Annotated in this window: 59 protein-coding genes, 1 tRNA gene and 1 pseudogene (1 of these 61 running past the window's edge); 32 read left to right on the forward strand and 29 right to left on the reverse strand. The window is 53.0% G+C overall.

Features of this window, described 5'->3' with window-relative positions; translation table 11 throughout:
- The first annotated feature begins 365 nt into the window (after window positions 1-365).
- Genes L5470_RS02525 through L5470_RS02535 form a run of 3 tightly spaced genes read left to right on the forward strand, consistent with a single transcriptional unit; the run spans window position 366 to window position 1700 of the window.
- Complete coding sequence (locus tag L5470_RS02525) at window positions 366-878, forward strand: adenine phosphoribosyltransferase (protein WP_099799965.1); 513 nt, start codon at window positions 366-368, stop codon at window positions 876-878.
- A 10-nt stretch (window positions 879-888) separates the two neighbouring features.
- On the forward strand, window positions 889-1161 hold the full coding sequence (locus tag L5470_RS02530) for a hypothetical protein (protein ID WP_099799743.1): 273 nt from the start codon (window positions 889-891) through the stop codon (window positions 1159-1161).
- The gene (locus tag L5470_RS02535; protein WP_099799742.1) at window positions 1158-1700 is read left to right on the forward strand and encodes an RNA-guided endonuclease TnpB family protein; all 543 of its coding nucleotides are present in this window, start codon (window positions 1158-1160) and stop codon (window positions 1698-1700) included. Before L5470_RS02530 ends, L5470_RS02535 begins: the two co-directional genes overlap by 4 nt.
- Here the strand turns inward: L5470_RS02535 and L5470_RS02540 are convergent.
- Window positions 1633-2892, reverse strand: coding sequence for an RNA-guided endonuclease InsQ/TnpB family protein (locus tag L5470_RS02540; protein WP_499497970.1), 1260 nt, complete (start codon window positions 2890-2892; stop codon window positions 1633-1635). The genes L5470_RS02535 and L5470_RS02540 overlap by 68 nt on opposite strands.
- A 154-nt stretch (window positions 2893-3046) precedes the next feature.
- Here L5470_RS02540 and L5470_RS02545 point away from each other — a divergent pair, with 154 nt between their 5' ends.
- The 7 genes from L5470_RS02545 to L5470_RS02575 all read left to right on the forward strand — a co-directional run bounded on the left by L5470_RS02545 (window position 3047) and on the right by L5470_RS02575 (window position 11484).
- A complete protein-coding gene (locus tag L5470_RS02545; RefSeq protein WP_099797983.1) occupies window positions 3047-3250 on the forward strand; it encodes a translation initiation factor IF-2 in 204 nt (67 codons plus the stop codon).
- A 22-nt stretch (window positions 3251-3272) separates the two neighbouring features.
- On the forward strand, window positions 3273-3764 hold the full coding sequence (gene psbV / locus L5470_RS02550) for a photosystem II cytochrome c-550 (RefSeq protein WP_099797985.1): 492 nt from the start codon (window positions 3273-3275) through the stop codon (window positions 3762-3764).
- 27 nt (window positions 3765-3791) lie between these two features.
- Entirely contained in the window at window positions 3792-4310 is a 519-nt protein-coding gene (psbV2, locus tag L5470_RS02555) for a photosystem II cytochrome PsbV2 (protein WP_099797986.1), read from the forward strand.
- 96 nt (window positions 4311-4406) lie between these two features.
- Window positions 4407-4733 (forward strand): cytochrome c6 PetJ, encoded by a 327-nt coding sequence (gene petJ, locus L5470_RS02560; protein ID WP_499498325.1) that lies wholly within the window; start codon window positions 4407-4409, stop codon window positions 4731-4733.
- Between the two features lie 372 nt (window positions 4734-5105).
- Entirely contained in the window at window positions 5106-9743 is a 4638-nt protein-coding gene (locus L5470_RS02565) for a glutamate synthase-related protein (protein ID WP_499497973.1), read from the forward strand.
- A 98-nt stretch (window positions 9744-9841) separates the two neighbouring features.
- Complete coding sequence (gene trpC / locus L5470_RS02570) at window positions 9842-10774, forward strand: indole-3-glycerol phosphate synthase TrpC (RefSeq protein ID WP_499497975.1); 933 nt, start codon at window positions 9842-9844, stop codon at window positions 10772-10774.
- The gene (locus L5470_RS02575) at window positions 10765-11484 is read left to right on the forward strand and encodes an HAD family hydrolase (protein WP_499497977.1); all 720 of its coding nucleotides are present in this window, start codon (window positions 10765-10767) and stop codon (window positions 11482-11484) included. Before trpC ends, L5470_RS02575 begins: the two co-directional genes overlap by 10 nt.
- Here the strand turns inward: L5470_RS02575 and L5470_RS02580 are convergent.
- The 8 genes from L5470_RS02580 to tnpA all read right to left on the reverse strand — a co-directional run bounded on the left by L5470_RS02580 (window position 11481) and on the right by tnpA (window position 18278).
- Window positions 11481-12884, reverse strand: coding sequence for an NAD(P)(+) transhydrogenase (Re/Si-specific) subunit beta (locus L5470_RS02580; protein WP_499497979.1), 1404 nt, complete (start codon window positions 12882-12884; stop codon window positions 11481-11483). The two genes, L5470_RS02575 and L5470_RS02580, sit on opposite strands and share 4 nt — an antisense overlap.
- 11 nt (window positions 12885-12895) lie before the next feature.
- Complete coding sequence (locus L5470_RS02585) at window positions 12896-13174, reverse strand: NAD(P) transhydrogenase subunit alpha part 2 (RefSeq protein ID WP_099797997.1); 279 nt, start codon at window positions 13172-13174, stop codon at window positions 12896-12898.
- Between the two features lie 45 nt (window positions 13175-13219).
- Window positions 13220-14374, reverse strand: coding sequence for a Re/Si-specific NAD(P)(+) transhydrogenase subunit alpha (locus L5470_RS02590; RefSeq protein WP_099797999.1), 1155 nt, complete (start codon window positions 14372-14374; stop codon window positions 13220-13222).
- Between the two features lie 286 nt (window positions 14375-14660).
- On the reverse strand, window positions 14661-15350 hold the full coding sequence (locus tag L5470_RS02595; protein ID WP_499497982.1) for a sulfotransferase family protein: 690 nt from the start codon (window positions 15348-15350) through the stop codon (window positions 14661-14663).
- An 11-nt stretch (window positions 15351-15361) separates the two neighbouring features.
- Window positions 15362-16507 carry a nucleotidyltransferase family protein gene (locus L5470_RS02600; protein ID WP_099798002.1) on the reverse strand — a complete coding sequence of 382 codons (1146 nt, stop codon included), beginning with the start codon at window positions 16505-16507 and terminating at the stop codon, window positions 15362-15364.
- Between the two features lie 78 nt (window positions 16508-16585).
- Window positions 16586-17284, reverse strand: a complete 699-nt coding sequence (locus L5470_RS02605; protein WP_099798004.1) for a helix-turn-helix domain-containing protein — start codon at window positions 17282-17284, stop codon at window positions 16586-16588.
- A gap of 76 nt (window positions 17285-17360) precedes the next feature.
- Window positions 17361-17501, reverse strand: coding sequence for a diguanylate cyclase (locus L5470_RS02610; RefSeq protein WP_099798006.1), 141 nt, complete (start codon window positions 17499-17501; stop codon window positions 17361-17363).
- A gap of 354 nt (window positions 17502-17855) precedes the next feature.
- Window positions 17856-18278 (reverse strand): IS200/IS605 family transposase, encoded by a 423-nt coding sequence (gene tnpA, locus L5470_RS02615; RefSeq protein ID WP_499497985.1) that lies wholly within the window; start codon window positions 18276-18278, stop codon window positions 17856-17858.
- 79 nt (window positions 18279-18357) lie between these two features.
- On the opposite strand from tnpA, the gene L5470_RS02620 reads away from it, so the two are divergent.
- The 8 genes from L5470_RS02620 (at window position 18358) to L5470_RS02655 (ending at window position 24115) form a co-directional block, all read left to right on the forward strand.
- Window positions 18358-18627, forward strand: a complete 270-nt coding sequence (locus L5470_RS02620; RefSeq protein ID WP_499497987.1) for a helix-turn-helix domain-containing protein — start codon at window positions 18358-18360, stop codon at window positions 18625-18627.
- A 31-nt stretch (window positions 18628-18658) separates the two neighbouring features.
- Complete coding sequence (locus tag L5470_RS02625; RefSeq protein ID WP_499498327.1) at window positions 18659-18850, forward strand: zinc ribbon domain-containing protein; 192 nt, start codon at window positions 18659-18661, stop codon at window positions 18848-18850.
- A gap of 188 nt (window positions 18851-19038) precedes the next feature.
- On the forward strand, window positions 19039-20019 hold the full coding sequence (locus tag L5470_RS02630) for a hypothetical protein (protein WP_448526601.1): 981 nt from the start codon (window positions 19039-19041) through the stop codon (window positions 20017-20019).
- Window positions 20016-20357: a hypothetical protein gene (locus L5470_RS02635; RefSeq protein WP_499497990.1), complete on the forward strand. Its 342-nt coding sequence runs from the start codon at window positions 20016-20018 to the stop codon at window positions 20355-20357. Before L5470_RS02630 ends, L5470_RS02635 begins: the two co-directional genes overlap by 4 nt.
- Before the next feature lie 110 nt (window positions 20358-20467).
- Window positions 20468-21622, forward strand: coding sequence for a histidine kinase (locus tag L5470_RS02640; RefSeq protein WP_448525133.1), 1155 nt, complete (start codon window positions 20468-20470; stop codon window positions 21620-21622).
- An 8-nt stretch (window positions 21623-21630) separates the two neighbouring features.
- Window positions 21631-22593 carry a CobW family GTP-binding protein gene (locus L5470_RS02645; RefSeq protein WP_448526603.1) on the forward strand — a complete coding sequence of 321 codons (963 nt, stop codon included), beginning with the start codon at window positions 21631-21633 and terminating at the stop codon, window positions 22591-22593.
- 140 nt (window positions 22594-22733) lie between these two features.
- Window positions 22734-23357 carry a hypothetical protein gene (locus L5470_RS02650; RefSeq protein WP_499497992.1) on the forward strand — a complete coding sequence of 208 codons (624 nt, stop codon included), beginning with the start codon at window positions 22734-22736 and terminating at the stop codon, window positions 23355-23357.
- 410 nt (window positions 23358-23767) lie between these two features.
- The gene (locus tag L5470_RS02655; protein WP_099799736.1) at window positions 23768-24115 is read left to right on the forward strand and encodes a DUF309 domain-containing protein; all 348 of its coding nucleotides are present in this window, start codon (window positions 23768-23770) and stop codon (window positions 24113-24115) included.
- 10 nt (window positions 24116-24125) lie between these two features.
- Here L5470_RS02655 and L5470_RS02660 read toward each other — a convergent pair whose 3' ends face one another.
- Complete coding sequence (locus L5470_RS02660) at window positions 24126-25805, reverse strand: CHAT domain-containing protein (RefSeq protein WP_499497994.1); 1680 nt, start codon at window positions 25803-25805, stop codon at window positions 24126-24128.
- A 261-nt stretch (window positions 25806-26066) separates the two neighbouring features.
- Between L5470_RS02660 and L5470_RS02665 the strand changes: the two genes are divergently transcribed.
- Together L5470_RS02665 and L5470_RS02670 are read left to right on the forward strand one after the other, a co-directional pair.
- Window positions 26067-26252 carry a hypothetical protein gene (locus L5470_RS02665; protein WP_099799738.1) on the forward strand — a complete coding sequence of 62 codons (186 nt, stop codon included), beginning with the start codon at window positions 26067-26069 and terminating at the stop codon, window positions 26250-26252.
- A 10-nt stretch (window positions 26253-26262) separates the two neighbouring features.
- Window positions 26263-27021 carry a dienelactone hydrolase family protein gene (locus L5470_RS02670; RefSeq protein ID WP_499497996.1) on the forward strand — a complete coding sequence of 253 codons (759 nt, stop codon included), beginning with the start codon at window positions 26263-26265 and terminating at the stop codon, window positions 27019-27021.
- Here the strand turns inward: L5470_RS02670 and L5470_RS02675 are convergent.
- Window positions 27018-28514, reverse strand: a complete 1497-nt coding sequence (locus L5470_RS02675) for a pyruvate kinase (protein ID WP_499497998.1) — start codon at window positions 28512-28514, stop codon at window positions 27018-27020. The two genes, L5470_RS02670 and L5470_RS02675, sit on opposite strands and share 4 nt — an antisense overlap.
- Before the next feature lie 98 nt (window positions 28515-28612).
- The gene (locus tag L5470_RS02680; protein WP_499498000.1) at window positions 28613-29011 is read right to left on the reverse strand and encodes an RNA-guided endonuclease InsQ/TnpB family protein; all 399 of its coding nucleotides are present in this window, start codon (window positions 29009-29011) and stop codon (window positions 28613-28615) included.
- Between L5470_RS02680 and L5470_RS02685 the strand changes: the two genes are divergently transcribed.
- The 4 genes from L5470_RS02685 to L5470_RS02700 are packed head-to-tail and all read left to right on the forward strand — an operon-like array spanning window position 29001 to window position 32240.
- Window positions 29001-30260 (forward strand): RNA-guided endonuclease InsQ/TnpB family protein, encoded by a 1260-nt coding sequence (locus L5470_RS02685; RefSeq protein WP_499498002.1) that lies wholly within the window; start codon window positions 29001-29003, stop codon window positions 30258-30260. The two genes, L5470_RS02680 and L5470_RS02685, sit on opposite strands and share 11 nt — an antisense overlap.
- Before the next feature lie 45 nt (window positions 30261-30305).
- Window positions 30306-30623, forward strand: a complete 318-nt coding sequence (locus tag L5470_RS02690; protein WP_099799483.1) for an urease subunit beta — start codon at window positions 30306-30308, stop codon at window positions 30621-30623.
- Window positions 30624-30665: 42 nt separating this feature from the next.
- Window positions 30666-31427 (forward strand): HEAT repeat domain-containing protein, encoded by a 762-nt coding sequence (locus L5470_RS02695; protein WP_099799482.1) that lies wholly within the window; start codon window positions 30666-30668, stop codon window positions 31425-31427.
- 15 nt (window positions 31428-31442) lie between these two features.
- A complete protein-coding gene (locus L5470_RS02700; RefSeq protein WP_099799481.1) occupies window positions 31443-32240 on the forward strand; it encodes an ABC transporter ATP-binding protein in 798 nt (265 codons plus the stop codon).
- A 4-nt stretch (window positions 32241-32244) separates the two neighbouring features.
- Here the strand turns inward: L5470_RS02700 and L5470_RS02705 are convergent, their stop codons facing one another.
- On the reverse strand, window positions 32245-32916 hold the full coding sequence (locus L5470_RS02705; protein WP_499498005.1) for a pentapeptide repeat-containing protein: 672 nt from the start codon (window positions 32914-32916) through the stop codon (window positions 32245-32247).
- 267 nt (window positions 32917-33183) lie between these two features.
- On the opposite strand from L5470_RS02705, the gene L5470_RS02710 reads away from it, so the two are divergent.
- The gene (locus L5470_RS02710) at window positions 33184-35019 is read left to right on the forward strand and encodes an iron uptake porin (protein ID WP_499498006.1); all 1836 of its coding nucleotides are present in this window, start codon (window positions 33184-33186) and stop codon (window positions 35017-35019) included.
- A 74-nt stretch (window positions 35020-35093) separates the two neighbouring features.
- Here the strand turns inward: L5470_RS02710 and L5470_RS02715 are convergent, their stop codons facing one another.
- The 3 genes from L5470_RS02715 to L5470_RS02725 form a co-directional block, all read right to left on the reverse strand.
- On the reverse strand, window positions 35094-35750 hold the full coding sequence (locus L5470_RS02715) for an NAD(P)H-dependent oxidoreductase (RefSeq protein ID WP_099799478.1): 657 nt from the start codon (window positions 35748-35750) through the stop codon (window positions 35094-35096).
- Between the two features lie 63 nt (window positions 35751-35813).
- A complete protein-coding gene (locus tag L5470_RS02720) occupies window positions 35814-36365 on the reverse strand; it encodes a GIY-YIG nuclease family protein (protein WP_499498009.1) in 552 nt (183 codons plus the stop codon).
- Window positions 36355-37764 (reverse strand): cache domain-containing protein, encoded by a 1410-nt coding sequence (locus tag L5470_RS02725; protein ID WP_499498010.1) that lies wholly within the window; start codon window positions 37762-37764, stop codon window positions 36355-36357. Before L5470_RS02725 ends, L5470_RS02720 begins: the two co-directional genes overlap by 11 nt.
- Before the next feature lie 81 nt (window positions 37765-37845).
- On the opposite strand from L5470_RS02725, the gene rodA reads away from it, so the two are divergent.
- Window positions 37846-39120 carry a rod shape-determining protein RodA gene (gene rodA / locus L5470_RS02730; protein WP_499498012.1) on the forward strand — a complete coding sequence of 425 codons (1275 nt, stop codon included), beginning with the start codon at window positions 37846-37848 and terminating at the stop codon, window positions 39118-39120.
- A gap of 45 nt (window positions 39121-39165) precedes the next feature.
- On the opposite strand, the gene metH is transcribed toward rodA, so the two are convergent.
- Window positions 39166-42717 carry a methionine synthase gene (gene metH, locus L5470_RS02735; protein WP_499498014.1) on the reverse strand — a complete coding sequence of 1184 codons (3552 nt, stop codon included), beginning with the start codon at window positions 42715-42717 and terminating at the stop codon, window positions 39166-39168.
- A gap of 334 nt (window positions 42718-43051) precedes the next feature.
- Between metH and L5470_RS02740 the strand changes: the two genes are divergently transcribed.
- The 3 genes from L5470_RS02740 to L5470_RS02750 all read left to right on the forward strand — a co-directional run bounded on the left by L5470_RS02740 (window position 43052) and on the right by L5470_RS02750 (window position 45435).
- Window positions 43052-43375, forward strand: coding sequence for a slr0373 family blue light stress response protein (locus L5470_RS02740; protein ID WP_099799473.1), 324 nt, complete (start codon window positions 43052-43054; stop codon window positions 43373-43375).
- A gap of 49 nt (window positions 43376-43424) precedes the next feature.
- Window positions 43425-44957, forward strand: coding sequence for a stress-responsive protein Ycf46 (ycf46, locus tag L5470_RS02745; RefSeq protein ID WP_499498016.1), 1533 nt, complete (start codon window positions 43425-43427; stop codon window positions 44955-44957).
- A gap of 124 nt (window positions 44958-45081) precedes the next feature.
- A complete protein-coding gene (locus tag L5470_RS02750; RefSeq protein ID WP_099799471.1) occupies window positions 45082-45435 on the forward strand; it encodes a DUF1257 domain-containing protein in 354 nt (117 codons plus the stop codon).
- 111 nt (window positions 45436-45546) lie between these two features.
- Here L5470_RS02750 and L5470_RS02755 read toward each other — a convergent pair.
- The 11 genes and pseudogenes from L5470_RS02755 to cpcB all read right to left on the reverse strand — a co-directional run bounded on the left by L5470_RS02755 (window position 45547) and on the right by cpcB (window position 52862).
- A tRNA-Leu gene (locus L5470_RS02755) sits at window positions 45547-45627 on the reverse strand.
- Window positions 45628-45684: 57 nt separating this feature from the next.
- Complete coding sequence (locus tag L5470_RS02760; protein WP_157768363.1) at window positions 45685-46281, reverse strand: hypothetical protein; 597 nt, start codon at window positions 46279-46281, stop codon at window positions 45685-45687.
- 376 nt (window positions 46282-46657) lie between these two features.
- Window positions 46658-47413 carry a phycobilisome rod-core linker protein CpcG4 gene (gene cpcG4 / locus L5470_RS02765; RefSeq protein WP_099799468.1) on the reverse strand — a complete coding sequence of 252 codons (756 nt, stop codon included), beginning with the start codon at window positions 47411-47413 and terminating at the stop codon, window positions 46658-46660.
- A gap of 37 nt (window positions 47414-47450) precedes the next feature.
- On the reverse strand, window positions 47451-48191 hold the full coding sequence (cpcG2, locus tag L5470_RS02770; protein WP_499498018.1) for a phycobilisome rod-core linker protein CpcG2: 741 nt from the start codon (window positions 48189-48191) through the stop codon (window positions 47451-47453).
- A 3-nt stretch (window positions 48192-48194) separates the two neighbouring features.
- Window positions 48195-49028, reverse strand: a complete 834-nt coding sequence (gene cpcG1 / locus L5470_RS02775; RefSeq protein ID WP_099799466.1) for a phycobilisome rod-core linker protein CpcG1 — start codon at window positions 49026-49028, stop codon at window positions 48195-48197.
- A 14-nt stretch (window positions 49029-49042) separates the two neighbouring features.
- Window positions 49043-49690 carry a HEAT repeat domain-containing protein gene (locus L5470_RS02780; protein ID WP_499498021.1) on the reverse strand — a complete coding sequence of 216 codons (648 nt, stop codon included), beginning with the start codon at window positions 49688-49690 and terminating at the stop codon, window positions 49043-49045.
- A 12-nt stretch (window positions 49691-49702) separates the two neighbouring features.
- On the reverse strand, window positions 49703-50512 hold the full coding sequence (gene cpcE, locus L5470_RS02785; protein WP_227517382.1) for a C-phycocyanin alpha-cysteine-84 phycocyanobilin lyase subunit CpcE: 810 nt from the start codon (window positions 50510-50512) through the stop codon (window positions 49703-49705).
- Window positions 50513-50543: 31 nt separating this feature from the next.
- Window positions 50544-50768, reverse strand: a pseudogene (cpcD, locus tag L5470_RS02790) (rod-capping linker protein CpcD); the annotation flags it as partial.
- A 45-nt stretch (window positions 50769-50813) separates the two neighbouring features.
- Entirely contained in the window at window positions 50814-51677 is an 864-nt protein-coding gene (locus tag L5470_RS02795; protein WP_099799936.1) for a phycobilisome linker polypeptide, read from the reverse strand.
- A 113-nt stretch (window positions 51678-51790) separates the two neighbouring features.
- Complete coding sequence (cpcA, locus tag L5470_RS02800) at window positions 51791-52279, reverse strand: C-phycocyanin subunit alpha (RefSeq protein WP_099799462.1); 489 nt, start codon at window positions 52277-52279, stop codon at window positions 51791-51793.
- A gap of 64 nt (window positions 52280-52343) precedes the next feature.
- Window positions 52344-52862, reverse strand: coding sequence for a C-phycocyanin subunit beta (gene cpcB, locus L5470_RS02805; RefSeq protein ID WP_099799461.1), 519 nt, complete (start codon window positions 52860-52862; stop codon window positions 52344-52346).
- Between the two features lie 345 nt (window positions 52863-53207).
- Here cpcB and L5470_RS02810 point away from each other — a divergent pair, with 345 nt between their 5' ends.
- Entirely contained in the window at window positions 53208-53912 is a 705-nt protein-coding gene (locus tag L5470_RS02810) for a uracil-DNA glycosylase (RefSeq protein ID WP_499498025.1), read from the forward strand.
- 14 nt (window positions 53913-53926) lie between these two features.
- Here the strand turns inward: L5470_RS02810 and L5470_RS02815 are convergent, their stop codons facing one another.
- Window positions 53927-54286: a PadR family transcriptional regulator gene (locus L5470_RS02815; protein ID WP_499498027.1), complete on the reverse strand. Its 360-nt coding sequence runs from the start codon at window positions 54284-54286 to the stop codon at window positions 53927-53929.
- 474 nt (window positions 54287-54760) lie between these two features.
- Between L5470_RS02815 and psbQ the strand changes: the two genes are divergently transcribed.
- Together psbQ and L5470_RS02825 are read left to right on the forward strand one after the other, a co-directional pair.
- On the forward strand, window positions 54761-55195 hold the full coding sequence (gene psbQ / locus L5470_RS02820; protein WP_499498029.1) for a photosystem II protein PsbQ: 435 nt from the start codon (window positions 54761-54763) through the stop codon (window positions 55193-55195).
- A 30-nt stretch (window positions 55196-55225) separates the two neighbouring features.
- On the forward strand, window positions 55226-56828 hold the 5' portion of the coding sequence (locus tag L5470_RS02825) for a DNA polymerase III subunit alpha (protein WP_099799457.1). It continues 1016 nt past the right edge of the window; the window shows 1603 of its 2619 coding nt (coding positions 1-1603); its start codon is at window positions 55226-55228; its stop codon lies beyond the right edge, outside the window.

The raw sequence follows: 56828 nt of genomic DNA on the forward strand, positions 1-56828 counted from the left end.
CTCAGCCACGCGCACAACGTAGGGCTATGGCAGGCGTTGCGTTGGATTTACACTCCCACCACCTAAAGGTGGGGGATTCTTACGCAGTCCATAAACGAACTCATAAAGGCGTTGTCAAGACGCCCCTACACAGTTCCTAGAGGCAAAGCCCCAAGGTTCTGCTTACTTGTAACAACTGTCGCCGATTGGGTTTTTCACCAAGGATGGCGACCAAGTATAGTTTAGCACAGAGCAACTAAAGTTGCTTTAGGGCTTTTCCACCCCGTACTAAAGTACGGAGCTACCAAGCTAACCCTCTGTGTCAACCACAGGCCGTCAAATTTAGGGTAGGATGCTTCTGGATCGCATTGATGGCCAAAGGTGCTATGGACTTAAAATCCCTCATTCGTGATGTCCCAGATTTTCCAAAGCCCGGCATTTTATTCCGGGATTTAACAACACTGCTGCAAAATCAAGCGGGACTGCGGTATGTGGTTGACCAACTGGTGGAAAAGCATCGCCATGATGGCCTTGACTATGTGGCTGGCATTGAATCGCGAGGGTTTATTTTTGGCGCACCCTTGGCCTATCACTTAGGAGCGGGGTTTATTCCCCTGCGCAAACCGGGTAAGCTGTGCCGTCCTGTGTATTCCGTGGAATATACCCTAGAGTACGGTAGCGATCGCCTAGAAATGCACCAAGATGCGATTCAGCCTGGGCAACGGGTGCTGATTGTGGATGATTTGATCGCTACGGGGGGCACAGCTGCCGCCGCAGCGGGGTTAATGGCACAGGCCTCAGCGGAGCTTCACGGCTTTGCGTTTATTGTCGAGCTAGCGGACTTGGGAGGGCGTGCTAAGCTCCCTGATGTTCCCATTACGACGTTGGTGACCTATTAAGTGCTGAGTCATGCACTCTAACTCGCCTGCCGCAGAGGGGCAGCAGGGGGAGCTGTTTTCGGCGCAGGAGCAATGGCGGTTGCGATCGCCGGCGGGAACCTACAGCAGCACCGGCAACCTTGAGCTGAGCCTAGCCACCCTTGAGCAGTGGAAACTGCCGATCCGCACCTACCAGCAGCAGCAGCGATACGCAGTACAGCAACCGAGTTTATTTCCGGTAGCCGAGGCGCATCCAGCCCTCATCGTAGAACAGTTATCGGTAATCATATTGATTTGCCGATGATTGGCAGAGTCAAGTTTAGACAGTCTCGCCCTATTCCTGATGGCTTTATTATCAAGCAAATCAGAATAGTTAAAAGAGCATCTGGCTACTTTGCGATGTTGGCTTTGCAGTGTGATGTGGAGATTCCGAAAGCAACACCTCACGGTCATGTTCTAGGAATTGACTTGGGTTTAGAGAAGTTTTTAGCTACTTCTGACCATGAACTTGTACCAAGACCACGGTTTTTTGTAGATGCTCAAAGCAAGCTGAAATTGCTGCAACAAAGGCTGAAACACAAAAAACTAGGGTCAAAAAACTGGCACAAGGCTCAACAAAAGGTAGCTAGACATCATCAGCGTATCAGCGATAGCAGAAAGGATTTCCACTTTAAGACAGCGCATCATCTTTGCGATCAAGCAGGAATGATATTTGCTGAAGACTTAGATCTCAAAACTATGTCTAAAGGCATGCTGTTTGACATACTCCCCATGCCTAAAGGCAGGGGATTCTTGTTACTAGTTCAGCGACAGCACTTACCATTTCAGGTTTCCCATCCATAGCAGAGGTGCTTGTCTCCCCAGTCGTTTGGGATTTCTCCCCAGTTCCCCAATGCCCTTGGGTACTGTTTTGCCATTCCATCCCCAAGATGTTTAGCCCCTTTTTCAAGATATTCAGAGCCGCGTTCTGGTCTCTGTCTAACTCAAACCCGCACTTAGGACAACTATGGGTTCTAGTGGATAGGGTTTTGGGCACCCTATGACCGCAATGAGTACAGTCCTGTGTGGTGTATTGTGGCGGTACTGACACTACTGCCTTATCCCACACCTTCCCGTAGTAGTCCAGCCATTGGGTGAACTGAGACCAACTAGCATCATGGATGGATTTGGCAAGATGATGATTCTTGACTAGGTTCTTCACCTGCAAGTCCTCATACACCACGACATCGTTAGATGCCACTACGCACCGAGCAAGCTTGATTGCCCAGTCTTTACGTTGGCGTTGAACTTTCAGATGTACTTTGCCTAGTCGTTTCCTTTGCTTGTGATAATTCTTGGATTGAGGTTTCGCCCCTTTCCTGAACTTCCGACTTAATCTGCGTTGGTGTTGCTTTAACCTCCGTTCACTACGTCTTAAAAACTTGGGACAATCGACCGTGTTTCCGTTCTGGTCGATGTAGAAGTGTTTTAACCCCAAGTCAATACCAATGACATTGCCTGTGTACTCTCCCTGCTCTTTGCGCTCCACATCCAAGCAGAATTGAGCATAGTACCCATCTGCTCTGCGTACCACTCGCACTCGGTTGATTTTAGAGTTGAGGATATACTGTCTTGCCTCACCATTGCAGTACAGAGCAAAAGTACCAGCACTGAAGCCATCAGTGAAGGTGATGGACATCCCATCCCCTGATAGCTTCCAACCCGATAGCTTGTACTCTACAGAGCGGCAATGCTTCTTGAACTTGGGATACCCTTTCTTGACCGCCTTGTTTTTGCAGTTGGTATAGAACCGAGAGATAGAAGCCCAAGCCCGCTCTGCACTTGCCTGCCTTGCTGATGAGTTTAACTTCTTGGCAAAGTCAAACCCTTTGGCTAGGTCTTTGCAGTGGGAATAGAGGTCATTCCTACCCACGCCCTTGTTGTCCATCCAGTACCGTACACACTTGTTGCGCACAAACTGTGCGGTACGGATGGCTTCGTTCAAAGACTGGTATTGCTCCTGTGTGCCCTTTAGCTTGGCTTCTATGACTCTCATGGTTCCATTTTATCACAGACTCAGCTTGATAAAACAATATGCGCCTTATATCCCCATAGCTAAAGCTAGGGGCTTTACGGCGTTTTTCGGTAAAGAGTCGCCACAATGGCATGATAATGATACTTGGTCGTTGATCCCACGCGGGGAGTTGGGCATGGGGTTTGTGGATATGGCGATCGCCCAGTTGGCTGCTGACTACGGGGTTTCTGTAGAGGTGGTCTGTGATTGGTGCGATCGCCTTGGTATTCGCTATACCAGCCCGCAGACGCGCTTGCCCCTAGAAGATGCGAAAGCGATCATTCTGGCGTTGACCACCCCCCCTGCCAGCGATCAACGGGACACACCACCGCAATCGTAAGACCTGCTTTATTGGGAGAACTATGTTAAAGAAATGTGTTTGGCTTGCGGTAGCTCTCTGCCTCTGCCTTTGGCCATTTACCACAGGCACCGCCATGGCTGCTGAACTAACCCCAGAGACGCTGACCGTCCCCCTCAACAGTGAAGGGAAAACGGTGACCCTCACCGAAAAGCAATATCAAGAAGGCAAGCGATTATTCCAGTATGCCTGTGCGTCCTGTCATGTGGGAGGTATCACTAAAACCAATCCTAACCTTGATCTGCGCACGGAAACCTTGGCGCTGGCTACCCCCCCTCGGGATACCATTGAGGGGTTGGTGGACTACATGAAAAACCCCACCACCTACGATGGCGAAGAGGAAATTGCCGAGGTGCACCCCAGCCTGCGCAGTGCGGATATTTTCCCCAAAATGCGTAACCTGACGGAGCAAGATCTAGTGGCGATCGCGGGTCATATTCTCGTTGAGCCGAAAATTCTCGGGGATAAATGGGGTGGCGGCAAAATTTATTACTAACCAATAGACAAGGATTTGTCGAAACTCATGCACCTAACTCGTTTTTGGGCACCGCGCCTAGGATTGCTCCTCCTGCTTGTTATGGTTTGGTGTTGGGGGGCGATAGCGACTCCAGCCGCTGCCAGTGGGGTTGACAATTACGTCATCCAGTACCTGAAAGCAACTGAGGCCATTGAACTGCCCCTCAATGACCGTGGCGATACTCGTGCCTTTACGCCCGAAGATCTCACCCGCGGTAAGCGCCTCTTTGAGGAAAACTGCAAAAACTGTCATGTGGGTGGCACGACCTTACCCAATCCCTTGGTGTCTTTGTCCTTAAAGGACCTCAAGGGAGCCGTGCCGCCTCGGGACAACATTGCGAGCTTAGTGGCGTTTCAGCGCCTGCCCATGTCCTACGATGGCAGCGAAGAAAGCTACTGGTGCCGCCAAGTGAGTGAGGATTGGCTCACCACCAATCAGCTAGAGGATTTGGCGGCCTTTATTTTGCGCGCGGCAGCCGTGGCTCCCGGCTGGGGCACTGAAACCTTCGCCGACAGTGCTCCCTGAGTTGGGAACTTTGCTAAACTTGCCTTTGGTGACGTTTACACTCCTCACAGCGATTCTGACGCATTCCATGAAAGGAGAACTCCGTTGAAAAAACTATTGATCAGTGTTTGCGCCTTGGCGATCGCCACGTTTATGGTGCTGACCCCCCCTGCCCTTGCGGCAGATTTGGCAAATGGCGCAAAAGTCTTTAGTGGGAACTGTGCGGCGTGCCACATGGGTGGTGGCAATGTGGTCATGGCCAACAAAACCCTGAAAAAAGAAGCCCTCGAACAATTTGGCATGAACTCTGAAGATGCCATTATTTACCAAGTGCAACACGGCAAAAACGCTATGCCTGCCTTTGCTGGCCGCTTAACGGACGAGCAAATTCAAGACGTGGCCGCCTACGTGCTGGATCAAGCCGCCAAAGGTTGGGCTGGCTAAGGCTATTTGGCCAATAGCGCTCCTGCACTCTAGGGAAACGCAAATTGGGGAGCACGGGAGAGGGGTCAACTCACGCCCAACTCCCGTTCCCTAGCTAAGAAGTTGAGTGACGAACAAAACGATTTTTCGCAGAATCTTAACAATTCTTGCCTTGACTATCCGTAACCCAGAGAAATCCTTATAATGGTTGAGGCGGGACGTTTGTGTTGTTAATCTTGTTCCACTAAGCAATTATTACGGAATGCACTGTCGCCTTGGCTCTCCTTTAGATTTAGAGTCGTGGCGTTTTTCAGTCGCTACAGCTTAGAACTTGAACAGTGACAACCCTCTGATTTACCGCCTGCTTAAATCAACGTTTCTGTTTTCAGACCCATGCAACAACCCTCCCCTTTTTCCCCAGCCAGCGCTACCACCCTGAATAATGGTTACCATGGACAACCTTGGCTTGTGGAAGAGCGAGATGCCTGTGGCGTTGGCTTTGTCGCCCACCGCAAAGGGATGGCGAGTCACCGCATTGTGGCGCAAGCCCTAGAGGGTCTGATCTGCTTAGAACACCGCGGCGGTTGCAGCGCCGATCGCGACTCTGGGGATGGCGCTGGGATTATGACCGCGATTCCGTGGGAGCTATTACCCGAGTTTGGCATTCCGCGGCAGCGGATTGGGGTAGCCATGATCTTTTTGCCCCAAGGGGCGGCAACGGCAGCGGCAAAAGAAATTGTGGAGCGGGTGCTCAGTCAAAATGAACTGCGGTTGCTCGGCTGGCGCACCGTACCGGTTCACCCTGAAGTTCTGGGTGTACAAGCCAAGCAAAATCAACCTCAAATTGAGCAACTGTTTGTGGCATCCAGCAGGGCAAGCGGTGACGAGCTAGAGCGGCAGCTATACCTCACCCGTAAGCGTATTGAACGTGCCGTTGCCCAAACCACCGCCGAGTGGCGGCAAGACTTTTACATCTGTTCGTTTTCCACCCGCACCATTGTCTATAAGGGAATGGTGCGCTCAGTGGTGTTAGCTCAGTTTTACGACGACCTGCGCAACCCCAACTACATCAGCCCGTTTGCCCTGTACCATCGCCGCTTTAGCACCAATACCATGCCGAAGTGGCCTCTGGCACAGCCGATGCGGATGCTGGGTCACAACGGGGAAATTAATACCCTCTTGGGGAATATCAACTGGATGCGGGCACGCCAATCGCAGTTGGCTCATCCCTACTGGCAAGGTGCCTTTGAAGACTTAACCCCAATTGTGAACGCTGACAATAGCGACTCTGCCAATCTGGATAATGTGCTAGAGTTACTGGTGCAATCGGGTCGCCACCCCCTGCACGCCATGATGATGCTGGTGCCGGAGGCTTACCAAAATCAACCGGATCTAGCAGAGCACCCTGAAGTGGTGGACTTTTACGAATACTACAGCGGTATTCAGGAAGCGTGGGATGGGCCTGCGTTGGTAGCGTTTTCCGATGGCAAAATTGTTGGTGCCACCCTTGATCGCAATGGCCTGCGCCCTGCCCGCTACACCTTGACCACCGACGATTTGGTGATTGTTTCTTCGGAAGCGGGCAGTATTCAAATTGCCGAAGACACGGTTCTAGAAAAAGGTCGGCTTGGCCCAGGGCAAATGATTGCCGTCGATCTGGAGCACCAAGAATTACTCACCAACTGGGAAATTAAACAGCGGGTGGCGCAGCAGCAGCCCTACGGCGAATGGCTGAAAACCTATCGCCAAGAACTGGTGCCCCAAGCCTACTGGGAAGCGCCGCAACTCGACAGCACCACCTGCTTGCAACAGCAGACCGCCTTTGGCTTTAGTGCCGAAGATGTGGAGATGGTAATCGAGGCCATGGCCAAGGATGGCAAGGAGCCGACGTTTTGTATGGGGGATGATATTCCCTTGGCGGTGCTTTCGTCGCAGCCCCATCTCCTTTACGACTACTTCAAGCAGCGCTTTGCCCAAGTCACGAATCCGCCCATTGACCCATTGCGCGAGAAGCTGGTGATGTCCCTTGTGACGCGCTTGGGAGCGCGGGGGAATCTTTTGGTAGAGTCTCCAGAGGATGCACGGCTGCTACAACTCAATTCGCCCATTATTAACGAGGCGGAACTCGCAGAGATTCTCAAGGCTCCCTTTGGCACTGTGCGGCTTTCGACGCAATTTGCCATTGATCAAGGCCCAAGTGGGCTGGAAGTGGCGGTGAAGCGCCTCTGTGAGCAGGCGGCTGCCGCGGTTCAGGCTGGCTCTGCCATTTTAGTTCTCAGCGATCGCCACAATGGAGCCGGTGAGTTACAGATGGTTGCTGCGGACACTTCCTATATTCCGCCGTTATTAGCAGTAGGGGCGGTACACCATCACCTCATTGCCCAAGGCATTCGTCGGCGGGTCTCCTTGGTAGTGGAAACAGCCCAATGCTGGAGTACGCATCACTTTGCCTGTCTCATTGGCTATGGTGCCGGTGCTGTGTGCCCTTACCTCACGTGGGAGACCATCCGCCAGTGGTGGCACAGCGATCGCACCCAAAACCTGATGGCTAAAGGCAAGCTGGCCAGTATTGATTTGCAAACCGCCCAAGCCAACTACCGCAAAGCAATTGAAGAGGGACTGCTGAAAATTCTTTCCAAAATGGGAATTTCCTTAATTGCCAGCTATCGCGGTGCCCAAATTTTTGAGGCCATTGGCATTGGGGATGATCTGCTCAACACGGCTTTTATTGGCACCACCTCTCGGGTGGGCGGCTTAACCCTGCGGGATTTAGCCCAGGAAACGATTACCTTCCACCACAAAGCCTTCCCGGAACTGACGAGCAAGAAGCTGGAAAACTTTGGGTTTGTGCAGTTCCGTCCGGGGGGGGAGTACCACATGAACAACCCGGAAATGGCCAAAGCCCTGCATAAGGCGGTGACGGCCAATCGCTATGACCACTACGAGACGTATCGGCAGCAGTTGACGGGTCGCCCCCCTACGGCTCTGCGGGATTTGTTGGAGTTCCGCAGCGATCGCCCCAGTATTCCCTTAGAGCACGTCGAGCCTGCCAGCGAAATTGTCAAACGCTTCTGCACTGGCGGGATGTCCTTGGGGGCACTCTCACGGGAAGCTCACGAGGTGCTAGCGATCGCCATGAATCGCCTTGGTGGCAAATCCAACTCCGGTGAAGGGGGCGAAGACCCAGTGCGGTTCCAAGTGCTCAACGATGTGGATGCTGAAGGGCGATCGCCCCAGTTGCCGCACCTGCGAGGGTTGCGGAACGGTGACACCGCTAGTTCTGCCATTAAACAGGTGGCTTCCGGGCGCTTTGGGGTAACCCCCGAATACCTGACCCATGCCCAACAAATTGAAATTAAAATTGCCCAAGGTGCAAAACCTGGTGAAGGCGGTCAACTGCCGGGCACGAAAGTCAGCCCCTACATTGCGATGCTGCGGCGATCGAAGCCTGGGGTCTCCCTGATTTCGCCACCGCCGCACCACGACATTTACTCCATCGAGGACTTGGCGCAACTGATCTTTGATCTGCACCAGATTAATCCCCAAGCTCAGGTCTCGGTGAAGCTCGTGGCGGAAATTGGCATTGGCACGATTGCGGCGGGCGTGGCCAAAGCCAATGCCGATGTGATTCAAATTTCTGGTCACGATGGCGGCACGGGTGCGTCTCCCTTGAGTTCCATTAAGCACGCCGGTAGTCCGTGGGAACTGGGGTTAACGGAAGTTCACCGTGTTCTTTTAGACAATCAACTGCGCGATCGCGTTGTCCTGCGGGTTGATGGCGGTCTCAAGTGCGGCTGGGACGTGGTGATGGGGGCGCTGATGGGAGCCGAAGAATTTGGGTTTGGCTCAGTGGCCATGATTGCCGAGGGCTGTATTATGGCGCGTATTTGCCACACCAATAACTGCCCGGTAGGCGTTGCCACCCAAAAAGACGAACTGCGCCAACGTTTCCCCGGTATGCCTGAGCATGTGGTTAACTTCTTCCTGTTTATTGCCGAAGAGGTGCGCTCAATCTTAGCAAAGCTTGGTTACCGGTCGTTGCAAGATGTGGTAGGGCGTGCGGATCTGCTGAGTCCTCGCCAAGATATTCAGTTGGCCAAAACCGCTGCCCTCAACCTCGACTGCTTAACTAAGCTGCCGGATACCCGCAGCGATCGCCGCTGGCTACAGCACGAAGCCGTTCATAGTAATGGCGCAGTGCTTGACGATGAGATTTTGGCGCGACCCGAAGTGCAAACCGCCATTGCCAAGCAGCAGACGGTCGAACTAGAGTTACCTATTGTCAACACCGATCGCACGGTAGGGGCGCGCATTGCCGGTGCCATTGCCAAGCAGTATGGCAACACTGGCTTTGAAGGGCAAATCACCCTCAACTTCTACGGGAGTGCTGGTCAGAGCTTTGGTGCCTTTAACCTACCGGGGATGATCCTGCGGCTAACTGGCGAAGCCAACGACTACGTGGGCAAGGGAATGCACGGTGGCGAACTCATCATTAAACCCAAGCCGAACGCCCCTTACACCGCTGCTGAGAACGTCATTATCGGCAATACCTGTCTCTACGGTGCCACGGGTGGGGTACTCTTTGCCAATGGCCGTGCTGGCGAGCGCTTTGCAGTACGTAACTCGAAGGCGCAAGCCGTGGTTGAAGGAACCGGCGATCATTGCTGCGAGTATATGACAGGCGGTGTCGTCGTGGTGCTCGGCACTACAGGGCGTAACGTTGGGGCAGGGATGACCGGTGGCTTGGCCTATATCCTTGATGAGGCAGGCACCTTCCCCGCTAAAGTTAATCCCGAAATTGTCAAGCTCCAGCGGGTCACCTCCGCCATTGGTGCAGCGCAACTGCGGCAACTCATTACGGCGCATCGCGATCGCACGGGCAGCGCGAAAGCCGCTATGATCTTGCAGGAGTGGGAGCGTTACTTGCCGCTCTTTTGGCAAGTCGTTCCGCCATCGGAAGCCAACAGCCCCGAAGTGGTGGGTGAGGTTGCCGTTGATACGGCCGATAAGGTGCTAAGTCCACTCTCGTGATTGTTGAGTGCAGACTGCCGCCAGATTGATCCCCAAGTACTGCATTCTGTTCTATCCTATGGTCAATGACTGAATGCGGAACTGCTACGAGAGACCCTATGCACATTCGCCGCCGTCCCCCGAATCCTGCCGTGACGGTTCATACCCTCCATTATCAAGTTCCTGTGGTGGACGGGGAACCCCGCCATATTCTGGAAAAAATTGTTTGGCACAAAGAGCAGGAGGTTGAGCAACTGCGCGACAGCCTCCCGCTAGCGGAATTACAACGCCAAGTGCTGAATGCCCCGCCAGTGCGGTCGTTTATTGATGCCCTGCGATCGCCAGTGACCCGGCCTGCCCTCATTGCCGAAGTGAAGAAGGCCTCCCCCAGTAAAGGGGTGATCCGTGCCAACTTTAATCCGGTGGCGATCGCCCACGCCTACGCGGCTGCCGGTGCCACCTGTATCTCTGTACTAACAGACAGCGAGTTTTTCCAAGGGAGTTTTGAGTATCTCGAGCAGATTCGATCCGCCGTTGAGCTACCGCTATTGTGCAAAGACTTTATCATCTACCCCTACCAGATGTTTCTGGCGCGGTTACGGGGTGCTGACGCGGTACTGCTGATTGCGGCCATCCTTTGCGATCGCGATTTGGACTATTTTCTGCGCATTGCTAACAGCTTGGGAATGACTGCCCTCGTTGAAGTGCACACGGCCAGTGAAATGGAGCGAGTCTTGGCTCTTGAAGGGGTACAGCTTGTGGGCATTAATAACCGTAATCTTGAGGACTTTAGTGTGAATTTGGCGACTACAGAGGCACTCTTGGCAACCTATGGCGGACAACTGTGCGATCGCGGGATTGTGGTGGTCAGCGAGTCAGGCATCCACGAGCAGGCTCACGTTGAGCGGGTGGCAGCCGCTGGTGCCCAAGCCGTGTTAGTCGGAGAATCCTTAATGCGGCAGACTGCAGACACTGCCCACCTCAGTGACGAAGCGCAGATCCAGCAGCGCATTCAGCAGTTATTCCCTGAACTTGTACAGGTATGCCCCTAAAGGCCATTCTCTTCGACTTTAACGGCGTCATCTTGGACGACGAGCCGATTCATGCCGCCCTTATTGATGAGATTCTCCTTCAGGAAAACCTGCGCCCCCAGCGGGGGGAGTACGACCAGTTTTGTCTTGGCCGCAGCGATCGCGCCTGCCTTGATAACCTGCTGAGTCGGCGCGGTCGTGTCATCACGGCTGACTATTTAGAGACCCTGATTCGCAAAAAAGCAGTCGCCTACCAGCAATGGTTCACTAACAGTGATCCGTTGCCGTTCTTCGCCGGTGCCCTGCCATTATTGCAACACCTGCGGGGATCAGGCCTAAAAATTGCCATTGTGACGGGAGCGCTGCGATCAGAGGTCACCTTGGCCTTAGCACGCGCAGAGATGACATCCGCCGTTGACTGTATCGTCAGTGCTGAAGAGGTGGATCGCGGCAAACCCTATCCTGACCCCTATCAGCGGGCACTAGAGCGCTTACAGCAGCAGTTTCCAGAACTGGCTCTGGCGGCTAGCGACTGCTTAGCCATTGAAGATACGTTTGCAGGCATTGAGTCGGCAAAAGCAGCAGGCATACGGGTGATGGGCGTTGCCCACACATACCCCTTTCATATGCTGCAACGCCGCTGCCACTGGGTTCTGGATCGCCTCGATCAGTTTGAGCTAGAACAGGTTGCGGCAGTCTTTAGCCGCACTGCCGCAGTCAGTTGTCGCTAGAGCTGTTTCACCTCAGTAATCAGCTTATTCAGCACATCTTTGGCACTGCCAAACATCATCAGGGTTTTATCTTTGTAGAACAACTCATTGTCAATACCGGCAAAACCAGGGCTGAGACTACGCTTAATCACGATGGTGTGCCGCGCCCGATCCACATCCAGAATCGGCATTCCATACACCGGACTGCCGGGGTTGGTGCGGGCTGCCGGATTGACCACATCATTGGCTCCAATGACTAAGGCAACATCCACATTCTCAAATTCGGGGTTGATGTCCTCCATGTCCTTGAGTTGCGGGTAGGGCACATTTGCCTCTGCCAACAGGACGTTCATGTGCCCGGGCATCCGTCCGGCCACGGGATGAATGGCATACTTGACCTCTACCCCTAGCCGCTCCAGTTGATCCGCCAATTCCTTAACACTGTGCTGCGCTTGGGCAACTGCCATGCCATAGCCCGGTACAATCACCACCGACTTGGCATAGCCCAGCATCATGGCGCTTTCTTCCGAGTCAATGGTGCGAACCGTCTTGGGAGTAGCTGCACTGGTGACGCCACTCGCTGCTTTAGCACCGCCGCCGCCAAAGCCACTAAAGAGCACATTGGCCAAGGAGCGATTCATGGCCTTGCACATGATCTGGGTCAGAATTAAGCCGGAGGCACCAACAAGGGCACCGGCAATAATCAGCATACTGTTGCCAACAATAAACCCTGCTGCACTTGCCGCTAAACCAGAGAGGGAGTTCAACAGCGAAATTACAACGGGCATATCGGCGCCCCCAATGGGGATGACAAAAAGAACCCCCAAGACACCGGCGATCGCCACCAAGCTCCAAAATAGACCCATCTGGGACGGATCCAGCCAGATGAGAACACTGGTGGCCAAAAACGCAACCAGTAAGCCAAAATTAATACCCTGCTGCATAGGGAAGATCACAGGCGTTCCGGAAATGAGTCCCTGCAACTTGCCAAAGGCCACTAAGCTGCCGGTCAGGGTAACCCCGCCAATGAGCACCCCTAAAATAATCGTCACAAGGGTACTCAGGGGGAGCGGCTCGCCAACGGCCACAATGCGGCAAAATTCGCCAATCCCCACCAAGGCTGAGGCTGCACCGCCCAAACCGTTGAGCAGCCCCACCATCTGCGGCATAGCGGTCATCTCCACCTTGTAAGCGGCCACTGCCCCAATGATGCTCCCCAAACCAATCGCGGCCAAAATGCCCGTATAGCTAATAATTTGCCGATCTAAAAGGGTCACAACAATGGCTAGGAGCATTCCCAAAGCAGCAAGGCGATTTCCTTGGCGGGCGGTTGCGGGTGACCCTAATTGTTTGAGGCCAACAATAAATAGGGCGGCCGCCCCCAAATAGCTTAAGTCTTCAATCCGTGTTAACCAATCCATGGCACTCTGCCTCACCGCTTAAACATTTGCAACATCCGGTCGGTGACTAAAAAGCCGCCCACCACATTGACGGTGGCTAAGACCGTCGCAATAAAGCCAAGGACAACCGTCAGAGTAGTGTGACCGCTCCCCGCCATCAGCAGTGCACCAATGACGGCAATTCCAGAAATGGCGTTTGACCCGGACATCAAGGGGGTGTGGAGGGTAGGGGGCACCTTATTAATGACCTCAAAGCCAACAAAACTGGCCAAGACAAAAATTATCAGACCGACAATAATTGGATCTGTCATAGAACAACACCTCTAAAGGGCAGCACGATTGTCTGTAAAACTTCCTTAAACACTGACTGCCAAAGTGTCCGCAGGATGTAAAAGTTGCAGTACCCGTGGGTTGCGCACTTGACCTTCGTGGGTAATGCAGGCTGCATCAATAATGTCATCGCCAAAATTCAACTGCAATTCTTGGTTCGGGCTGAGGTACTTCAGAAGGGTTGAAATATTTTTGGCGTACATTTGGCTGGCGTGAATGGCCATGGAGGACGGCAGGTTAATAGCGCCAATGATCGTTACCCGCTGATGGCAGATAGATCGCCCCGGCTCGGTGCACGCGCAGTTGCCCCCCTGCTCAGCCGCCAGATCCACAATGACTGAACCGGGTTTCATGCTGGCCACCATCCGCTCAGTCACCAAGAGGGGGGCTGGTTTACCCGGAACCTGAGCAGTGGTAATTACGACATCGGCACTGTGAACATGGGCAGCGATCGCCTCTTGAGTTTTGTGCTTGGCACTCTCCGAGACGTCCTTGGCATAGCCACCCGCGGCAACGGTGTCTTCGTCTAGGTTTACCTCCACAAATTTTGCCCCTAAGCTTTGCACCTCTTCCTTGACCGCAGGCCGAATATCAAAGGCTTCGACCACCGCCCCTAGGCGACGGGCAGTGGCGATCGCCTGCAGACCTGCCACTCCGGCCCCAATCACAAACACTTTCGCTGGCGCAATCGTGCCTGCGGCAGTAGTGAGCATAGGGAAAAACCGCGGCAGATTTGAGGCAGCCAATAGAACCGCAGCATAGCCCGCGACCGCTGCTTGGGACGAAAGGGCATCCATGCTCTGGGCACGGCTACTGCGGGGAATACATTCAAGGGCAAAGGCAGTAATATGGCGTTCTGCAAGGTGCTGCATCTGCCATGGGTTCCCCAAAGGGTTCAGAAAACTAATGAGGGTTGTGCCTGGGCGAATCCACTCCACTTCCCGATCGCGTAGGGGAGAAACCTTCAGCAAAACATCAACCCCGCCCCACACGTCTTCGATTGAGGGATAGATGTCTGCACCCGCTGCCCGATAGTCATCATCGCTGAAGTGAGCCATATCGCCCGCTCCCGCTTCCACACAGATGTGATACCCCTGCTGTACCAGCTTGGCTACGACATCGGGAATGAGGGCGACCCGCTGCTCTCCCACTTCGCGTTCCTTAACGACCCCAACTTTCATAGGCATTCTTTAGGTAGATTTTGCGTCATCCACAGAGGCAATCTTCGGCGCCCTGCCATACTGTGATGGAAAAAGCAGTCTAGCCGGCACGCCTAGCATCTGACAAACACCATTGGCTCGTCATTTGCTGCCCTGTACTGATTCTCAACCTACTGCGATCGCCCCTAAGGATGCTAGGAAATGTCAGCGGTTCGTAGGAGTTCTCCACAAGTCTTATGATCCCCGCCGCCTCTTGTAACAATTGTTGACATCAATCATCAGTCGTCGTAAGTATTTTCACTTAGCTCTAGATTGCTTCCCAGTGGTAGCCAAACTGGGCGATCTCGTTGGCACAAACCGCTTCAATCCGCTGCCGCGCCGCCGCATTTAAGACCCGACTATAGTGATCGCGATTTTTACGATACCCAGCCTTAGCTCGCGGCAAGTTCAATGGCCGTGGCAAACCAAGTTTCTCTTGGATAATGGCCAAATCCTCATTTAGGCGTTCGTAGCGCCCCACAAAGTCCACCGCAATCTGATCCGCAATGGTGTAAATCCCCCAGTTAGACAATAAGTCCGGTTGGACACTTTGCAGATACTCATCAATGGGAGGGCGCGGTTCACTGGTGTTCCAGTAATAGCGACTGATGGCCTTATCAAAGGGGTTGCGCTCAAAACAAAACGTAAAGTACGTTTGCCAGATCTCTGAGCCAACCACCCGCTGAACGTGCTTTGCAGGGTCATGATTACTCAGGAGTCGCTTTGGACCACGGTAAAACAAGGCCAGCCAATCTGAGGGAGTATAGTCTGACACGGGAGCGCGATAGTTACGAGGCCCCACGTAGCCTAATTGGCGACGAATCCGCTCATCCTGCCAGCGAATGGGCGTGATGGTGTCCGTGGCCGTACAAAACTGCGAGAGGGCAATTTCTAGGCTCGTTCCCGCTGTTTTGCGAGTTTTTAGGAAGATGAACTTGTAGGTGTGGTTAATAATCAATTCCCACCCCGCTAGGAGACAACTTCTTTGAGATTTAGGGGGCTAGGCAAAATCTCGGTTTGCCGAGAGTCCGTGATTAACCAATCGAGGGCGGCAGCTTTGAGGTCAATGGTGGTTCCCGTTTTATCCACACAGTAGCGACCAAAAACGAGCTTATCCACTAGGCGGACATCCGAACCAAGGCGAGAGTACTCAAAGATGACACAGTTATCCACCACGGCACCACCACAAACGTGGCAATTCGGCCCAATCATCGTTGGCCCAATGATCGTCGCGCCATCCTCTATTTTCGTCATGCCGCCAATATAGACCGGTCCTTGAATCGTTACCCTATCCCAGTTAACGGCTACATTCAACCCCGTATAAATCCCAGGAAAGCGCTCATGCCCAGGAATAGACACATTGGTAATTGTACCGTTGAGCACACTGCGCACCGCTTGCCAATAGTCGGGAACCTTACCAATATCAATCCACTCAAAGTCCATCGCCAAGCCATAGAAGGGTGCCCCCATGGCTACCAGTTTGGGAAATAGTTGACTGCCGATGTCAAACTCTTGATTCGAGGGCACGTAGTCTAGCACTTCAGGTTCAAAGATATAGATTCCTGTATTGATGGTGTTGCTCAGTGCCTCTTCAATACGGGGTTTTTCCTGAAAGGCCGTGATGCGATCGCTCTCGTCGGTTACAACAACACCATAGCTGGAGACATCATCCTGGGGAACTGTTTTCATAATGACGGTGGCGATCGCCCCTTTCTGGCGGTGCCACTGCACGGCTGCCGTCAAATCTAGGTCAATGAGGGCATCACCGCACAACACAATAAACGTATCGTCAAAGAACGGGTTAAAATCCTGAATCCGTTTGATACCACCCGCCGAGCCAAGCGCCTTCCCCACTAGCTCACCATCTTGAATGTACCCCTCAAACGAGTAGGCAATATCAACACCAAAGCGCTGCCCATCCTGAAAGTAGTTTTCAATTTCGTGGGCCAGATGGCTGACGTTCACCATAATCTCGGTAAAACCGTGCTTGCGCAGCAGCTCCACCAAAAACTCCATCACGGGTTTCTGCAAAATTGGGATCATTGGCTTCGGAATCGTGTAGGTAATCGGGCGTACCCGGGTGCCTTTTCCGGCGGCCAAGATCATTGCTTTCATACTGTACTTACCCAGCTCCTAACTCCCACCAAGGAGACCTCCAAGGGGCATCCCTGACATCGCATACTTGCCCCTAGCTTATTCTAGATCCAGCGCATACACACGCCCATGATATAACACGCGGGTAATTCCCTTTGCCTGGAGGTAGCCAGTAACCTTGCGCAGCATTTCGCCATCAGGCACTTTGACCACTGTTTTGCGCCATTGCACATCGCTAGCTTTGAAGAGTCGTTGGTTTTGCTGTGAGTAGCGCAGCGCCACCGGACGACTATCGAAAATCGGCAGGGTGCTTTGCTGAGCCTCTTCACTAGAGAGAGGGCCTAGGCCACGAAACGCCTCTAGGGGACGGGTCAGTAGTTCAGCCCGGCGATCCACTACCACATAGCACGGGCGCGGTAGGGTGGCAGCCGCTAAAGGCATGACCTCCAAGGACTCCACCGCCTCAATCTCTGGTACATCCGGCAGAACTGGTTCAATCCCTAGTTCGTCCTCATCCAGTTCGTCTTCGTCGCTATCGTCGTAGTCATCTTCATCTAGGGCAAGGCTTTCCCCCTCAAGCTCTTCTTCGTCGGTGCTGTCTGCCTCGGGGGGCAAGGGAGCCGCTGCCAGACTCAGAAGCGGCAGAGCTGGCGACTCGGTTTCCATTTGCTTAACAATGCGACGAATGGTATTTTCGCTAACGCCAAATTCAGTCGCTAAGTCTTTGACCGTTAGCCCTTGGCTGTACTGCTGGAAAACACGCTGGCGTTCGGTTTCGCTGAGTCGCTTATAGGTCATGAATGGCGGAGTGGGGATGAGAGGGTACTGCAATCAAGATCTATTATGATCCTTGATTGGCCGAAAACAAGGGGCTTTACGGTGTTCTTCGGTAAAATGGCAACTCGTCACCGCCATAGCGCGCCACTAAATCTGCTGAACGTTTAATGGTTTTGGCGATCAGAACCAAGCAATCATCGCCGGCAAGATGCCCATAACAGTCATCAAGGTTTGGCAAATATCAGTGCTGAAGTAAACTACTCCCAGCTAAAACAGGGAGCTTTCAGTAGCCCTGCAGTTAGCAAGCCAACCGCGAGCCTCTGGGGTGGTTTACGACACCCCCAATCGACCGTTACCAGTGCCTTGAACAACCGTTTCTGGTGTCCGCACTACAATTATAACCTAAGGCAACTGAAGTTGCTAAAGAGGCTTTCCTCCCCGCACTGAAGTACGGGGCTTCCAGCCCTACCCGATGTGAAACCGCTGGATAGTGATTTATAGAAAATGGAGGGCACGGGAACCAGATAAACCCCCTTGCTTCAGGTCGGGGATACAGAATGGTTCCCGCGCCGCTGCAAAGCGGCAGAGTTGATCAACCCTGGCACTCCTCGATATAGCGCTTAACGGTTTGAGCCGACACATGGCCACAGGTTCCCCAATAAAACGACCTGGCCCAAAGCGGATCTTTTTGGTAGAGCTGCTTCAGCCAGGGAAACTCCATCCTAAGATGCCGTGAACTGTAGCCTTTCAGGATGTTCACGACTTGAGACGCTGACATTCTAGGCGGGAATGATGCAAAAACGTGAACGTGGTCTATCAGGGTGCGGTCAATCTCGATGGCCTCAATCTCAATGTCATTGTTCGCCGCCGCCTCTCGGATATACCGCTTCGTGGCCTCAATGATAGCCTCATCTCGAAAGATTTTGCGCCGCTTAAAGGGTATCCAGACAAAGTGGTGCCCTGATTGATACTTGGCGTGGCGCGTTGACTTGACCTGTATACCATCTTGCCTCATAGCGGTTAAACCGTTGCCCTGCATATTGCCGGTAACTGCACACCTATAGTATAGTTTTTAGGACGGACGCACTACAGTCATGCTGATTAACAAAGCCTACAAATTTCGCATCTACCCGAATCAGGAACAGGAGCAATGCTTTGCTCACCACTTTGGCTGTGTGCGGTTTGTCTACAACCGGATGTTGGCGCTGTTCAAGGAAACGCGCCAGTTCAAGAAGAATCAGTACAAGGTGATGCTGCCCGACTTGAAGCGGCAATTTGCGTGGCTGAAATACCCCAATTCACAGTCACTCCAAAGCGCCGTAGATAATCTGTATCCGAGCGCTGCACGTCTACACCACCTATAAGGGCAAGTGGTACGGAGCTGCCGTTCAATTCATTGAGCGCTGGTTCCCGTCCACCAAGCTTTGCTGGGATTGCGGGTCACTGAACGACAATTTGACGCTCAGTGACCGAGAGTGGAGGTGCCCATCGTGCGGAAGGCAGCATGTTCGCGACGTGACCGCTGCATGGAATATCCTGCAAGAGGCGGTTCGTCTTTTACTGGGGAACCCGGAATTAAGCCCCTAACCGGGGTAGAAGCCTCGCCCTTCTAGGGCGGGGTTCAGTTCACCCACTTTCTAAGGCTTAGCCCTAGGTCTTTAGCTACGTTGGGATACTGTCAGATTGGGTTGCCTTTAGTCTGAGAGCTGCGTTACAATTCTTAATACAAGGCATAAGTAAGCCTTTTGCCCTGTTGCAGGTTAGCTGAGGTTTCTATGTTTGATAACACGCAGGGGGCTATGGCGATCGCCACCGACTCGCCGTCTTCCTTAAGCAGTCTGGCGCAAGCATGGGCAAAGCGCTACATTACCACATTGAATACGACAGCGGTTGCCGAGGACGCTCCTGAAGTTGTAGCACCGCGGCTGCTTTCAGAGTTACGCAATGCCAGTATCAAGGCATGGCAGCGCACCGAAGGATTTTTGGCCGCAGAAATGATCCGCCATGGAATTGCCGCAGAGTTAGTGGATCCGTGGGCAATTTCCAAGGATATTCACGACATCTATCAGCGAACCCTGAAGCTATACCAAGATCATAAAAGTACGCAGCAGATGACGGCCAAGGTGGCCAGTGCCATCAGCGAGGTTCGTGCTCGCTATACGGCGGCGGATCCGCGGGTTATTGGCTTTGTCAGTATGCAGTTTCACCACACCGGCTTGCTATTACTGGAGGCAGCGCCAGAGAGCCAACGCGGCATCTTGGGTAGCTTTTTTAAGGTCATTGACGACCATTTGTATATGCCCTTACACCGAGCGTACGAGGCAGCCGCCAACTATGATTACGACGCGCCAGCGCTACAACTGGTTCGGCATTTACTCCCCCAAAGCACAGCGATCGCCACTTGCATTTGTGAGCGTGTGGCGGCACTCAACCCCAAACACCGTTGTTTTAGCGGTTCTTTAAGTCAGCCCAGCGTCAGGGTGTCCAGTATTCGGGATGTGGAAATGTTCCAGATTTACCTGTGGGTGTGCTTGTTGGAACAGCGTCTTGAAGCGTTGCAGCGGGAGTTGTTTCCCTTGTGTCTCATGCTCTACCCGTCCCTAAACGTTACATGGGAGCTAGTCTTTCAGATGGTGCACCTACTGGGGAAAGAAATCGAAACCCGCGCCGCAGATCATGATACAAGTGTGTTCATCCCGTACTATCTTGCCCTGCGGGACATGTTTGATCCCAAAATTTTCCAAGGATTGTTATGATTCAAAACCTACACCAGATTTCCCTCTCACCGATCGCCATTGCCGGTTCTGGGCTGTGGGCGATCGCCCTGTATTGGGGATTTTACCCAACGAGCCAAGCCTTTATTGAGCGTTTGTCCACTTGGCTGAGTGGGGATGTAGCACTGGTTAAAGCCGGCGATCGCGCCGACTTTTGGGCAGGGATGGTTGGAGTGATTCCCTTTGTGGGGCTAGGCATTATCTGCTTTTTGCTTTTGAGCCTTGGGTTGGGGCAAAGCTGGGCATTGAGCATGGGCTTAATGGGCATGGTGGGCGGTGGCATTTACGAGCTAGGCCGCCGCAATGGTCAACAGTCCTAAGTTGGGTTCTAGCCAAGAATCCGCTAAGATTTAGCTAACTTTACACTGTATTGTTGGCAGTGCGAAGGGTGGGCGATCGCAGTTGAAATAATGATGTTTGTGGTGGTTTGATGAAAGCCTTTGCTGATCCCAGTTGTAATCATACCCCCCCCACAGCAGCGCCCCTCAGCCTCCTGTTGTTTGTGGCTGATCGACCAGGGGATGAAGAGGAAACGGCTGCCATCCAATCCTATATCCAGCAACTGCCGTCCAACTTTGGTGTGGAGTTAAAAGTTGTGCCCATTGGGGAGCAGCCTTACCTGCTCGAGGAGTATAAGCTGGTGGCTACCCCAGCCCTCATTAAAGTGCGACCCGAACCCCGCCAAACCCTAGCCGGTCGCAAATTGTTGGAAAAAGTAGATTACTGGTGGCCACGCTGGCAGCAGCAACTGGCCATGGTGTTACAGGCAGATATGGAAAAAACTGCTGCTGAGCAATCCGATTGTAGTATGGAGCTGGTGCGCCTTCAGGAAGAACTCTTTCAACTGCGCCAAACCTGCGATCGCCTCAGTGAGCAACTGCACTTTAAAGATCGCATTATTAGCCTGCTCGCCCACGAATTACGCAACCCCCTCACCGCCGTTGGCATTGCCCTAGAAACCTTAGAGTCTCATTGGCACAACGAACTCAGTTGTCAACTCAATCGGGAGGATACACAGCGGCTGTTTCACCATGCTCGCAGCCAAACCGTCGTCATGGGGCAATTGATTACCGACCTGCTATTGGCCGCCCGTGGGCCGCAAGATAACTTGCAAATTATGCCCCGCCAACTGGATCTGCGCAGCCTCTGCCAAGAGACCATCAACGATGTGCGTCTGAACTTTGAACGCAAACAACAAACGTTTACAACTGACTTACCGTTGGATATTCCCCTAGTCTATGGGGATGGCGATCGCATCCGCCAAGTGTTAGTCAATCTACTAGACAACGCCTGTAAATACACCCCAGAAGGCGGCACCATTCACCTGAGTGTGCTGCACCGCATGACCCAAAAAGTCCAAGTGACCGTCTGTGATACCGGGCCAGGTATTCCGCCGGAGGATCAGGAGAAAATTTTTGGTGAGACCGTGCGCCTCGATCGCGATCGCGCCATTGAAGGCTATGGCATTGGCCTTGCCCTCTGTCGCCAAATCATCCGGATGCACTACGGCCAAATTTGGGTGGACTCCCACCTCGGTAAAGGCAGTTGTTTTCACTTCACATTACCAGTGTATCGCGCTCGATGAGGCCAAACATGACAACTAACGGCAATCCCACCGTTCCCGTGACGGTACTGACAGGGTACCTCGGAGCAGGTAAAACCACCCTTCTGAATCGGATCTTGACCTACGAACACGGCAAGAACGTTGCTGTGATTGTGAATGAATTTGGCGAAGTGGGTATTGATCATCAGCTGGTGGTCAACACCGACGAAGAAATTTTTGAAATGAATAATGGCTGCATTTGCTGTACCGTCCGCGGTGATCTGATCCGCATTATTGGTAACCTCATGAAGCGGCGGCATAAATTTGATCATTTAGTGATTGAAACAACGGGGTTAGCGGATCCAGCCCCCGTCATCCAAACCTTTTTTATGGACGAAGACATCCGTGGGCAAACCCACCTCGATGCCGTGGTTACCGTTGTGGATGCAAAGCACATTCATCATCACTGGGAGGCAGACGAAGCACAAGAACAAATTGCCTTTGCCGATGTTATTCTCTTAAACAAGACGGATTTAGTGAGCGCCGAGGAACTGCAAGCCCTAGCCGATCGCATTCAGGCAATGAACCCCTTAGCCAACGTGCATTACACCCAACACGCCGCAGTGAACATGGATGACATCTTGAATGTTGGTGGTTTTGATTTAGAGCGAGCCGTGTCCATCAATCCTAATTTTCTGAGTGAAGATGCCCATGAACACGATGACACCGTTGGCTCCGTCTCCATTGTTGCCCAAGGCGAGCTAGATGGGGCAAGGTTGCAGGCATGGCTGAGCCAGTTATTACAAACCCAAGGCCCCGATATCTTCCGCATGAAAGGCATTTTGCATCTCGCGGGGCAGCCCACCCCCTTTGTATTTCAGGGGGTACATATGCTCTTTGACGGTCGTCCCCTCGATCGCCCTGTTAACCATCAGCGTAACGAGCTGGTGTTTATTGGCCGCAATTTAGATGAACAGCAGTTACGTCAGCAGTTTGCCGCCTGTCTCATCTAGGGGTTGCCACCGCGATATTGCAGGACACTTGAGTAACTGCCTGTGCATAGGCGATCGCCCCCAAGGGTAATGTTTATAGTAGGCAACTAAGGGCTATCTTCAACGTTTCCTTAAGCAATTAACCATAGGGTGAGACACAAATGTCGGAACAGCGTGCCATTGCCACCACGATCGCCACTGGGTTTGTGGCTATTGCCATCAGCGGTTGCGGCTTGTTTGTGAGCGAGAGCGAAATCAGTGAACCCCTCCCCCAGCAACCAGCAGCTGAGGCCGAAGCTACGCCAACTCCAGCCATTGTCCCTTCGCCTATCACTGCCCTAACGCCGCCCACCAACCCCAAAGAGTATGTTGCAGGGTTGTCTGGTACGGGTCGCTCTAACCCCTTTGAACCGGTACCAGTGCCGAGAACGGGCACCCCAAACGGTAATGGCAATGGTGCTACGGGTGGAACAAGTGGTACAGGTGGTGCGGGTGGTTCTGCTACCCTGCCGCCACCGCCGCCCCCACCGGTAGATGCCCAAGCTGTCCAAGTATTTGGTGTTGCGGCGATCAACGGTCGTCTCCAGGCCGTCATTCGCTCTCCCAAAGAAAATGTCACCCGTACCGTGCAAGTAGGGGACACCATTGCTGGTACAGTGCTGGTGCGCTCCATTGATGCCTATGAAACCGTACCCGCAGTGATTTTGGAGCAATTTGGCCAAACGGTACGAGTGCCGGTAGGTAAACCGACAACCGCTCAAGCAGGGCAGCCAGCGACGATCTAACTGGGCTGGCTACACCGATCTCTAGCCCAAGGGTAGCGTTAAGGAGGTGCCGCCTATCCTCTTGGTTGCCCTTGAGGTGCTGGATCGTGACCCCCTCTTTCGCGATGCCTAGGCAGTGAGTGCATTGATGCCTACCGCAAGCTAAGATCCTGCGAATGGGAGCAGTTTTGTGAAACAAACGATCGCAGCTAAGGGCGCGGCGATCGCGCTATGGGGCAACAAACGATCGCCAGTCATGTTTTTGTAAAAAATCATTGAGAGTTCTCCAAGAGACTCCGCTTGCAAGCGCGGGGAAGGTGTTAATGTTCAGCTCCAAAGTGATTGTATGTCCTAGGTGTAGCGAATAGGCATGGGGTGTTATCTGCTATTTACTTAGCTGTGAGCGTGTTAATCGATCTTCAGGATAACCGATGCATTTATCTGACCCCCTACAGCAAGCGATCGCCCAATTCAACAGCGGCCAATACTATGCGTGCCACGACACCCTCGAAGTGCTGTGGTTAGAGGCTACCGAACCCGATCGCACCTTTTATCAAGGTCTGCTGCAGATTGCTGTTGCCTGTTACCATGCTAGCCGCAGTAACTCCCGGGGGGCAATTTTACTTCTAGGGGAAGGAACCCGCCGCCTGCAACAGTGCGACCCCGCCCATTATGGCCTTGACTTAAAAGCATTGATAGCTGCCGCCATGACCTTACAGGCCCAGCTTCACGCCCAAGCACCGCCCTCCATAGTGCTGCACATTGACCGATTGAATTAGCTAGGACAAGCTACCACGGGCTGCCAATCATCGTAAACGCAGACCAATAGTAGGGATGGCTGAGGAGGCGATCGCCCCCGCCACGAGCCACGTCTGGCGGCAGCGGAATTGATCCCCGTGGGGTTTGCAGTTGATTGCCCTTGACTTGAACGTCCCCCCGCAGCATCGCTAACTGCGCCTGCCGCAACGCTTCAGCCTTAATCGGTGCCGTATTCAATTGATGATAAAACTCAGTCATCAAGGCCAAGGTTCCCTCATCACTGACGTACCACAAACTGGCCAGCACCGACTTGATCCCTGACTGCGCTGCCAAACCAGCAAAGCCTAACTCTGCCCCCAAATCGCCAACAGCGGTTCGACACGCACTCAAGGTCAACAGTTCAGTATCTGGGCGGTAGAGCTGCAAATTGCGCAACTGCAACAGATTCAAGCGGCTATCCCTAAACGCAATATAGGAATTTTCTGGAGACCCCGGCTGGAACTCCGCGTGGGTGGCCAAATGGATCACCTGATAAGCTCCACTCCGCCGTTGGGCCTGAAGATTAGAAATGGTGAACGCCTCATTCAAAAACTCTTTCCCACCCCCCAAATCGTCTGTGATCTGAGCCAATTCAATCGGTACCGCCGGTAATGGCGACTGATCCACAAACTCCGAGGCTCCCATAGCCAGGATGCGCCCCTGCTGAACATTGCGGTAGCGGGTATCCATTAAGCTCATACTGGGTACTAGCCCAACGCTAAAGCGCTCCACCAAAAAACCTTGACCATCGTGCAGTGCCGCTATAGGAACCCCTCGCATCCCACCATCCAGGACAAAGACCAGCGTTTCTATCCCTTGAGTCTCCAGTTGCGGACGCAGCGGCGCAATCAACCATTGATAAAGCTGTTGCGATGCTGGCAAGTAGGTACGGGTATTGACGAGCCGCGGATCCCGCACATTGTTCATGAACTCCTCAGCAGCTTTGAGAACTTGCGCTTGCCCTACCCCCTTCACGGCTTGATAAATTGGCTCACCCTCAGGAGTCACCATCAAGAGATCCGTTTGCTCAGGACGGTTGAGCATGTAAATGACCGCGGGTTTCTTGCCCGTTTGCTTGGCAATTTCGTTAAGGATGGCCTGAATTTGCGCCAGCGATAGCTCATCCGCATCACAGGTGCGCCCAAAGTAACTGCTGACCTCTTGGCACCCCATCTGATCGAGCAAAATTAGGGCATTTTCTAAGTCATCATTCTCTAGGGCAAGGGCAATCTCTTGTGGAAACAGAACTGGTGGAAGCTCAGAAGGGGGCTGCAACGGCGGAATTATTGCCGGTGGTGGAGGTTGCAATACATTGTTAGCCGCCTGAGTACACTCACTGTTACTGTACTGCAACTGCGAGCAAGGATTAGAGACCAGATTAGGGCCTAAATTCTGGAAGCGAATATTGCCACGCTCAACCGTTCCCGAAAGAATCGTTGGATTGCCATTCGCTAGGGGGGCAATCACTGAATTGGGGGTCACCAGCGCACCAAGCGTACCATTGACCGCTGGATTACCAACCAAGAAAAAGGTATCACTATTAATAAAAATATTAATGGCATTGCCATAGATGCTGGTAAGAATGCCGTCAACAGTAAAGGCTCCCGTTAGTCGCAACGAATTACCTGCAAAAATATCGACGTTTCCAGTGCCAGCATTAATAAAACTCAATAATAGATTGATCCCAGAAAGATTGACATTACCGCCACTGCCAGCACTGATAAGGGAGCCTGACGTAATGTTGCCGTTGCTAGCAGCAATCGAGATATTACCGCCCCGCGTAAAAATGTCACCAGTGTGTGCCTCTGCGTTAATTGGCCTGTTGAAATCAATGGGGAATGAGTTATTCTGCCTCGCTTCTCAGCCAAAGAGGCTGAATTGACCCAAGGGGGCGTTAAAGTAGGAGTGGTCTTTGAGATAGGTTATACATCTATGGATTTGCCCACTCTGCGCGATCGCCTACAGATCATTCTCAGTAAACGAGAGAGTCTGAAAATGCTGATGGAGCTTCCCGGTACTGGCACCATTAGTATTGACATCCAATCTGCTTTGGCGGAACTGGATGAACTGGTGAACGATATTAAACGTACCTTCCCAGACTTAGACATCTCTGCATAGGACGGCAGTCATGGCAGACATTACCAGTCGTTGGGTAAAAGTGGTCAATGGTGATTTGCTCATTGATGCCTACTTGGCGGCACCCACCGCCCCGGGATGCTACCCTGGTGTCATTGTGTTTCAGGAGATTTTTGGGGTTAATGCCCATATCCGAGATGTGACGGAACGAATTGCCCGTGAGGGCTATGTGGCGATCGCCCCGGCGTTGTACCAACGCTTTGCGCCGCAGTTTGAAGCCGGTTACACCGCTGCTGACATTGACTTAGGGCGGCAGTACAAAAACCAAACGAAGGCCGATGAACTCCTCAGCGACACTCAGGCCACCATTGCTTACCTGCAAGGATTAGAGGCAGTTAAAGGGGATGCCATTGGCACCATCGGCTTTTGCTTTGGCGGGCATGTGGCCTACTTAGTGGCTCAGTTACCCGACATCAAGGCCACTGCTGCATTTTATGGCGCGGGCATTACCACCATGACCCCCGGTGGTGGCCTGCCCACCTTGGCCATAACCCCGAAAATTCGCGGGACGCTCTACGCCTTTTTTGGCGATCGCGATCAAAGTATTCCCATGGAGCAGGTTAAAGAGATTGAAAGGGCACTGCACCACCATGGCATCCGCCATCACATCTTTATTTATCCGGCAGATCACGGCTTCTTTTGCGATCAGCGCGACAGTTACGATGCAGCGGCGGCTCACGATGCTTGGACGCAGGTGATGCACCTGTTTGAAACCGTGCTGAAAGCATCTACGGCTCCTGCCAAATCCTAGTAGCTAGGCGCACTGGGTTGCCAAGAGTGTAGGGCACGCAGTTGAGGCGTTTTCTTCTGTTGATGGGCTTCCATGCGAACCAGCACATCATCCAGCGTATCGACGGCTAAGCCAACGTAGGGACCTTTGTTGAGCATGACGCACTCCGCCCGCTCTGCCATTGCCGCATCAGTCATTTCTGCGCGGGAGGGCACCCCTTTTTTAACCAAATTTTCTAAGACCTGAGTGGCCCAGATGACGGGGACGTGGGCAGCTTCGCACAACCAGAGGATTTCTTCTTGCATTTCCGCAAGCCGTTGATAGCCAATTTCAACGGCTAGATCGCCGCGGGCAATCATAATACCAAAGGGTTGCTGCCCTGCGGCCTGCACTATGAGATCCGGCAGGGCACGAATGGCTTGGGGGGTTTCTATTTTGGCGATCATACCGAGCCGCTGAGCGCGATCGCCACAGCGTTGGGCAAGCTCTGACTGTAGGAGCGCAATGTCAGCCGCAGACTGCACGTAGGAGTAACCGATGAGGTCAGCCTCTTGAACAATTAGATCAAGGTGTTGGCGATCGCGATCGGTGAGGGGACACAACGACAGTTGGCTATCCGGGAAGTTAAAGCCTTTATCCGGTTTCAGGCGTTGGCCTTTTTTGCAATGGCTGAGGACTAGCTCAATCTCTTGCTCGTTTTTTGCCACAATCTGCCCGCCAATGTGGCCATCGTCCAGCCATACCCGATCGCCCACCTTAAGCTGGGGCAAAATTTCCGGTAGGGAGCACGTGATCTGAACAACACCCGCACGGGAGCGATCAATGTTGTAGCGCACGTAGAGGCGATCGCCCGGCTTGATCCGTGCCCCCTCAGGAAACACCTCTGCTACCCGGGGTTTTGGCCCGCCCAAATCCATCAGGATTTTACAGGGCTGGTTGGTGAGGCGTACCGCCGCCCGTAAATTGGCAATCATCGCCTGCCATGTGGCGGGGKCGTCGTGGGCACAGTTAATACGGGCGCAGTTCATCCCCYTGCGCAATAGGGTAATGCTCCACTGTGGATCTGTGGCAGCAATAGTTGGCAGTGTTACCATAATGCGTACATGGCGCTTGCCGCGGATCTCCCCGAAGAGTTCTTGGGTGTGCTGCCGCAGTTGGCGATCGCCCTCAAAAAAAGCTGCCAAGGGAGGTCGCGGAGGCAACCCCTGCTGAGAGTGGCACAGTGCCCCCAAGGTGTTAATGACCGCATCGAGGTTAGGCAGTACCCGCGCTTCAATGCGCCCCAAGGAGGATAACCCCCAAGGCATCAATGCCATTTGAATCGCCCGCAGATCCCGCCAGCGCAAGGCCAAATAGTAAGCTAAATTCCGGGCACTTGGCAGAAACTGGGAACGGCGAATGTGGGGTTGCCAGCGCTGAAAGCGAGCCTCCCCTTCCTTAAACACCTCATGGCGTAAGTCTAAAAGACTCTGGAGTAAGGCGGTGGGTGCAATTGTTTGTGGCTCAGTCAGCATGAGTGCCTCCTGTGATGAATGCAATGGCAACCAACAACCACCGGCACGGAACGCATCTTTTGACACTCCCCATGCCTAAAGGCAGGGGATTCTTTCTTCTACGGGAGTCTATTGACTTTACCCTCAGAAAGCATCTTGACCGTATGCCCTACGGCTGCAAGTCCACGCTGAGCCACTACTTGAGCGGCGGCAACGTCCCTATCAGTCTCGTATCCACACTCAGGACAGCTATGTACTCTCAGACTTAGCGGTTTTTTGCCAGTGTGCGTTTGGCAATTAGGGCAAATCTGAGATGTACCATTTGGATCAACCTTTAAGAAAGCAACACCACGCTTAAGGCAGACATATTCTAAAATGCTGAGAAACTGCCCAAACCCAGCATCTAAAGTGTGCTTACCGAAAAACGCCGTAAAGCCCCTAGCTTTAGCTATGGGGATATAAGGCGCATATTGTTTTATCAAGCTGAGTCTGTGATAAAATGGAGCCATGAGAGTCATAGAAGCCAAGCTAAAGGGCACACAAGAGCAATATCAGTCTCTGGACGAAGCCATCCGTACCGCACAGTTTGTGCGCAACAAGTGTGTACGGTACTGGATGGACAACAAGGGTGTGGGCAGGAATGACCTCTATTCCCACTGCAAAACCTTGGCTCAAGAGTTTGATTTTGCTAAAAAGTTAAACTCAGCAGCCAGGCAAGCAAGTGCAGAACGGGCTTGGGCTTCTATCTCTCGGTTCTATACCAACTGCAAAAACAAGGAGGCAAAGAAGGGATACCCCAAATTCAAGAAGCATTGCCGCTCTGTAGAGTACAAGCTATCGGGTTGGAAGCTATCAGCGGATGGACTGTCCATCACCTTCACCGATGGCTTCAATGCTGGCTCGTTTGCTCTGTACTGCAATGGAGAGGCAAGACAGCATATCCTCAACTCTAAAATCAACCGAGTGCGAGTGGTACGCAGAGCAGATGGGTACTATGCCCAGTTCTGCTTGGATGTGGAGCGCAAAGAGCAGGGAGAGTACACAGGCAATGTCATCGGTATTGACTTGGGGTTAAAACACTTCTACACCGACCAGAACGGAAACACGGTCGATTGTCCTAAGTTTTTAAGACGTAGTGAACGGAGGTTAAAGCAACACCAACGCAGATTAAGTCGGAAGTTCAAGAAAGGGGCGAAACCTCAATCCAAGAACTACCACAAGCAAAGAAAGCGACTAGGCAAAGTACATCTGAAAGTTCAACGCCAACGTAAAGACTGGGCAATCAAGCTTGCTCGGTGCGTAGTGGCATCTAACGATGTCGTGGTGTATGAGGACTTGCAGGTGAAGAACCTAGTCAAGAATCATCATCTTGCCAAATCCATCCATGATGCTAGTTGGTCTCAGTTCACCCAATGGCTGGACTACTACGGTAAGGTATGGGACAAGGCAGTAGTCAGCGTGCCGCCGCAGTACACCACGCAGGATTGCAGTAACTGTGGGCATAGGGTCGTGAAAACCTTATCCACTAGAACCCATAGTTGTCCTAGGTGTGGGTTTGAGATGGACAGAGACCAGAACGCGGCTCTGAACATCCTCAAGAAGGGACTAAGCATCTTGGGAATGGAGTGGCTCAACGGTACCTTTGGGCAAAAGGGAACCACCTCGCAAGAGGGAACGCTTGGGGAGAGATGCACCTCTGCTTTTGATGGGCAACCTGATGAAGTAAGTGCGCTCGCAGAACCAAGAACAAGAATCCCCTGCCTTTAGGCAGGGGAGTATGTCAATGCATACGTTGCAAATGTTGGAGGCATCATGATTCCTGGTGAACTGATTCCCGCTGAGGGGACCCTTGAACTCAATGCTGGTCGCCCCACGGTGACCTTGACGGTGGCCAACACGGGCGATCGCCCCATCCAAGTGGGATCTCACTACCATTTCTATGAAGTGAATGCTGCCCTGCACTTTGACCGCGAGCAGGCAAAGGGGATGCGCTTAGATATTCCTGCGGGCACGGCTATTCGCTTTGAGCCGGGAGATGAGCGCTCAGTACAGTTAGTGGCTTATGGGGGGTGCCGTCACATCTATGGGTTTAGAGGCCTAGTGAACAGCGCCCTTGATCCCGCATCCTAGGGGCTAGTCGGGATTAATGCCATCCTGTACAGTAGGAATACTATGGATGACAATGATTTTCCTTTCCTCGATACCCCAGACACAGAAGATGCGCTAGCGGCGCTCCCGAGTGAGGAAGGCGATCGCCCCGATCCAGAAATAATGCTGGGGCTGCTGACCTCTGAAGATGTCACTGAGCGGATGCTAGCCGCCCGTGCCTTTTGTGAACTACAGGATGAGCGTGCCACCCCCCACCTCATTCACCTATTGCAGGAATCCTGTCCCCTCGTGCGGGTCAGTGCAGCCTACGCCCTAGGGCGCAACCTGAGTACCGCCGCTGTGGACGCGCTCATTCAGCAACTCGAGCGAGACTGGAATGGCTATGTTCGCAAAGGGATTGTCTGGGCGTTGGGAAACTGTGGTGTCCGCTTTCCCTTTCCCGAAATTTATCGCCGCACCCTAGAACCCTTGATTCGTGCCTTGCAGACCGACATTTCCGCGGTGCGTTTGTGGGCAGCTAGTTCCCTCGGACAGGTCGCTGAAGCCAGTGAAGACGCAGCGGCCACCGTCATTCCTGCCCTTGCCCTTGCCCTTGCGCAGGATACCATTGCTGCCGTTCGCAGTAACTGCGCTTGGGCGCTGGGGCACGCTTGCCGCAAAATTCCCCTAGGGCAACTTTATACCGAGGCTATTGATCACCTGATTGCTGCCCTGCACGACAGTGATATGGGGGTTCAAGAAGATGCCAAAGCCGCTCTCTTTAAGCTAGGGGATGCGCGGGGTCTGCAAGCCATCGAAGACCTTGAGTGTGAGCCATTTGCATAGGTAGGGACAGTAACCATGCCCGAGCCATTGGTCGAACTACGAGGCATCTCGAAAGCCTTTGGCAACCAGCGAGTCTTAGACAACATCGATCTTTGCATTTATCCTGATGATGCCTTGGCCATTTTAGGGCCGTCGGGAACAGGCAAGTCCACGGTTTTGCGCCTTATTGCAGGGCTACTGGAGCCGGATAGCGGCGAGATTTACATTGCGGGGGAGCGGCGGCAAGGATTGCTGCAAGACGGCCATCACCACGTGCGCATGAGTATGGTATTCCAACAGTCGGCGCTGTTTGACTCGCTTACAGTTGGGGAAAATGTCGGCTTTTATCTGTATCACCACACACGACTGCCGGAGGCACGCATCCGCGAGATTGTCAGTGAAAAACTAGCGATGGTGGGGTTGTCGGGGATGGAAGACCTCTATCCAGCGCAACTCTCTGGCGGTATGCGCAAGCGGGTGAGTTTAGCCCGTGCCATTGCTGACAATCCCGATGATACCGAGGATGATCCGCGATTACTGCTGTACGACGAACCCACCGCAGGCTTAGACCCCATTGCCTCAACCGTCGTGGAGCAGCTCATCCGCGATCTTAAGGAACGCACAGGTCATGCCTACGCTATTGTGACTCACCAAAACAGTACCATCGAGCGCACGGGCGATCGCCTCATCTTGCTCTATCAAGGACGTATTTGCTGGCAGGGCAGCCGCGCCGAAGCAAAAACAACAGACAATCCTTACCTGCGGCAGTTTCTCACAGGGGATGTCACAGGCCCAATTCGAGTGCTGGATCAAGTGGGCACGGCAACCCTTTGAGATCTTAGCGCTGGTCAACCTGCCGCATCCCTCCTTTTTTCGGATCAAAGTCCGGATCAAATTGCGTCTTGCCATCGTAGCGTGCCCCACGGCGATCGGCACCCTTGAGGGAACAACCCCGCAGATCTGCCCCCGCAAAGTTAGCCTGCTGCAGATCCGCCATGGCCAAGCTGGCCGATCGCAAGTTCGCCCCTGCAAAATTCGCGTCTTGGAGAATAGCCAACTTAAAGTTACTGCCCTCTAAGCAGCAGCCTGCAAAATCAATACCGCTCAGGTCTTCCCCTTCAAAATCAAATTGACTTAGATCTAAGCCATGGAACTGGCGAACCCCGCGTTGGTACTGCTGGAGAATCTCTGCCACAGTGAGCGGCGGGGTCAAGGGGGCTGGTGGGAGTGGATAACGGATAATGGTGCCCAGCAGCGCATTCTCAAGATTTGCCCCCCTCAGATGTGCGCCAACCACATTGGCCTGATCTAAGTTAGCCGCACTCAGGTTCGCTCCTTCAAGGTTGGCATGGGCAAGGTTCGCTTGGCTCAGATTCGCACCCTGCAAGTTCACACCCCGCAGATCCGCGCCTTCGAGGTCGATACCGGTGAGGTTCGCCCCCATAAACTGGCGATCGCCACGGCGGTAGCGAGCTAACACCTCCATTGCACTTAGGGGGAGATTGTTCAAGGCACACTCCACATTGTTGCTTTAGTCTGGCGCTGAAACTAATTGTATGGAACACCGCCCCTGTACAAAAAAAGAATTCTAGAAAACAATTCTAGAAAAGTAAAAAAACAATTGACGAATTCCCAACGGAGAGACTAGAATCTACCAAGGTTTGCATAATAAGCTAGCCACTCGACTAAGCTATATTGTGTAAGCTAGGTATTAGGGGATAGCAGACTGAGTTTTCGCTCTGCCTACCCAGAATGCTCGTGAGTGAGGAGTAACATTGTGAAAAAAACGTACCTTTTAGCGGGTAGCTTGAGCCTACTGGGTGTTGTTGCAGGGGCCAACATTGCTACAGCTAATGAACCCGCTTCCTTTGAAAATCTGATTGCGGCCGAACCCCAAAATCTACAAGTTTCCGAATCGTTGCCTGCCCCCAATGCCATTGCGGATGCCTCTGGTGCCATCACTTCAGTCAACCAGCTATTGGCAAACGAAGAATCCATGGGTCAGGTGACCTCGGTATCTCAGTTGTCAGATGTTCGCCCAACGGACTGGGCGTACCAAGCCTTGGCATCCCTCGTTGAAAAATATGGTTGTATTGCGGGTTATCCCGATGGCACCTTCCGTGGCAACCGTGCCGCCACCCGTTACGAAATGGCTGCTGCCCTGAACGCCTGCTTGGACGTTATTAGCGATCGCTTTGCCACCAAAGAAGAACTCGCCACCCTGCAAAAACTGATGGATGAGTTCGCTGCTGAACTGGCCACCCTACGCGGTCGTGTCGATAACCTTGAAGCACGGACTGCTGCCCTCGAAGCGACTCAATTTTCGACCACTACTAAACTCACCGGTACTGCCGTGATGTCGGTGCAATACGGTGGCCGCTTTAGCAGCAGTGCGCTTACCGCCAACCCACCCTTTAGCCTTGGTTCGGGTGTTCCCAGCAGTACCGTTCCTGGCAGTACCGGTCCGGTTAATATAGGAGGTGCTCCTGTCTCTTTTACACCAACCCAAACTAATCCAACAGTTATTGCGGCGGTTATTCTTAACTTGAATACCAGCTTCACAGGCACTGACCTGCTGCAAACCAGTCTTTCGACAGGGAATGGTGGGTTGGATGCTATCAGTACCTATGGGGTTGGTCTCAACCAGAACCCCGGCGCCTACAATCTTGGGAGTAATCCAACTGCTACCTTTGGTGCTCCCTTGCCCTACTTCAGCCCTAGCCAGTACTACTGGTCCGGTTTTGGTCCTGGTGTAAACTTGTACCGCTTGGCCTATAGCTTCAAGCCTACGCAGGACGTTACGATTACCGCCGGTCCGCAGTTCTATCCTAGCGACATCATCGACACCAATAGTTGGGCCAACTCCCCAGCCAGTGACTTTGGCACCTACTTCTTCATCAACAACCCCTTCATCGTGCCCTATGCCTTGAACTTCTTGGGTGGTGCGGGTGCTGCGATTCAGTGGAACCCCAATGAAGGACCATTTACTGCTCGGGCGCTCTACATTGCTGCCAATGCAGGTAACCCCTTCTCTGGCGTTCTTCCCAGCGGTGGCTTTGCAGGTGATCCCTTCCAAGGATCGCTTGAGTTAGAGTATGCCAACACCTTTGGCAATGGCCGCAACAGCTATGCTGTTAAACTGCAAGGCACCTACTCCAAAACCTATGGGGTCGAAAGCCGTGCCGGTGGTCTTAACTTTGAGCTCAACCTCGGCCGCTTGGGTATCTTTGGTCGTGCTGGTGTTGCCGGTATTCCGGCGAGCTATAATCCACGGATGTCTCCCTTGCCCTACTCGTTCCTAGGGTTCCCAGCCTCTGGCATGATGGCCTACTCCTTCATGGCGGGGATTGGCTATAAAGACTTGTTGGTTCCGGGGTCTGTGTTGGCGGCTGCTGCGGGCGCACCGTTTATTAACAGTGCTCCTTCCGCTGGCTTTATCAACAATGCTAACCAAGTTAACGTTGAAGCCTTCTACAAGTTCCCCATCAGCGACAACATCAGCATTACGCCTATCTTCACGGCGATCATTAACCCCAACAACACCAATGGTGCTGGGATTATTTCTGGTCAGCCAATTCTTCAGGGCGTCATTCGGACAACCTTCACGTTCTAAGGTTTGCCGATACTTGATTTAATTCTCAATTGATTGAGGGCAGTTCTACGGAGCTGCCCTTTTTTGCACCTAAGTTAACGAACTTCTATCACGGCCTCAAGGGGATAGCGCACCTTAGGTAAGGTGGCATACTTGTCATCGGCGGCGCGATAGCCAGCAGCGCAAACCACAACGGCATGGTAGCCCTGATCGGGTAAGCCTAGCACGCGGTCGTATTCCTGCGGTAGGAATCCTTCCATGGGGCAGGTATCTATGCCCAGCATGGCGGCGGTGACCATAAACTGGCTCAGGGCAATATACACTTGGCGAGTTGACCACTCATCGAGGTTGAGAGGGTAGGGCGGCGATTGCAGAAATCCTTTGACGATGTCGCCGTACTTTTGTAAGTTTTCTACGCTGGTGTTGTGCACTTCGGCTTGGCGAGCCAAGTAGCGATCCACATCTGCGGCGTTAATCCCTGTTTTAATGGCAAACACTACTAAATGAGAGGCATCAACTACTTGGCGTTGATTCCAGGTATGGGGTAAAAGCGCCTGCCGAAGGTCAGGGGTGGTAATCACAAAAAACTTCCACGGCTGCAAGCCAAAGGATGAGGGAGCCAAAACTAAGCTTTGACAGAGAACCTGCCAAAGACTATCGGGAATGGGTCGGCTGGGATCAAATTTTTTTGTGGCGTACCGCCATTGTAACTGGTGCAGGACGGTTTCAGGGGGGACGGGTGTTTCCGCCATAGACGTCTCCTAAAGGCTAATGTGTGCCTGTTTCAGGCTAATGCTTTCTTTAGAGAATGTCTATTACTTGAGGTCTAGTCGTCCGCTCTCCTTGAGTTTTGGGTTAAACACTACGGTTTCTCGCAGCGATCGCTGGTGCAACTGCTTAAGAATGTCGGCCTCAACCCGCCGTGCAACCTGTTTCAGGAGTTTTGGTTGCTGCAATGGGTCTGCGGTGGCGAGAGCCTCTGCCTCAGCGACGCTCATCAGGGGGCGCACATCAATGGCCTGCTCCCAGCGCGCTCGCTCTTGGGCATTGCCAATGGGAATTGCCCCTACTTCAGCTATCCATTGCGCTTGAATGGCTTGCAACCACGGGCGATCGGGGCGATCGATGCTAACGACGGCGTAGCTCACGCACTCGTTGGGGCAGCGGACAAGGTGCTGCTGGAGGCTCAGCCGTATATCCCGGGAATAGCCAATGTACTGCAATACCTCGGCAGCATCAAAAATGGCATAGACCCCAATGCAGCTCTGTAGGTTGGGTGCCACTTGGCCAGCAGCGTCAATGTAGGGATGGCGCGGCAAGGTGGCTAAGGCAGGGATGGTGGGTGTTGGGTTCGAGCTAGGACTCATGGTTGGGGGTCTCCTGAGACTGGGGGTTATTGCCCGCTGCGCTAGGATGAGTTGTGGCAGATTTTGCCTGTTGCCGTAGGGCATGGGCGCGATCGCGCAAGGTTTGGAAGTAATCTGTTTCGGTAATTTCTGCAACTGCTTTTTTGCGTTTCTCTTGATCAATTTCAATCTTGAGATCACTGAGCTGCTGTTGCAATTGGTGGTGGCGGTGCTCTACTTCTAGAGCCATTTCTAAAAATGTTTGTGCGAGTTCCCCCATATCATCCTGAGAGTGGGTATAGGGCGTAAGAACGCTGGCGTCAAATCGATCGTTTTTGAGGTTGCGAGCAGCTGTGGCGATCGCCCGAATCGGTCTCGTAATGGATTGCGCCACAACTAAGGAGATGACAATAACCCCGCCGCCCACAAATAGCAAACTCACTAAGCCCCGCATCGCTAAGGCATCGAGGGGAGCGAGAAACTCCTGTAGGCGCACACTAACCACCACTGCTGCTTGTTTTCGAGCCAGTGGCGCATAGGCTAACACATGGTCTGGGCGGCGATCGTCATTTTCTGAATAGGCTAACGTTCCGGGACGATTCGAGCCGAAAATCACGTCCCGCAGCCGCTTATTGGAGCGATCGCTCAAGGTAGGAATGGGTTGGGGCGGCACAAAGAGGAAATAAGAGCGGATAACTGGCTCGGACAGTGGTTCTAAACTGTGCAAATCAATATTGGGGTTGGTGCTGCTGAGCATCAGGCCATGATGATCAATTAGAAACGACTCGCCGCGAATATCCGGCACCAGATAGGTAATGATGTCTTTAATGGCAGCGGCACGCAGCGTTAGTAAGACCGCCCCTAGCAATCTTTGATTGTTGTCCCGAATGCGCTGAAAGACAACAAATACTGGTTCATTGGCGATCGTGCTTTTGATCTTCACCGTCGAGACGAAATTATTCTCTTGAACGCCCTGCTGCCAAAGCTCCGTTTGCGAATAGTCATCGCCAATCAAGGCAGGGTCAGTTGCTTGGATGGAGCGCCCCTCACGGTTTAAGAGGATCACGTCGTTGTAGGTGTGGCTGAGATTGTTCACACTGCGCAGCAGGCTCTGGATAGAGGTGTGATCGCTAGGAAAGTCAATCGCATCCCTCAGAAACCGCTGAATTTCATAGTCTTCCGCCACTAGCCTGGCATCACTGAGCACATCATTAATCAACTGATCAAGGGAACGAGCTTTGCCAATGGCTAGTAGTTTCAAGGCTTGGATTTCGGCATCCTCCATCATCAAGCTACTTTCCGACTGGTTGTAGAGAACCACTGCCCCCATGGGGAGCAGCGAGGTCAGCAGCATGACGACCAATAACCGGCCGGAAATAGACCATAGGAGTTTAGAAAACCGCTGCTGCCAATCGAACATGAACTTCCTCGATAGGGATACAATGAGGGCTTGAATCTGTTGGCTTTGTTCCAGCCTAGTGCGAAACGAGGGATATTGACTATGTTTTGGACAACGCTCCTGCGCCAACGTCGCTGGCACGCATGGTTGTATCCATGGCGGGGGGTCGATTGGTCACTGCTAATTGCGGTGTGGCTCATTACACTGATCGGTGCTCTGTTTATTCACAGTGCTGAACTGCACATCGGCGACAAAGATGGCTTCCAACACGTGGCCGTGGCAATCGTGGGAACGGTTCTTGCCCTCACCTTGGCGCGTATTCCGGAGTCAGCATTTATAGGTGTCCACTGGTTTGTCTATGGCCTAAGCTGTGCGCTGCTGCTGGCCGTGAGTTTATTCGGCGTTGAGGCCAACGGTGCTCAGAGTTGGCTGCCCATCGCTGGCTTTAACTTACAACCCTCAGAGTTTGCCAAAATTTCAATTATTCTTACCCAAGCGGCTCTGCTGCATCGGGTACCGGCCAATGGACTGGCGGGCATCCTGCGCGTCTTTATCGCTACGGCTCCGCCGTTGTTGCTCATTTTAACCGAGCCGGATCTGGGCACCTCCCTAGTGTTTGGTGCCATCACCCTAGGAATGCTCTACTGGGCCAATGCCCGCCTCGGCTGGATTATCCTCATGCTCTCGCCCTTGGTGGCGGCCATTTTATTTGCCCTTCCCCTGCCTTACGAATTGAACCTATGGGTCTGGGTACTGTGGACGTTAGCGATGGGGATTGTGGCATGGCGCAGCTTACCTTTAGGGTGGATTGGTGCCATTGGTGGCATTGTGCTCAATTTATCGGGAGCTGGACTGGGGCAACTGCTGTGGAGTGTTCTTAAGGAGTACCAGAAAAACCGTCTTTTGATGTTTTTAGACCCCGATAAAGATCCATTGGGGGCGGGGTATCACTTGATTCAGTCGCGGATTGCTATCGGTGCGGGGGGTCTATGGGGACGCGGGATTTTTCAGGGCACCCAAACCCAGTTGGGCTTTATTCCAGAGCAGCATACTGACTTTATTTTTTCGGCGATTGGTGAGGAATTGGGGTTTGCTGGCGGCCTGCTGATTCTTTTTCTCTTCTGGTTTATTGGCCTACGGCTGCTGCAAATTGCTAACAGTGCTCGCACTGATTTTGGGTCGCTGTTGGCGATCGGGTTGTTTTCGATGCTGGTGTTTCAAGTGGTTGTCAATATTGGCATGACCGTCAATCTGTTTCCGGTGACTGGTATTCCCCTTCCTTTTCTCAGTTATGGGCGATCGGCGTTGTTGGCAACCTACATTGGCTTGGGTCTGGTGCTTTCCGTGGCCAACCACCGACCGCGATCGCGCTACTAGGGCAAGGTCATCGGCCACTAAGGGGTCAAAAGCCTTTTATCATCATCAAACACTGAAATATTTGGCAGCCGGATGGTAGCAAATAATCGCAGTTGTTGACTGCTCAGGATAGAGTTGCTCGCTGTCATCCATGTACATCCCCATGCGCTCGGCTTGCAAGAGCCGCAATTGCGTATATTGATCCTGCATATTGGGGCAGGCGGGATAGCCAAAGCTATAGCGGGATCCTTGATAGCGTTGGGCAAGAATGTCGCGAATGGATGTCGGATCCGGGGTGCAGCCTAACTCGCGGCGAATGCGGGCATGACACCATTCCGCCAAGGCTTCGGCAGTTTGAACAGCCATGCCGTGGAAGTAGAGGTAGTCGGTGTAGTGGTTGGCAGCAAAGAGGCGCTGAGCGACTTCCGTGGCAATCTCACCGACGGTTACTGCTTGCATGGGAAAGACATCGATAATACCTGATTCAACGGGCGCAAAGAAGTCGGCAATACACAGCCGTCGCCCCTTGGCTTGACGGGGAAACGTGAACTGGGCGATTGCCCCTTCTGGAGTGAAGGCTGCGGCATCTGCCATTGCTGCTGGATCGTAGAGGTACAGCGTATTCCCTTGGCTTTGGCAGGGAAAGTACCCGTAGATCAGTTCAGGGTGCAGTAAGTTCTCGTCTAAGATGCGCTGCTTCCAAGACTCCAAAATGGGGTACACGGTCTGCGCTAAGAAGCTATCGTACTCAGCACGGGACTGCTCCTTCGGCTTGCGAAACTGCCACTGTCCGGCAATCAGAGCCTGCAGATCCAAGTAGGCAAAGACCTCTGATAGGGGAATCTGATCGGCTTTGAGATGGCGAATGCCCCAAAAAGGCGGCTTGGGTCGAGGAATATCGATGGCCACAGCATCGGAGCGGCGCGTATCCACCACCGGTGAACTCAGTTCTGATGGCTGCCCACTGTTGTCTGGGGCAACGGGTGGCTCGTCAGGCGGCGATAATGATTCTTGGCGGGGGGCATCCTGATCTAAAAAGCCATGGCGATCGCTCCATTTGCCAGCCGCTTTGGCAGGCATCAAGCGATCCATAAAATGAAGATCCGCAAAGGCATCTTTACCGTAGATGACTTGCCCCTGATAGGTGGCCTGACAGTCCTCGTACACAAACTTAGGCGTTAGGGCAGCCCCTCCCAAAATGACAGGCACCGTAATCCCCCGCTCATTAAAGCGTTCGAGGTTCTCTTTCATAAACGCCGTGGACTTAACCAGCAGGCCACTCATGGCAATGCAATCGGCCTTGTGTTCTTCGTAGGCTTGGATAATGTTTTCCACCGGCTGCTTAATGCCAAGGTTAATCACCCGATAGCCGTTGTTGGTGAGGATAATATCCACTAGGTTTTTACCGATGTCGTGAACATCCCCTTTGACTGTGGCAATAATCACCGTCCCCTTCGCATTGCTGCCGGTTTCAGACTTTTCCATAAAGGGTTCAAGGTAGGCCACGGCGGCTTTCATGGTTTCAGCGGACTGGAGCACAAAGGGGAGTTGCATTTGCCCAGACCCAAATAGTTCCCCCACCACCTTCATGCCTTCCAGTAAAAAGGTATTGATGATGTCAAGGGGGGCATAGGTCTCAAGGGCTTTGGCAAGGGTCTCGTCTAATCCTTGGCGATCGCCATCGATAATATGCCGCTTTAACCGCTCCTCAATCGGCAGGTTAGCAACGTCGGCGCGATCGTGTTTGGTGGTTTTATCAGCAAATAGGCGCGTGAGTTCGGCGAGGGGGTCATAGACACAGACCCCTCCCTCAAACCGCCGTCGATCCTCAATGAGATCCCGGCAAAGGTCTTGGTGCTCTGGGTCAATTTTAGCAAGGGGGAGAATTTTGGCCGCACTGACAATCGCCGCATCCATTCCCGCCTGTATGGCCTCGTGTAAAAACATTGAATTCAAAACTTGACGGGCGGCCGGATTCAGGCCAAAGGAAATATTCGACACCCCCAAGAGGATATGACAGCCGGGGAGTTCAGCCCGAATTTGGCGAATGGCCTCAATGGTGGCCTTGCCGTTGGCACGATCCTCTTCAATGCCGGTGGAAATGGGCAGGGCTAAGGGATCAAAGAATAGCTCGTAAGGGGGGATACCGTAGGCGATCGCCGCATCGTAGGCACGCTTGGCAATGGCAAACTTCTTCGCTGCCGTTCGCGCCATCCCCTCTTCATCAATTGTGCCCACCACCACCCCCGCACCGTAGGTTTTCGCCAGTTCAAGAACCTTGTAAAACCGCGGCTCACCATCTTCAAAGTTGGTGGAGTTGAGTAAGCACTTGCCCCCGGCAACCTTCAMCCCCGCCTCCATCTTTTGCCACTCAGTAGAGTCCAGCATCAGCGGCAGGGTGACGTTGGTAACTAGGCGGGAGACCAGCTCGTGCATGTCCCGCACGCCATCGCGTCCCACATAATCGACGTTGACATCAAGAATATGGGCACCTTCACGCACTTGGGCGCGACCGAGCGCCACCAAACCATCCCAGTCTTCCGCATTCAGCAGATCACGGCAYTTTTTCGAGCCACTGGCATTCAGACGCTCGCCAATAATTAAGAAGGAATTGTCTTGGTCGTAGGGCTGGAGACTGTAAATAGAGGCTGCCGCTGGAATACGTTGGGGCGTGCGTGCTTTGGGGGTAAGGGTGGCAGCAATGCTGGCAAGGGCAGCAATGTGATCGGGGCGGGKGCCACAACAGCCGCCAATCACTTGAACCCCTAGGTCTTCAACAAAGCGCGTCAGCGCCAGACGCAACTCCATTGGGGTCAGCTTATAGTGGGCGTGTCCTCCCACATTTTCTGGCAAGCCTGCATTGGGAATGCACGAAATCACAAAGGGTGAGTGGGCTGACAGGTAGCGAATATGCTCTGCCATCAGGTCAGGCCCAGTGGCACAGTTCAACCCTAAAATGTCAATGGGGTAGGGTTCAAGGATCGTCAGGGCAGCACCAATGTCTGACCCTACTAGCATGGTGCCCTGCTGCTCCATCGTGATCGACACCATCAACGGGCGCTGTTCTCCCCGTTCGGCAAACACCGCCATCACCCCGTTCAAGGCGGCTTTAATTTGCAGTACATCTTGGCAGGTCTCAATAATAAACAAAYCAACCCCGCCGTCAAAGAGGCCAGCCGCCTGCTCCTTAAACGCTGCGTAAAGGCTGTCGTAGTCAATGTGGCCAAGGGTGGGGAGTTTTGTGCCAGGCCCCATGGAACCAGCAACAAATCGAGGTTTTTCGGGAGTACTAAACTCGGCGGCCACAGATTTTGCCAAGGCGGCTGCTTTATAACTAATCTCGTAGGCGCGATCGCCCAAGTTATACTCACTCAACACCACCGAAGACGAGCCAAAGGTATTTGTTTCAATGACATCTGCCCCTGCCGCCAAAAAGTCGCGGTGAACCTTGGCAACTGCCTCTGGCTTGCTTATAACTAAGTATTCATTGCACCCTTCATACTCTTTGCCACCAAAATCCGCTGCTGTCAGGTTTTGGTACTGTAGGTTTGTGCCCATGGCACCGTCAAATACAATGACACGGCGGGGTTCAGCATGGAGATAGTCAAGAAAAGACATACACGACCAAGGCAAGCGGCTCTCTAGAGGGCATTCAGTCTATTCCGATAATTGTAATCTCTTCTAATAGCTCTAATAGCACTGGCGATTCACGACGCCGCTGCACGGGCGGATGGAAATTCCGCGACATAAGGCTAACCCGCTGCCCCTGCCTTGTCCAAGATCTACAAAAACCACCCATAGGATGCCATCAACTATCAGGTCACCGAATGTAACTAAAAATGTAACTAAATATTACAAAATTGCCATTTTGACGGCACACTGCCTTGACACCCTAAAGATGGGATGACTACACTGGCACACATACCTAGGTACGTTTCTTCACCCTACCCCTATGGAAGACAAGCAAAAGGTTACATTGTATCTCTCCGCCGATGTCCATCGCCAATTAAAAATTGCCGCGGTGGTCGAGCAGGAAACCATGTCCACCCTTGCGGAGCGTGCCATTGAGTTTTTGCTGGAGCACCCAGAGGTGCTGGCAGAGTATGCCGAGCAGAAGCACGGTAATGTCCATCGTGTTTATCGCTGCCCCGAGTGTGCCAGTGCCCTTGTGCTGCGGGGGGGTGAATTAGCAGCCCTTGTCAATCAACCCACGGTGATTGATGACGACAGCTTGAGTGTTCCCTCCTTACCTGTTGAACTAGTCTCAGCGCGTTAAACTCGCTCTATCGCATCTATTGTCCACGTTGGATTGACTGAAGAAGGAGGTGATTGCCTTGCAAGAAGAACTCAGTATCCTAATTCAAGCACAGTACCCACTGATCTACCTCCTGACCTCTGAAGAAGAGCGGGCAGAACAAGCGATTGCGGCGATCGCCCAGTCCCAAGGCCAAGGCCGTACCCCTCGTAAGCTCTACTTTTGGACAGTGACCCAAGGCATGGTGGAGTATGGCCATGCTCGCAACAATAGTCACCACAATACCGTGTCTCCAGAAGCAGCCATTCAGTGGGTGGTGCATCAGCGCGAACCGGGGATATACGTCTTCAAAGATTTACMCCCGTTCATTGACTCACCGCCAGTCACCCGCTCTCTGCGCGACGCGATCGCCAGTTTTAAGAATACCAATAAGACGATTATTCTCATGTCTCCGGAGGCGGCGCAGCGTATTCCCGTTGAATTGGAAAAAGAAATCGTTGTTGTTGACTATCCGCTACCCAGTATCAGCGAACTCGATGAGGTGTTAGCTGCTCAGCTTGAGCCGCGTAACCGCCGCCTTAGCCCCGAGGCTCGCGAAAAGCTCGTCAAAGCCACCCTTGGTCTCACCCGCGATGAGGCAGAAAAAGTCTTCCGTAAAGCCACCGTGACGGCGGGTCGCCTCACTGAAGCGGAAGTTGATATTATCCTCTCTGAGAAAAAGCAGCTTATCCGGCGCAACGGCATTCTCGAGTACATGGAGGTGGATGAGACCATTGACGCAGTGGGCGGGCTCGAAGAACTGAAGGTGTGGCTGCGGCAGCGAGACAATGCCTTTAGCGAGAAGGCGCGTGAGTATGGTCTGCCGCAACCCAAGGGGATGTTGATCTTGGGTGTGCCTGGCTGTGGTAAATCCCTGATTGCAAAAACCACCTCTCGCCTTTGGGGGCTGCCTCTGCTGCGCCTTGATATGGGGCGGGTCTATGATGGCTCCATGGTGGGGCGATCGGAAGCTAATTTGCGCAATGCCCTAAAGACTGCTGAGTCTATTTCCCCAGCCATTCTGTTTATTGACGAAATGGACAAAGCCTTTGCCGGGGGGGCGGGGTCTTCGGATTCTGACGGTGGTACCTCAAGCCGTATTTTTGGTTCCTTTTTGACTTGGATGCAGGAAAAAACCTCGCCGGTGTTTGTGCTAGCAACGGCTAACCGCGTGGAGCGACTCCCAGGCGAGTTTCTGCGCAAGGGGCGGTTTGATGAAATCTTTTTTGTTGATCTGCCAAATGCTGAAGAGCGGCGAGAGATTTTCCGCATTCACTTGGCTAAGCGGCGGCGGGACATTGACCGCTTTGATCTAGAGCAGTTAGCAAATATTTGTGATGGGTTCTCAGGGGCTGAAATTGAGCAGGCCATTGTGGCTGCCATGTACGAGGCCTTCGCCCAAGGACGAGAGTTTACTCAGCTCGATATTATTGCTGCCAGTCGTGCAACCCAGCCTCTTTCCAAGACGATGCACGAACAGGTAACCGCACTGCGGGATTGGGCACGGCAGCGTGCTCGCCCAGCGGCTGCTTCAGTGGCTGAATACCAGCGACTGGAGTTTTAACAAGCTTCCTTCTGTCGGTCGATAGAAGAAAGGCCCCGCCACAAGGGTTTGGTTCTCCATAAATTGTGGGTCATTCAGTCCAATGTCTCTTTGTTTTTTGTCTCAATCTGGAGGAAATCCAACTATGTCTCACTTCAGCACTCTGCGCACCAAAATCACTGATGCTGAAATTCTCAAAGCGTCTCTGCGGGATCTGGGCATTTCAGTGAAAACCGATGCTGATGTGCGTGGCTACAATGGCCAGCGAGTTCGCTCTGACATCGTCGCTGTTCTCGAAGGGGAGTACGATCTGGGCTGGTCTCGCAATGCGGATGGCACCTTCGACTTGATTGCTGACCTCTGGGGTGTTGCTAAAAAGCACAACCAGACTGAGCTAATTAATTCGATTAACCAAAAGTATGCCATCAACAAAACCTTGGCAGAGGTGAAGCGCCCCGGCCTTCAGAATGCCAATGTCAAACTTGTGGTACATAGCTAATCCTGTTCTCAATTGCTTTGTACTGTCTAGCGCGCGTTCCCAAGTAAACAACTGGCTGGCTCCGTTAGGGTCAGCCTCTTTTTTTAGCGTGCTCTATGTAAATATGAGCAATGCGGATGGCGAGACTCGAACTCGCAAGGCAAAGCCACACGCCCCTCAAACGTGCGCGTATACCAATTCCGCCACATCCGCGTAGCGTAGTTATTATAGCCTAAAATCAGTCCCTTGAACGCCTAGCCAACACTTGTTTTAAAACACGCTTACGGGAATGTTGGGGTTAATCCAAACGCTACAGTCGAGTTCGGTCTGGGGTAAGAACAGGGGTACTGGATTGCCGGTGGCATCAATGGCGTGGGGTAAATATTGTTGTGCTACGGCTGTAAAGGAGCAGGTGTAGGCACCGTAGATCACGTCCCGGCGATCGCGCAGAATCAGGTTATAGCCAAAGCTGCGGCTGGAGTTACCCAACTGGTTCACCAAGGCAAACCGTTGTAGGTACGACATGCGTCCCCACGCCGGCGGTGAAATAAAGAGATCCACCCGTCCACCAACGCCCTCTTCGGCGGGATAGGCTTGCCATCGTTGCACGGTGGTGCCACCAAACTGCTGCACGGCCCACCACAAACTTGGAACCGTTAAGCCACTCTCTGAAGGTTCCTCGCTCAATACTGCACGACTCAGCACAACTGGCATGGCGATCGCGGCTGCTACGGACACGGGTAATTCTTGAGGGTTGCTAGTACCGTTGGCATGAAGCGGTTCAACCGGGGCGATCGCCACACTAGCAGACAGCAGTACCCCCAACGGATAACACAGCATTTGGTGAGAGGCTAGCACCTGTCTCATGGTGGAAGACTATCTAAAGAGTGTACACTGTATCATCAACGGATCTAAGCATCAACCTATGCTAACGTCGGTGCCCAAGTGTCAAACAAAATCTGAATTCAAACCTGCACCAAACTGCCTAAGATACTGAGATAAGCTACTGTTTTCATTCAAGCGCGTGATTGACAGAATCATTAACACAAGCGCTCTTAAAATATCACGACCATGATACTTATTTGACCCAGATGTAACTAAGGATAACCAGTTTTTTGCTGCCAATGGGTCATGACCAGCAAGACGTAGGATGCGCGGCGGTTTTGCTTAAAAAAGCCGCCAGTTTCTTGAAAACTAACGGCTATAGCTTACAACGTCATCACCTCAAAAATGGGTATGACCTTTAGCGACGACGGGGCACTTTGGCAAGATAGTCTAGGTCTGAGGCTCGCAGTTGCTGGGCGTAGCGCGTCTTAGGCGCGATCGCCGCTGCCAGCTCACGATATTTACGGGGATCCCCTTCGGGCAACCGCCGCTCTTGGAACTTCCGGTTGTAGAATTTCTCGATAGTAAAGCGCCAATCAGTGGTAGTGGTGCCCACTTTATCGCGATACTCATAGCCGTAGCGGGGGGTCACTAGGTTAAAGGGACGACCCTCCATTCGCTTGCGCTGGTAGGGCACGGTGAAGTCGCCAAAGGCTTGGGTATATTCCTCACTGTCGAGCAAGGCATCGACGAACCCTGAGAAGCCCAAGGTGCCAATTTTAATTGACCAAGCAATTTTCTCATCTTGATTGTAGGCACTACGTCCGAGGAACCGCCGCAGACACACTTCGACTAGGCGATAGTTGTCGTTCACCGCCACGACGGTGTTATAGAACCGCTCGGATTTGGCCAGACCGCGAATGAAGTCCCGCACCGTTATGACCCGGTTCACCAACTGGGATTCAAGGGTAATCTGCCGGTTAAAGGCTAAGGTAGCATGTTCGCTAAACACTTGCCGATAACAGGCCCAAATCACGTCGCGAATCTCAGGATAGGAAGCAGCATCCTCTAAGCGATAGATGTAGGGGGTATCTTCATTGAGATCAGCAGTACCAAAACTCACCACACGATGGTTTTGAGTTGTCGGCTTGTACGTCAGTAAGGGTAAATCCATGAGTCTCTCCCAAGTCAAAGAGGTGAATGGTCAACAGCTAGCGCAGCGGAAAGGTGGCCGTGGGATTGATGGAGGCCGGAACTGCCGGGCGATCGCTACGGGTGGTATCAGGGATACTCACATTCGCAGTGGAAACCGCTCGAAACTGCACCGGCGTAATCGTGACGGATCGCGCCATATCCAAGAAGTTGCGAATATCGCCCCACTTATAGCGACTGCTTTCTAATTTATCGCGCCAGTAGTCGCTATAGCGAGGGGTGACCAAGTTAAAGGGGCGATCCTTGTAGCGGCGGCGCTGGTAAGGTACGGTATTGTCACCAAAGTTTTGGGTGTACTCGTCACTGTCAATCAGGGTATCCACAAATTGCTGCCAGCCGTCGGTGGCAATACGGATAGACCACGCCAGTTCCTCATCCTTGTTGTAGGGTGCCCGCCCCAAAAGACGCTTCAAGGCAAGTTCCACAATTCGATAGTTGGAATTGGTTTCCACCACCAATTTGCGGAAGACATCGGACTTGGCTAAGCCACGGATAAAGTCCCGAACTGAAATGGTGCGGTTGCTCAACTGCGACTCTAGGTGAAGCTGACGGCTACTCTGCAGCAGGACGTGCTCACTAAACACTTGGCGGTAGGCAGCCCAAATTAATTCGTTGATCGTGGACTGATCCGTTGCGTCCTCAAGGGAGTAGCGCCGTGGGGTTTCGTCACTGGGAACTTCGTAGCCCGCAACTCGCTGGTTTTGCGAGCTGGGGGGATAGGCAAGCAAGGGAATGGTCATGACTTACACCGTAGGTTGAGAGGGTAAATAACGATAGGGCAGCGCAACCGGAACTGGCTTGACAGGAGTGGGGGGCAAGTCTCGCTCTAGGGTTGTGCTGGGGACGGTTACCAAACTGGAGGTGGCGCGGGCAACGTGGCGTTGGCTGTCGAGGGTGGGCACCACCAGTGACCGAGCCATGGAGAGAAAGTTGGCGGGAATGGCACCACGGATGACTGTTTTGTCTAGCGGGCCAGCAGTATAGTAGCGCACTTGATAGTAAGAGCGCCCACTGAGGGACATTTCTTTGTTGCGCCAGTAGTCACTATAGCGGGGGTTAACAAGGTTAAACGGTCGTGCCATGCGCCGCCGCCGTTGGTAGGGAACAATATCTGCCCCAAAGTTCTGCTGGTACTCATCACTTTCGATAAGGGCATCAATGAAGCCTTCTAGCCCTTGGGTTGCCAGAATAATTGACCAAGCAATTTGTTCTTGCTGGCTATAGGTGGGACGACCCAAAAATCGCTTAAAGGAGAGATCCACTAAGCGATAGTTGGAATTGACTGCCGCCACTTGGTCGCGATAGACCTCGGACTTGCCGAGGCCGCGAATAAAGTCTTGGACGGAAATGGCTCGGTTGCGCAGTTGCGACTCTAGAAATGGCTGACGGTAGGACTCTAAAATCAGATGCTCGCTAAAAATTTGTCGGTAGGCGGCCCAAATCAGGGCATCCACGTCCGCCGCGTCAGTTGCATCAGTGAGGCGGTAAATGACAGGATCATCCTCAGCGGGCACTTCGTAGCTAACAACCCGCTGGTTGAGGGTTTTGGGTTTAACACCCAGCAAGGGTAACGACATAACTTCCAAATCCTCTAGGTATGCATGGACAGATGGACGATGTCCCTTTGGAGGGCCAGTTGGCAGCGGGAACGCACAACAATATCGGGGTCGCGATCGCCGAGGGCAGTTAACAGCGCCACAACTGAGGGCTGGATTATGGCGGCAGCAGGCTGTTGACGGAGGTGCTCTAGGGCAACAGCAACGGCATACCGCACGGCCCAATCCGCAGCATCCGTGTTCCGCTGAAGTACCTGTAGAACCTGCTCAAGGCCAAGGCGACGCTCCTGCTCCCCCTCAATGAGATGCCAACGCAGGGTGCCAAGCGCTTTGGTGGCGGCTCGCCGCACGCTGGGCGCAAAATCTGATTGTGCTGCCCCTAGCAATACCCTGAGTGCCGCAGGATGACCAATGGCACCCAGTACCCGTACCTCGTAGGCGCGAGCACCATAGTTGTAATCATCAAGCCGGCCAAGGAGAGGCTCAACCGCCGCATCCCCAAGCTGAATCAAACCGTTGACAGCGGCTTGAGCAGCGGCCGGGTTATTGTATCCCAACACGTCAATCAGGGTGGGGATAGCAGCGACATCCTGCTGTGCGGCTAGGGCGACAACGGCATCAGTGAGCGCCTCAGCAGTGGTAGCAGCAGTGACGGCGTGGCAGTAAGGCGCAATGTCAACCATCGGCATTCCCCTTCACAGAAGTTGATCCAAGGCTTGGAACAAGGGTTCTGTGGTGGGCGCATCCATTGCCAATTGCTTGCTCAGAATACCGTGGAGGGCAATCAGCTTAAAGCTTGTTTCCACAGCGGCTGTGACAATGGCGGATGCTGCTGGCAAGTAGCCCATGGCTCCCAGATCGAGCAAGGCGCTGCGCCGCAGTTGTACATCCTCGTTGCTGAGGGCGGCAATGAGGCGATCGCCATAGATCGGAGCCGCTGTTAGCTGAAACAGCGCCCGGGCAGCGGCAAACTGTACCCGCGGCATCTCGTGCGCCAAAAACGGCTCGATCAGGGGAATGGCACTCGGACACCCCAGTTGTCCTAGGCTCTCGATGGTGGCTTCCACGGGCTGGACAAGGTGAGGGCGCCCCGGAACCAGAGTAGCCATGGCTACACCGCCCGCAAGGAGGGCTTTGAGCGGATCAACCGCAGCGGTATCTCCGATCTGCCCCAGCGCGACTGCGGCGGCTTCACGCACATAAAAGTCCTCGCACTCTAAACAGGCAACCAAGGACGGTACGGCGCGGCGATCGCCAAGCTTGCCGAGGGCACGGGCAGCATTGCGCCGCAGGGGGTAGCCCCCCAGTTCGGTGCGATCGCACTCATCTGTCAGAGCTGCAATCAGGGCACTGACAATCGACTGACGCTCAGCCACCGTCGCCACATCCACCCCAAACTTTCCCAACCACCATGCTGCATAGTAGCGAAGACTGGCATCCTCTCCTTGAAGCTGTTTCAGCATCTCAGGAACCGTTAGGGAGGTTGCGTCCGACACTGAGGCCATTACCATAGAACCCCAAACGTTAGGAGGCGGCAATAGGCGTAATGGAGACAATTTTGCCCCCCATACGGGCAATGCGCTGCATCTCTTCGTTCATGCGGCTGTAGGGCACAGTAATGAAGGTACTGCCACTCCGACGGATCGGAAAGCCCATTTTATCGGTTTCATCATTCTGTCGTAACCCCACGACCTCATAACGGAAGACACGGGCACCGGAAGGACTGTTGGCAGCACTACCAGCAGCGGTTTGACCAAACATAGCAACTGACTCCAATCTCAAACGTGACTCAACAACAAACTGCCCCTAGGCAGGCTTCACACTGACAATGCGTGCACCCGTACGTTGTAACTGCTGCATTTTGCTCGACAGTTGTTCGTAGGGCACCAAGAAAGCAGTGCTGCTGCGACGCACCCCCGGATAACCGGGCTGACGAATACCAGAGACTTCAATGCGATAGACGCGGCCACTCTGACCAAAGGAACCACCCAAGCAAGCACGTGGTGGCACATCGGCACTGGCAGCATAATACGCAAAGGCAGTATCACTGCCCGAAGGGGGGATCACGGTAGTCGGGGCATTGGTGGCCAAGTCCCGCGCTAACCGAGACATGGTTCCTTCCACTTGGGAGCGATCGCTGCTGGCATAGCCGCGATAGAGGCGAAACATCCGCCCAAAGGAAACACTGACTTGCCCCGGATGAAATTCAAAATCCCGATAGTAGGGAACCACTGAGTCGCCAAAGGCATCCGTGTATTCCTGAGAATCAATGTAGGAGTCAATGTCGGCATCAAACCCTTCATTTTCATAGAGGTCTAAGTGAAAAATCACCTCAGTCTCGTTGTAGGGGGGGCGACCCAACAGATGCTTGTAGTTCAACTCAATAACGCGGGTCTGAAAACTGCCGTAGAAAAATTTCTCTTTGTATAGCTCCGACTTGGCAACCGCCCGCACAAATTCGCGCACGCTAATTTTGCCATTGCGCAACAACGACTCGGCACTTACCAAGCGTTCCGACTCCATTACATAGTCATTGCCTAAGACCTGACGGTAAACGGCGCGGATCACCGTTTCCACATCTTCCTCGCTCCAGTTGGGGCGTAGCTCCACCCGCGGGGCGTTACTGAAGGCGGAGGTACCTAAGCGCGAAGCAGCAGCAGTAATAGCCACGGTACAAAACTCCTGAAACATCAAGGGGTACAAACAAGCCCGGCGTTGTAAACAAAGGGTCAGCCAAATGCCGACATCTGCTTACCTCACCGGGCGACAAGGGCTTACGCCAATTAGCTGAGGGCGTTAATGGCGTAGTCGATGTAGGCGTTGGCTTCCACCGCTGCCTGGCCGCTCAACCCATGGTTAGCTTTGATGTACTTCAGGGCTTCCACGTACCAGCTGGGGGACAGATCAAAGGTGCTGTTGATTTCTGCCAAACCAGCAATCAGGTACTCATCCATTGGGCCGGTACCACCGGCGACAAGACAGTAGGTCACCATCCGCAGATAGTAGCCGATGTCCCGAGCACACTTGGCTTTGCCTTCGGGGGTCGATGCATACTGAGAGCCTTGCATGGTGGTGGTGTAGGGGAATTTTTGATACACCGCTTGGGCAGCACCATCGATCAGGCTTTGCGCATTGTTGGTGAGAGCACGAGCTGCTTCCATGCTGGCAACGGCACGCTTGAAGCGACCATCAGCCGCTTGCAGTTCAGTATTGCTCAAGAAACGGCCTTGAGTATCGGCTGCAGCAATGGCTTCAGTAATCGGTGTTTTCATGGATAAGATGTCTCCCTAGAGTTTTCGTTTCAAAACGGTCAAAGATACGGTTTGCAATTGTGGCCTAGGCAACGGCAGCAGCGGCACGATCAAAGTAGCCAGCCACTTCCGACATCAGGGCGCTGCAATCGCCGGGAGTAATCCCGTTGGGATCGTTGGCGATCGCAATGGCGGCCTCTTTCATTTTCTGGATAGCAACAGCTACGGAAGAACCGGGGGTACCCAAGGCTTGGTAGGTTTCCCGCAGACCATTTAAGCAACGATCATCCAGCACACTGGAGTCCCCAGCCAAAATAGCGTAGGTGACATAGCGCAAGATGATTTCCATGTCGCGCAGGCAAGCAGCCATACGACGGTTGGTGTAAGCATTCCCACCGGGTTGAATCAGTTGGGGTTGCTCTGCAAAAAGTGCACGAGCTGCGTTGGCAACAATGGTCGAGGCGTTGCTGGTGATCCGGTTGACGGTATCCAGCCGCTTGTTGCCTTCTTTCACCAAGTTGGACAGGGCATCGAATTGGGCACTGGTGAGAAATTCACCCCGGGCATCGGCCTGAGCGACAACTTTGGCAAATGCATCTAGCATGGATCAATTCTCCTTAATTAAAGAAGTCAGGACTTCGTGTGCAGAGTTAGGGTAACGGCGGCCTCAAGCCCTAAAGCAAGGTACGCCGGAACGGTTCTGACCGCTGAGTGCTGAACGCTCGTGAAATTCAGTGAGGTACGCAACAACGGTGCTGTTAAACCCTTCAGGTATTTCTTATACAATGCGGTGGGAAGTCTGTTTCGGAATAGTTATTAATTTGTAAAATACTTTATTCAGATAAATTAAATTTGGGGCGATCGCCATAAAAGCGCCCCAGTTCACCCTAAGTTTTTCCTAAGTTTGATGAAGATTTTTTAACATTATTCTCAGGAAGTAACTGTAACCATGACCGAGCCTGTGCAGTTCAGCTTATTTGATCCGGTTCCTAGGGCTGAAGCCGTGAGCAGCCCGCCGTTGGATGCCGATACCTATGCCCAAATTCCCCAGCGGGCTGACGTGGCGATTCCTGCGGGCACCTACGCTGATCTGGCCGCCTTAAACAGCCACTGCCAAACCTGCCGGCGCTGTGCTTTAGGGGCAACCCGCACCCATGTGGTGGTGAGCCGAGGTAATCCAAAGGCAAAACTGATGATTATTGGTGAAGGCCCCGGCCAAGCAGAGGATGAAAGTGGCCGCCCCTTTGTGGGGAAAGCGGGGCAACTCTTGGATAAAATTCTTGCCTCGGTTAACTTAGACAGTGAGGAAGATGCCTACATTTGCAATATTGTGAAGTGCCGCCCGCCCGGGAATCGGGTGCCTGAACCGGCTGAGATTGCCGCCTGTTTACCCTACCTGCTAGAGCAAATTCGCTTGGTGGATCCGAAAATTATTCTTTTGGCGGGGGCAACAGCCGTGCGGGGGCTATTGCAAGACCCGCAAGGAATTACAAAAATCCGTGGTCAGTGGCTAGAGTGGCAAGGCCGTTGGTGTATGCCGATCTTTCATCCGGCTTACCTATTGCGCAATAATTCCCGGGAACCCGGCAGCCCCAAGTGGTTGACATGGCAGGATATACAGACGGTGCGCGATCGCCTTCGCCAGTTGGGGTAGTACCGCAGGTGGGGCTAATCAGGATTGCGGGGATGCTCCTGTAAGTAGCGTAGCCACAGTTTCGACAGCTCTCGCGCCTGCGGTACCTTGTCGCTGACGATGTGGTACATTCGCCGTGGCCGCCCGCGACCTTCGACCTTTTTCCAGTAACCATCAATAATCCCCTCGTCCTCTAGAAATTTGAGGGCACTGTAGAGCACCGTATCGGACAACCGATAGAAGGGATACTCGTTTTCAATGGCTTGAATCAGGGCAGTGCCGTAGGAATCCCCCTTCTCAACAAGGGTATAGAGAACGTAGCAAACCGCAACTTCCTTACTCAAGTAAATCGGTGGCGGCTGCCGAAAAAACGTATAGATGTCTTCGAGTTTCATTGCCTGAACCTTTGTGATCCGCGTGCAAGACTGTCCTTAGATTGCCCCCCAAATCAGTTCTTAAACAATAGGTCGGCTAGGTTAGTGAACAGCAAACCATTAATAACGTAGGCACAATTGGCATTAGGGACGAAATTCCCCATACCCCTTAACTTTACTCCGATGCAAGTCGCTGTAGGTAATTGTTGAGATTCACCATTAAGCCCCTAGGCAGTAAGCAATGAGGACTATTGCGATTGACTTAGGGTAGTGTTTCTGATTTTAGGAGATTTCAGAGTAAAGTTTTGAGTGCATGATAATTCCCTACTTATAAAAAATCAACCTAGGGAGTGTTAATTTATGCTGCGAGATAGGTTTGGCCGTCGTAACCTCTGGCGAGGGCGATCGCCAGCCCTAAGAACCATGGCAAAATAGAGGCGTATTTTTAATTGCTATGGAAGCCTAGGTTTTATGGTGTGCCTCAATCGAACCTCCTTGATCTCACTAATTCTCACCCTCGTAGCGGTCGTGCTAGTGGGGTGCGGCGGCCCTAGTGCCACCACTACTGTGCCCCCCACCTACAGCGACCTACAGATCACCCGTATTAACGACTACCTCAGTGACATTGAGAAAAATGCGGAGCGGTTCGCCGACCTCGAAGCAAGCATTGCTAAAGCAGACTGGCAAGAAGCGGGCAATATTATGCGCGGCAGCCTCGGAGAAATGCTCATGGATATGCGCGCCCTGAACCGCAATCTCCTCGCCAAAGATCAACCTACCCCCACAGCCCTCACCCGCGCCCTAACAGAAGACTTCCTAAAAATTGATCAAGCGGCTGATCTCAACAGCGTTCCCCTTGCCCAAGAAGGGTTTCGCGATGCTACCGCAGACTTTAACGCCTACCTCAATAGTTTGCCAAAGCTATCCTAAAAGACCTCTGTTGCGTTATCCCCATTGCCCATGTCCTTTGTCGGCCTGCATATTCATAGTGATTACAGCCTCCTCGATGGTGCCAGTCAGCTTCCAGACTTAGTGGCACGGGCAATAGAACTGGGGATGCCGGCGATCGCCCTGACGGATCATGGGGTGATGTACGGCGCAGTAGAGTTACTCAAACTCTGCCGGGGCAAGCCCCTCAAGCCAATTATCGGCAATGAAATGTACGTCATCAATGGCGACATTACCAAGCAGGAGCGCAACCCCCGCTATCACCAAGTGGTCTTAGCCAAAAATAAACAGGGTTATCACAATCTATGTAAGCTCACTAGCATTTCCCACTTACAAGGGTTTCAGGGCAAGGGCATTTTTGCCCGCCCCTGTATTAACAAAGAGCTATTGGCTCAGTATCGGGAGGGCTTAATTGTCACCAGTGCCTGCCTTGGGGGTGAAATTCCCCAAGCGATCCTCCAAGGGAAGCCGGAGGTTGCCCGCAGCGTTGCCCGCTGGTACCAAGCAACTTTTGGCAATGACTTTTACCTTGAAATTCAAGACCATGGCTCCCAAGAAGATCGCATTGTCAACGTTGAACTGGTGCGCATCGGGCAGGAACTTGGCATCGAGATTATTGCCACCAACGATTCCCACTTTATCTCCTGCTACGATGTCGAAGCCCACGATGCCCTTCTGTGCATTCAAACCGGCAAGCTCCTCACCGATGAGAAGCGCTTGCGCTACAGCGGCACAGAGTACCTAAAATCGTCGGCGGAAATGGCACGGCTGTTTCGCGATCACCTGCCAGAGGACGTGATCCAAACCGCCCTAGCCAATACCCTCAAGGTTGCTGACAAGGTCGAGTCCTACAATATTTTCCGTGAACCCCAAAGCCCAGACTTTCCCGTTCCTTCAGGCCATACGGCCGATACCTACCTCGAGCAAGTCGCTTGGCAAGGTCTGATGGCACGGTTCCAAGTTCAACAGCGGGATGCCCTTGACCCCACCTATCGGCAGCGGCTGGAGTACGAGCTGAAAATGCTTCAGCAGATGGGCTTTTCCACCTACTTTTTAGTTGTTTGGGACTATATCAAGTACGCTCGGGATAACGGCATTCCCGTCGGCCCCGGGCGAGGCTCCGCCGCCGGCTCCTTGGTTGCCTACGCCCTGCGCATTACCAATATTGACCCTGTCCACCACGGCTTGCTGTTTGAGCGGTTTCTTAACCCCGAACGCAAATCCATGCCGGATATTGACACTGATTTTTGCATTGAACGCCGCGAAGAAGTTATCCAGTACGTGACCCAAAAGTATGGCAGCGATCGCGTCGCCCAAATTATTACCTTTAACCGCATGACCTCAAAAGCCGTCCTCAAAGACGTTGCCCGAGTGTTAGATATTCCCTACGGCCAAGCCGATCAGATGGCCAAGCTCATTCCCATTGTCCGTGGCAAACCCACCAAACTCGCGGTGATGATTTCCGATGACACCCCTTCGCCAGAATTCAAAGAAAAGTACGACAGCGATCCTGACGTGCGCCGCTGGGTGGACATGGCCATGCGGATTGAGGGTACCAACAAAACCTATGGGGTGCATGCCGCTGGCGTGGTCATTGCCTCCGAGCCATTAGATC

This window comes from Synechococcus sp. PCC 6717 (assembly GCF_022698185.1).
Classification (GTDB): Bacteria; Cyanobacteriota; Cyanobacteriia; order Thermosynechococcales; family Thermosynechococcaceae; genus Thermosynechococcus; species Thermosynechococcus lividus.

Excerpts from the sequence above, each read along its gene's own strand:
- L5470_RS02525 (WP_099799965.1), top strand. The coding sequence starts at position 366 with ATGGACTTAAAATCCCTCATTCGTGATGTCCCAGATTTTCCAAAGCCC.
- L5470_RS02530 (WP_099799743.1), top strand. The coding sequence starts at position 889 with ATGCACTCTAACTCGCCTGCCGCAGAGGGGCAGCAGGGGGAGCTGTTT.
- L5470_RS02535 (WP_099799742.1), top strand. The coding sequence starts at position 1,158 with ATGATTGGCAGAGTCAAGTTTAGACAGTCTCGCCCTATTCCTGATGGC.
- L5470_RS02540 (WP_499497970.1), bottom strand. The coding sequence starts at position 2,892 with ATGAGAGTCATAGAAGCCAAGCTAAAGGGCACACAGGAGCAATACCAG.
- L5470_RS02545 (WP_099797983.1), top strand. The coding sequence starts at position 3,047 with ATGGGGTTTGTGGATATGGCGATCGCCCAGTTGGCTGCTGACTACGGG.
- psbV (WP_099797985.1), top strand. The coding sequence starts at position 3,273 with ATGTTAAAGAAATGTGTTTGGCTTGCGGTAGCTCTCTGCCTCTGCCTT.
- psbV2 (WP_099797986.1), top strand. The coding sequence starts at position 3,792 with ATGCACCTAACTCGTTTTTGGGCACCGCGCCTAGGATTGCTCCTCCTG.
- L5470_RS02565 (WP_499497973.1), top strand. The coding sequence starts at position 5,106 with ATGCAACAACCCTCCCCTTTTTCCCCAGCCAGCGCTACCACCCTGAAT.
- trpC (WP_499497975.1), top strand. The coding sequence starts at position 9,842 with ATGCACATTCGCCGCCGTCCCCCGAATCCTGCCGTGACGGTTCATACC.
- L5470_RS02575 (WP_499497977.1), top strand. The coding sequence starts at position 10,765 with ATGCCCCTAAAGGCCATTCTCTTCGACTTTAACGGCGTCATCTTGGAC.
- L5470_RS02580 (WP_499497979.1), bottom strand. The coding sequence starts at position 12,884 with ATGGATTGGTTAACACGGATTGAAGACTTAAGCTATTTGGGGGCGGCC.
- L5470_RS02585 (WP_099797997.1), bottom strand. The coding sequence starts at position 13,174 with ATGACAGATCCAATTATTGTCGGTCTGATAATTTTTGTCTTGGCCAGT.
- L5470_RS02590 (WP_099797999.1), bottom strand. The coding sequence starts at position 14,374 with ATGAAAGTTGGGGTCGTTAAGGAACGCGAAGTGGGAGAGCAGCGGGTC.
- L5470_RS02600 (WP_099798002.1), bottom strand. The coding sequence starts at position 16,507 with ATGAAAGCAATGATCTTGGCCGCCGGAAAAGGCACCCGGGTACGCCCG.
- L5470_RS02605 (WP_099798004.1), bottom strand. The coding sequence starts at position 17,284 with ATGACCTATAAGCGACTCAGCGAAACCGAACGCCAGCGTGTTTTCCAG.
- tnpA (WP_499497985.1), bottom strand. The coding sequence starts at position 18,278 with ATGAGGCAAGATGGTATACAGGTCAAGTCAACGCGCCACGCCAAGTAT.
- L5470_RS02620 (WP_499497987.1), top strand. The coding sequence starts at position 18,358 with ATGCTGATTAACAAAGCCTACAAATTTCGCATCTACCCGAATCAGGAA.
- L5470_RS02630 (WP_448526601.1), top strand. The coding sequence starts at position 19,039 with ATGTTTGATAACACGCAGGGGGCTATGGCGATCGCCACCGACTCGCCG.
- L5470_RS02635 (WP_499497990.1), top strand. The coding sequence starts at position 20,016 with ATGATTCAAAACCTACACCAGATTTCCCTCTCACCGATCGCCATTGCC.
- L5470_RS02640 (WP_448525133.1), top strand. The coding sequence starts at position 20,468 with ATGAAAGCCTTTGCTGATCCCAGTTGTAATCATACCCCCCCCACAGCA.
- L5470_RS02645 (WP_448526603.1), top strand. The coding sequence starts at position 21,631 with ATGACAACTAACGGCAATCCCACCGTTCCCGTGACGGTACTGACAGGG.
- L5470_RS02650 (WP_499497992.1), top strand. The coding sequence starts at position 22,734 with ATGTCGGAACAGCGTGCCATTGCCACCACGATCGCCACTGGGTTTGTG.
- L5470_RS02655 (WP_099799736.1), top strand. The coding sequence starts at position 23,768 with ATGCATTTATCTGACCCCCTACAGCAAGCGATCGCCCAATTCAACAGC.
- L5470_RS02665 (WP_099799738.1), top strand. The coding sequence starts at position 26,067 with ATGGATTTGCCCACTCTGCGCGATCGCCTACAGATCATTCTCAGTAAA.
- L5470_RS02670 (WP_499497996.1), top strand. The coding sequence starts at position 26,263 with ATGGCAGACATTACCAGTCGTTGGGTAAAAGTGGTCAATGGTGATTTG.
- L5470_RS02685 (WP_499498002.1), top strand. The coding sequence starts at position 29,001 with ATGAGAGTCATAGAAGCCAAGCTAAAGGGCACACAAGAGCAATATCAG.
- L5470_RS02680 (WP_499498000.1), bottom strand. The coding sequence starts at position 29,011 with ATGACTCTCATGGCTCCATTTTATCACAGACTCAGCTTGATAAAACAA.
- L5470_RS02690 (WP_099799483.1), top strand. The coding sequence starts at position 30,306 with ATGATTCCTGGTGAACTGATTCCCGCTGAGGGGACCCTTGAACTCAAT.
- L5470_RS02695 (WP_099799482.1), top strand. The coding sequence starts at position 30,666 with ATGGATGACAATGATTTTCCTTTCCTCGATACCCCAGACACAGAAGAT.
- L5470_RS02700 (WP_099799481.1), top strand. The coding sequence starts at position 31,443 with ATGCCCGAGCCATTGGTCGAACTACGAGGCATCTCGAAAGCCTTTGGC.
- L5470_RS02715 (WP_099799478.1), bottom strand. The coding sequence starts at position 35,750 with ATGGCGGAAACACCCGTCCCCCCTGAAACCGTCCTGCACCAGTTACAA.
- L5470_RS02720 (WP_499498009.1), bottom strand. The coding sequence starts at position 36,365 with ATGAGTCCTAGCTCGAACCCAACACCCACCATCCCTGCCTTAGCCACC.
- L5470_RS02725 (WP_499498010.1), bottom strand. The coding sequence starts at position 37,764 with ATGTTCGATTGGCAGCAGCGGTTTTCTAAACTCCTATGGTCTATTTCC.
- rodA (WP_499498012.1), top strand. The coding sequence starts at position 37,846 with ATGTTTTGGACAACGCTCCTGCGCCAACGTCGCTGGCACGCATGGTTG.
- L5470_RS02740 (WP_099799473.1), top strand. The coding sequence starts at position 43,052 with ATGGAAGACAAGCAAAAGGTTACATTGTATCTCTCCGCCGATGTCCAT.
- L5470_RS02750 (WP_099799471.1), top strand. The coding sequence starts at position 45,082 with ATGTCTCACTTCAGCACTCTGCGCACCAAAATCACTGATGCTGAAATT.
- L5470_RS02760 (WP_157768363.1), bottom strand. The coding sequence starts at position 46,281 with ATGAGACAGGTGCTAGCCTCTCACCAAATGCTGTGTTATCCGTTGGGG.
- cpcG4 (WP_099799468.1), bottom strand. The coding sequence starts at position 47,413 with ATGGATTTACCCTTACTGACGTACAAGCCGACAACTCAAAACCATCGT.
- cpcG2 (WP_499498018.1), bottom strand. The coding sequence starts at position 48,191 with ATGACCATTCCCTTGCTTGCCTATCCCCCCAGCTCGCAAAACCAGCGA.
- cpcG1 (WP_099799466.1), bottom strand. The coding sequence starts at position 49,028 with ATGTCGTTACCCTTGCTGGGTGTTAAACCCAAAACCCTCAACCAGCGG.
- L5470_RS02780 (WP_499498021.1), bottom strand. The coding sequence starts at position 49,690 with ATGGTTGACATTGCGCCTTACTGCCACGCCGTCACTGCTGCTACCACT.
- cpcE (WP_227517382.1), bottom strand. The coding sequence starts at position 50,512 with ATGGCCTCAGTGTCGGACGCAACCTCCCTAACGGTTCCTGAGATGCTG.
- cpcA (WP_099799462.1), bottom strand. The coding sequence starts at position 52,279 with ATGAAAACACCGATTACTGAAGCCATTGCTGCAGCCGATACTCAAGGC.
- cpcB (WP_099799461.1), bottom strand. The coding sequence starts at position 52,862 with ATGCTAGATGCATTTGCCAAAGTTGTCGCTCAGGCCGATGCCCGGGGT.
- L5470_RS02810 (WP_499498025.1), top strand. The coding sequence starts at position 53,208 with ATGACCGAGCCTGTGCAGTTCAGCTTATTTGATCCGGTTCCTAGGGCT.
- L5470_RS02815 (WP_499498027.1), bottom strand. The coding sequence starts at position 54,286 with ATGAAACTCGAAGACATCTATACGTTTTTTCGGCAGCCGCCACCGATT.